The organism is Amycolatopsis sp. NPDC102522 (genome assembly GCF_055584485.1).
On sequence record NZ_JBVJLY010000009.1, the window covers coordinates 114,717 to 170,584 of the forward strand.

Sequence of the window (55,868 nt, forward strand, 5' to 3'; positions counted from 1 at the left end):
GCAGGTCTTCCATGCGTCGCTGCGCGGTCGCGGCCTGCCAGCGCAGGATCGCCGCGACGTTGAACGCGGTCTGGCCGCTCTTGACGACCAGCGTCCCGTTGTCCAGGTACGGCTTCAGCACCGACATGGCGCCGTTGAAGAAGAAGGTCGCGTTGTTGTCGTCCGGCGAACCGGCGAACAGCTCGACGTTCAGCGGTCCCTTGGCCTCGCCCGGAGAACCGTCCGCTTTGAGCACCTTCAGCCCGACGAGCAGCGACGTCGCCTGCTGCACGCCGACCTTGAAGTTGTCGAAGGTCGCGTAGTAGTCGACGCCTGCGGTGTTGCGGATCAGCCGGTCGTAGGCGATGACCGGGATCTTCTTGTCCGCGGCCTCCTGCAGCTGGGTGGTGATCGCGGTGCCGTCGATCGAGGCGATCACGAGCAGCTTGGCGCCCTTGGTGATCTGGTTCTCGATCTGGTTGACCTGGGTGGGGATGTCGTCCTCGGCGTACTGGAGGTCGACCTTGTAACCCAGCTTCTCCAGCGCCGCCTTGATGTTGTCGCCGTCGTGGATCCAGCGTTCCGACGACTTGGTCGGCATGGTGACGCCGATGAGACCACCCTCCGCCCCGCCCGCCGCCTGCTGTTGTTCGCCGGTCTTCTCACTCGAACCGCAGGCCGAGAGCGCCAGGCCGGCGGTGATGGCCAGCGCGGCCAGTTTCGTGAACTTCATTGTTCCTTCTCTCCGGTGGGGACCGATCTAGAATCCTTGTGCGAGCCGGTGGTACGCCTGGTTCCAGCGCAGCCGGTCCGCGATCGACTCCGGTGTCGTCGCGTGGTCGATCACCAGCAGTTCGACGTCGAGCATCGTGGCGAGATCGCGGATCGCTTCCGCGCCGACGGCCTGGGTGAGCACCGTGTGGTGCGGCCCGCCCGCGGTGATCCAGGCCTCGGCGGAGGTCGCCAGCGACGGCGACGGCTTCCAGACCGCGCGCGCGACAGGCAGGTTCGGCAGCGGCTCGTCCGGGCCGACGACCTCGACCTCGTTGGCCACCAGGCGGAACCGGTCGCCGAGGTCGGCCATGCCGACCACCACGGCGTCGCCGGGCGCGGCGTCGAAGACCAGCCGGACCGGGTCCTCACGGCCGCCGATGCCGAGCGGGTGGATCTCGCACGACGGGCGCGCGGCGGCGATGCTCGGGCAGACCTCGAGCATGTGCGCGCCGAGGATCTTCGGTTCGCCGGGGCCGAAGTGGTAGGTGTAGTCCTCCATGAAGGACGTTCCGCGTTCAGAGTCGCGGCCCATCGCCTTCACCGCTGTCAGCAGCGCGGACGTCTTCCAGTCGCCCTCGCCGCCGAAACCGAAGCCGTCGGCCATCAGCCGCTGCACGGCGAGACCCGGGAGCTGGCGCAGGCCGCCGAGGTCCTCGAAGTTCGTGGTGAAGGCGCCGAATCCGCCCCGGGTGAGGAACGTGCGGAGGCCGTGCTCGATCCGGGCCGCGTACCTCAGCGAATCGTGCCGTTCGCCGCCCTTGGCGAGTTCCGGCGCGAGCGTGTACGCGTCGGCGTACTCCTCGACCAGTGTGCCGATCTCGTCGTCCGGTGCCGCGTCGACGAGGGCGGCGAGTTCGTTGACGCCGTAGGTGTTCACCGAGACGCCGAACTTCAGTTCCGCCTCGACCTTGTCCCCGTCGGTGACGGCGACGTCGCGCATGTTGTCACCGAAACGCGCGAGCTTGAGCGTGCCGAGTGTCTGCCGTCCGACGGCGGCGCGGACCCACGCGTCGATCCGCGTCGCCACCGCCGGATCCGCCGCGTGTCCCGCGATGGTCTTGCGGGCCACGCCGAGCCGCGTCTGGATGTAGCCGAACTCGCGATCCCCGTGCGCGGCCTGGTTCAGGTTCATGAAGTCCATGTCGATGGACCGCCACGGCAGCGCCTCGTTCAGCTGGGTGTGCAGATGCAGCAACGGTTTCCGCAGCGCGTCCAGCCCGGTGATCCACATCTTGGCCGGTGAGAATGTGTGCATCCACGCGATCACGCCGACGCAGGCGTCGTCCGCGTTCGCTTCGAGCATCACCCGCCGGATCGCCGACGGCTCGGTGAGCACCGGCTTCGCGACGAGCTCGGCCGAGATCCGGCCGGTGTCGGCCAGCATCCGCTGGATCTGCAGGGACTGACCCGCGACCTGTTCCAAGGTCTCTTCGCCGTAGAGCCCTTGGCTCCCGGTGAGGAACCAGACCTCGGTCTTTCGCTGTGCGCTCACTTCTCTCCCTGCCCGTAGACGTTCTGGTAGCGCGCGTAGAGCCGGTCGATGTCCTGTTCGGACAGTGGCTCCGGTTTCCCGAGCACGGAGGCGATGTGGACGGTCCTGGCGACGTCTTCGACCATCACCGCGGCCTTGACCGCGTCCGCGGCGGTCCGGCCGACGGTGAACGGACCGTGGTTGCGCATCAGGACAGCGGGCGACCGGCTGGACCGGAGCGTCTCGACGATGCCGCGGCCGATCGAGTCGTCCCCGATCAGTGCGAACGGCCCGACCGGGATCTCCCCGCCGAACTCGTCGGCGATCATCGTGAGCACGCAAGGGATCGCTTCCCCGCGTGCCGCCCAGGCGGTGGCATAGGTCGAATGCGTGTGGACGACGCCGCCGACCTCGGGCAGATGCCGGTAGACATAGGCGTGCGCGGCGGTGTCCGACGAAGGCGCGAGCTCCCCGTGGACGACCTCGCCGTACAGGTCGGTGACGACCATCGTGTCGGCGTTCAGCGCGTCATAGGACACTCCGGACGGCTTGATAACCATCAGGTCGTGGCCGGGGACGCGGGCCGACACGTTGCCCGCGGTCCAGATAACCAGCTCGTACCTTGTCAGCTCGCCGTGCAGCCGGGCGACGGTGTCCCGCAGCTCTTCGAAGGTGTCCGTGATCTCCACGGCGAGGCTCATCGGTGCTGTCCTTTCCGGACCGAACGCCGCCGGGCGGCGAGGCGGTGCATGACGTCGTTGGCGCCGCGGCCGAAGTAGTCGTGCAGCGCGGCGTACTCGGTGTAGAGGTCGTCGTAGGCCTTGACGTTCTCGGCGATCGGCCGGTGGACGGCGCGGCGGACCGAGCCCATCACCGCCGCCGCGGCGGGGACGTCCGGATGCGCGCCCGCGGCGACGGCGGCGTGGATCGCCGAGCCCAGCGCGGGGCTCTGCGCGGATCCCGCCACCGAGAGCGGCAGGTTCGTGACGTCGGCGTAGATCTGCATCAGCAGGGCGTTCTTGACCAGGCCGCCGGCGACGATCAGTTCCGTCACCGGGACGCCCGACCGTTCGAAGGTCTCGACGATCATCCTGGTGCCGAACGCCGTGGCCTCCAGGAGCGCCCGGTAGGTGTCCTCGGCGCGGGTCGCGAGCGTCTGCCCGACGACGACGCCGGACAGGTCGTGGTCGACGAGCACCGAACGATTGCCGCTGTGCCAGTCCAGGGCGACGAGACCGTGCTCCCCGATCTCCTGCATCGCCGCGAGCCTGGTGAGCAGCTCGTGAATCGAGATCCCAGCCTCACGGGCGTCGTCCACATAGGACGACGGGACGCCGTGTTCGACGAACCAGGCGAAGATGTCTCCGACGCCGCTCTGGCCCGCCTCGTACCCCCACTGCCCGGACACGATCCCGCCGTCGACGACGCCACACATCCCCGGGACCTCGCGCAGGTCGGCGCCGTTCATCACGTGACAGGTGGAGGTGCCCATGATCGCGACCATCTGCCCCGGCGCGACGGCCTGGACCGCGGGTGCGGTGACATGCGCGTCCACGTTCCCGACGGCGACCGCGATCCCCTCGCGCAGCCCGGTCCATTCGGCGGCCCGCGCGCTCAGGGTTCCCGCCCTGTCCCCGAGGGCGCCCAGCGGATGTTCGAGCTTCTCGTCCACAAAGGATCCGAAACCGGAAGCCAGCTCCTCCAGGAAGCTCGCGTCCGGGTACCGGCCGTCCTGGAGGATCCCCTTGTATCCGGCGGTACAGGCGTTGCGGACATAGGTTCCGGTGAGCTGCCAGACGATCCAGTCGGCCAGTTCGACCCAATGCCGCATCCGCGCGTAGACCTCGGGCGCTTCTTCGAAGACCTCCAGAGCCTTGGCGAACTCCCACTCGGACGAGATCAGGCCGCCGTAACGCGGCAACCAGGACTCCTCGCGTTTCTTTGCCAGCGCGGTGATCCGGTCCGCCTGCGGCTGCGCGGCGTGGTGCCGCCACAACTTCACGTACGCGTGCGGATCGCCGTCGAACTCGGGCAGTTCGCACAGCGGGACACCGTCGTCGGTGGTCGGCACCATGGTGCAAGCGGTGAAGTCGGTGCCGATCCCGATCACGTCGGCGGGATCGACGTCGGCCGCGCGGATCGCTTCCGGCACGGCGGTGCGGAGGACGTCGACGTAGTCCGACGGCATCTGCAGCGCCCAGTCCGGCGGCAAACCCCGGCCGGTCGACGGCAGGATCCTGTCGATCACGCCGTGCGGGTACTCCGAAACCGCGCTACCCAGTTCGGCGCCGTCGCGGACCCGGACGACGACGGCACGGCCGGACAGCGTCCCGAAGTCGACGCCGATGACCAGCGGTTCCCTTGAACTCACTTCTTCTCCTGCGATGTTAGCGTTAACACTTTGCCGTGAAGCACTTGTCCGGACGGGCATCGGGCTCACGAAATGCCCGTGCTCTCCCGCACGATCAACTCGGGGACCACCAGGTCACGGGCTCGTTCCTCGCCACCGTTCATCCGGCGGCGGAGCAGGTCGAACGTACGCCTGCCGACTTCGACGAAGTCCTGGCGCACCGTCGTCAGCGGTGGCGTGTAGTACGCCGCCTCGGGTACGTCGTCGAAGCCGACGACGCGCATCTCCCCCGGCACGTTCACCCCGGCCTCGGTGCAGGCACGGAGGAAACCGAGGGCCATCTGGTCGTTGGCCACGAACACCGCGTCCAGTCCCTTTTCCCCGACGAGGGATCGCCCGGCCGTGTACCCGGAGCGCGCACTCCAGTCGCCCCGGATGACGGGCGGGATCCGCGCGCCGTGCCGATTCAGGGTCTCCCGCCAGCCGCGCTCGCGGTCGAGCCCTTCGAGCCAGTCTTCGGGTCCGGCCACGTGCCAGACGGTCTCGTGCCCGAGACCGAGAAGATGTTCGGTCGCGCGCCGCGCGCCGTCGTACTGATCGACGGAGATCACCGGTACCGGCGCCTTGTCCCCGCCGCCGACCGCGACGAGCGGCACGTCACTGGGTGCCGCCTCCAGCGCGCGTCCCGCGGTGACATGCGGCGCGATCACGACGATGCCTTCGACGGCCTGGCGCCGCAAACGCTCCACGGCGTCGGCGATGGAAGACCGGCCAGGACGGCTGATGCTTGTTATGGTCGTCGCGTAGCCTGCCTCGCGAGCGGCGTGCTCGATCCCGCTCAGGGTGCTGGCCGGACCGTAGAGATTGGCCTCCAGCGCGACCACGCCGAGCGTGCCCGAGCGGCCGGTGACCAGCGCACGGGCGACCGAGTTCGGCCGGTAGTCCAGTTGGTCGATGGCGGCGTTGACCCGGACCCGTGTCTCGGCGCGGACCGGTCCGGTGCCGTTGATGACCCGGGACACCGTCATATGCGAAACACCCGCGAGCGCGGCCACGTCGGTGAGACTGGCCTGCTTGCTCTCGGTGGTGTCGCGCGCCATTGCCCTGTCTCCAGTCCCGGTACCGTCTGACGAGTGTCGCAAGTGTTAGCGATAACACGACCCGGGTCAAGCGCTCCCCGAGTCACAGTCGGGTCACGGACCCCCGGCTCAACTGGAGGCGCGATGCGTGAGCGAGACCGGCAAGATCCGCTGGCGGGGCTTGAGATCGCGGTCGTCCATGACCGCCAGCAACGTCTCGACCATCGCGTGGACCTGCTCCCTCGGGTCCTGGTGGACCGACGTCAGCGGCGGGTCCATCTCCGGCGCCAGCGTCGCGTTGTCGTCGAAGCTGACGACGGCGACGTCCGAGGGGATCCGCCGTCCGGCGGAATGCAGGGTGCGGAGCGCGCCCAGGGCCATCATGTCGCTGGCCACGAAGACGGCGTCGAGGTCGGGACGCCGCTTGAGCAGGTTCGACATCGCCTTCGCGCCACCGGTCAGGGTGAAGTCACCCTCCTCGACCAGGTCCGCCGGGTCGAGCCCGGCGTCGAGCAGGGTCTTGCGCCAGCCGGAAAGCCTGTCGATCGCGGCGCTCTGGTCCTGCGGGCCGGCGATCGTGGCGATCCGCCGATGGCCCGCCTCGACCAGGTGCGCGACAGCCAGCTTCGCGCCGCCTTCGTTGTCGAAGTCGACGACGTGGACACCGCGTTTGAGCCCGGCCGCCTGCCCGCCGTACACCACCGGGATCCTCAACTGCCGCAACGCCTTGGGCAACGGATCGGTCCGGTGCGGCGCGAACACCAGCACGCCGTCGACGTGCCCGCCGTCGAGGAACCGGACCGTGCGGTCGAGGTCTTCGCGGGTGTCACTGAAGATCAAGACCATCTGGCAGCCGATGTCGGCGAGCTCGCGATAGCCCGCTCGCATGACCGCGGTGCGGTACGGGTCGTCGAGCAGCCGCGCCTCCGGCTCCGAAAGCACGACCGCGACCGCGCCGGTCCGCCTGGTCACCAGCGACCGGGCCGCCTGGTTCGGCGAGTAGCCGAGTTCGCGGGCCGCGGCCTGGACCTTCTCCCGCGAACGCGCGCTGACGTAGCCGTCGTCGTTCAGCGCCCGGGACGCCGTCGACCGGCTGACCCCGGCGGACGCGGCGACGTCTTCCAGCGTCGGCCTGCCGTCTTCGTCTGGTCGAGCCCCCACCCGCGTCACCTTCACCCTTCAGCGTCATCCGGACAACGACAGCTTAGTGTCCGGCGGCCGTCGGCACTGAGAGCGCTCCCGTGGGCGGAAACACTCTCATTACAAGCCCTTGACACGATCTCGCTTCGAGGGACAGACTCTGCGCATTCCTGGGAGCGCTCCCAGTCTCTCCTCCACCCCCATCAGCAAGGGACAACGACGTGAGAAGCATCCGGAACGGCCTGGTGCTGGCACTGGGTATCACGATGACGTTCGGCATGGCGGCGTGCGGCGGTGACGACGGCGGGACGCCCGCCGCGTCGGACCCGAACGCGAAGGTCGAGCTGTCACTGGCGACGTTCACCGAGTTCGGCTACGAGGACCTCATTCCCGAGTACGAACGGCTGCACCCGAACATCAAGATCACCCATCGCAAGACCGGCCAGGGCGGGCCGTACCACCAGGACCTGATCACGAAGCTCGCGGCGGGTTCCGGCCTCGCCGACGTCACGGCTGTCGAGGAAGGGCACCTGTCGAACGTCCTCGACAAGGGCTCGAAGTTCAACGACCTGCCCGAGATCGGCCCGGCGGACGCCTCCCCCGACCGCTGGCTCGGCTGGAAGTACGACGCGGCGAAGACCAAGGACGGCAAGGTCATCGGCTACGGGACGGACATCGGCCCGCTGGCCATGTGCTACCGCAAGGACATGCTCGAAGCGGCGGGCCTGCCGACCGATCCCGAAGCGGTCAAACCGCTGTTCGCGACCTGGGACAGCTACTTCGCCGCGGGTGACCAGTACGTCGCCAAGGCCGGCGGCAAGGCGTGGTTCGACTCGGCGGCGCAGAACTTCAACGCCATGGTCAACCAGCTCCCCACCGGGTACATCGGGAGCGACGACAAGCCGACGCTGGACTCGAACCAGGGCATCAAGGACGCCTGGGCCAAGGTGACCGGTGCCGTCGCGAAAGGACAGTCGGCCAAGCTGACCGCGTTCAGCAACGAGTGGAACTCCGGATTCAAACAGGGCGCCTTCGCCACGAAGGTGTGCCCCGCCTGGATGCTCGGCGTGATCGAAGAGCACTCCGGCCCGGAGAACGCCGGCAAGTGGGCCGTCACCGCGGCCTTCCCCGGTGGCGGCGGGAACTGGGGCGGTTCGTACCTGACCGTGCCCACGCAGTCGAAGCACCCGAAGGAGGCGGCCGAACTCGCCGCCTGGCTGACCGCGCCCGAACAGCAGATCAAGGCTTTCCAGGCGAAGGGCACCTTCCCCAGCCAGGTCAAGGCGCTGGAAGACCCGGCGCTGCTGAGCGAGACCGACGCCTACTTCGGTGGTGCGAAGATCGGCCAGTTGTTCGCCGAGCAGGCCAAGAAGGTCGCCAAGCCCCAGTACAAGGGCCCTGGTGACGGCCAGATCCAGGAGAACGCGTCGAGCCCGGCGCTCCAGGCCGTCGAACAGGGCAAATCGACGGACGAAGGCTGGACGCAACTGCTCGACGCCGCGAAGAAGATCACGCGCTGACCGATGACCGTCGTCGACAAGATCGCGCCGGACGAGGGGAAGGCCGGGGTGCGCACGTCACCCCGGCCCACCCTCCGCCATCGCCTGAGCCGGTGGGACGTCAAGGTCTCCCCGTACCTCTACATCGCCCCTTTCTTCCTCGTGTTCGGGATCGTCGGACTGTTCCCGCTGCTCTACACGGCGTACGTGTCGCTGTTCAGCTGGGAAGCGGGTGACGACGCGCCGGACTTCATCGGGCTGGACAACTTCAAGGAACTGTTCGCCGACACGCAGTTCTGGAACGCGCTCGAGAACACCGTCAGCATCTTCCTGCTCTCCAGCGTCCCCCAGCTGGTCATCGCGGTGCTCCTCGCCGCGCTGCTCAGCGCCAGGCTGCGCGGGGCGACAGGCTGGCGCGTCGGTGTGCTGCTCCCCTACGCCGCCAGCCTGGTGGCGCTCGGGATCATCTTCGCGAACCTGTTCGGACCGAAGTACGGCCTGGTCAACGGCCTGCTGCAGACCCTCGGGCTGGATCCGGTCGATTGGCAGGCGGGCCGGTTCAGCAGCCATGTCGCGATCGCGATCATGGTGAACTGGCGCTGGACCGGGTACAACGCGCTGATCGTCCTGGCGGCCATGCAGGCCATTCCGAAAGAACTGCACGAGGCCGCCCTCATCGACGGCGCGGGCGCGGCACGCCGGTTCCTCAACATCACTCTTCCGTTGCTGAAGCCGACGCTGATCTTCGTCACGATCACCTCGACGATCGGCGGACTGCAGATCTTCACCGAGCCCAAGCTGTTCGACGCCATGCCGGGGTCGAACAACGGCGGTTCGTCCAACCAGTTCCAGACCGTGACGCTGTACCTGTACCAAACGGCCTTCGAGAACTACGAACTCGGCTACGCCTCGGCGATCGCGTGGGTGCTGTTCCTGATCATCGTGCTGATCGCGCTGGTGAACTTCTTCCTCACCGGAAGGCTCGCGGCGGTGAAAAAGAAATGACCACACTCAAACCGAGAATCTCGGCACTGGGCAAACCGCGCCGCGCGACCTACGTGGTGCTCACGATCTTCGTGCTGGGCTCGCTTTTCCCGTTCTACTGGTCGTTCCTGGTGGCCAGCCGGGACAGCGGGATGCTCACCGAACGGGTCCCGCCTTTCCTGCCCGGCGGGAACTTCTTCGCCAACGCGGCCCGAGTGTTCGACACGGTGCCGTTCTGGAAGGCGCTCGGGAACAGCCTGCTCGTGTCCGGCACGGTCACCCTCACCACGGTGCTGTTCTCGGCGCTGGCCGGGTTCGCGTTCGCCAAACTGCGGTTCCGCGGCCGGAACGGGTTGTTCGTGTTCATCGTCGTCACCCTCGCCGTCCCGACCCAGCTCGGCATCATCCCGCTGTTCATGGCGATGTCGGAGTTCGGCTGGGCGGGCGGGCTGCAGTCGGTGATCGTGCCCAACCTGGTGACGGCGTTCGGCGTCTTCTGGATGCGTCAGTACACAGTGGACGCGGTGCCATACGAGCTGATCGAAGCGGCGCGGGTCGACGGGTGCAGCATGATCCGGATCTTCTGGAACGTCTGCCTGCCCGCGGTCCGCCCGGCGGCCGCGATCCTGGCGATGTTCACGTTCATGACGTCGTGGAACGACTTCCTGTGGCCGCTCGTCGTGCTGGACGCCGGCAACCCCACCGTCCAGCTGGCCCTGGAGAAGCTGCAGAGCGGCTACTACGTCGACTACTCGCTGGTGCTGGCCGGGACCACCCTGGCCACCATCCCGATCCTCATCGTCTTCCTCCTCCTCGGCCGCCAGATCGTGGCCGGGATCATGCAAGGTGCCGTGAAAGGGTGACCATGTCCGCTCATCCCGACAGTGTCCGGGCGAAGACCGCGCTGCTGTTCCCGCCCGGATTCGTGTGGGGCGCCGCCACCGCGGCCTTCCAGGTCGAAGGGGCCACGGCCGCCGACGGCCGGACCGACTCGATCTGGGACGTCTTCGCCCGCAGGCCGGGCGCCGTGGTCGGCGGCGACACCGGCGAACCGGGTGCCGATCATTACCGGCGCTACGCCGAGGACGTCGACCTGATGCGGCGGCTCGGGCTCGACGCGTACCGGTTTTCCCTGTCGTGGCCGCGGATCCGGCCCGACGGCGGCACACCGAATCCCCAGGGGCTCGCGTTCTACGACCGGCTCGTCGACAGGCTCCTCGAAGCCGGAGTCCAGCCCTGGGCGACGCTGTATCACTGGGATCTCCCCCAGGTGCTCGAAGACGAGGGCGGCTGGGCCTCGCGCGAGACCGCCTTCCGGTTCGCCGAATACGCCGAAACGGTCGTGGCGCGGCTGGGTGACCGAGTGGCGCGCTGGTCCACCCTGAACGAGCCGTGGTGTGCCGCGATGCTGGGCTACGCGCGCGGGATCCACGCTCCGGGACGGCAGGAACCCCGCGCCGCCGTCGCGGCCTCGCACCATCTCCTGCTCGGGCACGGGCTCGCGATGGACATCCTGCGGCGGCACGCCCCGGCGGCCTCCTCGGGGGTCACCCTGAACCTGTACCCGGTGTCGGCCGCCGACCCGTCGTCGGTCGTGGACGCCGAGGCGGTACGCCGGATCGACGGTCTTCAGAACCGGCTCTTCCTCGACCCCGTGCTCCGCGGCTCCTACCCGCCCGACCTGCTCGCCGACCTCGCTCCGCTGGGGATCGGCGAGCTCGTCCGGGACGGCGATCTCGCGACCATCGCCGCCCCCGTCGATTGGCTGGGCATCAACTACTACCGCGGCTACCAGGTCGCAGGCACCCCGAGGCCCGGCAGTGAACCGGCGGGTGCCGACTGGCTGGGCGCCCCCGACGTCCATTTCGTCCCCGACGAGGCGGCGCCGCTCACCGACTCGGGCTGGGAAGTCCAGCCTTCGCGACTCACCGAATGCCTGCTGCGGCTCCATCGCGAGTATCGGCCGATCCCGTTGTACATCACCGAAAACGGCGCGTCCTATCCGGACGCCCTCGTCGGCGGCGACGTCGCGGACACCGACCGGATCGCCTTCCTCGACTCGCATCTGCGTGCCGCGTACGAGGCGATCGAGGCGGGCGTCGACCTGCGCGGGTACTTCTACTGGTCGCTGCTCGACAACTTCGAGTGGGCCGAGGGGTACGCCAAGCGGTTCGGGCTCGTGCACGTCGACTACGAGACCCAGCGGCGGACGCCGAAACAGAGCGCGCTCTGGTACGCCAGGGCGATCAGCCTGAACGGGCTTGGCTGAGATGTGTCGCCATGCAGGGTCTCTTCCGTCTGAAGGGACCCTGCATGACGAATCAGGTCACCTGCTCGCGGCCACTGTCCGTTCGGCCGCGGCGAGTTCGGCGGCCCTGCGGTCCTGACCGTCGGCCCCGACGGCACGCTGCGCACGGGCGGCACTGAAGTCGTTCACACAGCCCGGTACATCAGCCACGGAAGAGCAATTGTCGGGCCGGTTACCACTCACCTCGGCCCCGTTGACCAGCGCGACGTGTCCATCGATCGTGTAGATGCCGCCGCCGGAACGGGGATACGGATAAGAGCCGGCCCCGGGCTCGCCCACGGCGTTGTCGCCGACCGTCGTGCCGTCGAGAGTGAGACTGTCGTCGAAGACGCTGAGCCCGCCGCCGCTGCCGCCGTAGCCTGACATCCCGGAGTATCCGCCCGGCCCCGCGACACCAGCGTCGCCACCGCGGCCCCCCTGGTTCCCGGCGATCTTGGTACCGGTGATGACCGGATTCAGCAGGACGCCTCGGTTGGTCGACATCATCACTCCGCCGGCCACACCACCGCTGCCGCCGGAACCGCCTGAGCCGCCATCGGCGCCACCCGCACCGCCCTGACCGCCACTCCCGGTGGCGTTGCCGGTGATACCGCTACCCGTGATCCGCAGGACGGTGCCCCTGAGCGCGTCGACGCCGCCCCCGAATCCGCCCCAGCCGCCTCGGCCACCCGGTTGGGCGGCCGTGCCGTTACCGCCCGGGCCACCGGCTCCGGAGGAGTTGTCGCGAATCGAAGTGGCCGTGATCGTCAGCGTCACCTGAGGGGAACCGTAGGAGCCGATACCTCCGCCGGAACCTCCGCTCCCGCCGTCCCCGGCGCCGGTGGTGGCCGTGGCGTCGGTACCGGAAGCACCCATACCGGCGGTGTTGCCGGCGATGACGCTGTCAGTGATGGTCAACGGTCCCCAGTTCTGGATACCGCCGCCGGACCCACCCGAGTTCGCGTATCCATAGGAGCCGGTTCCGACGCCGTCGGCAGCGTGGCCCCCGGTGATGGTGACCTTGTCGAGCGTCAGGTCGCCCCAATTGGAAATGATCCGGAATTGGGGAGCGTCCTTGGCGCGAGCGATGGTGGCGTGGTTGCCGTTGATGGTGAGCTTTCCCCTGATCGCGGGCAGCCCAGCGTTCTGGGCGGTGTCCGCGACCGCGGTGAGGGTGTAGACGCAATTCGCCGCGAGGGACAGAGTGTCCGGCGTCGAGGTCGCGTTGGCGTTGACAACCGCCTGGACCAGCACGGCGGGGTCACAGGGAACGGCGATCTCAGCGGCTTCCGCCGGTGGAGCGACCAGGGCGAACGTCCCCATCGCGGTCACCGCGGTCGCGATTCGTCTTCGGGATCTCGTACTCGGCATCATCGAAGAACCTCCCAGATCAAGGAAATGAATGGTGACGGATCGCATGATCTCCCAGTCGCGGAAACCGTCACCTGACGAACATTAGAAGTGCCACCTCCACCCCTCAATGAATATGATCCACATCACACGTACCGATCATCGGGAATCGTCGCGAACAAACGAATAAGAACCGGAATTCGCATTCAATGGTCTCTTGTCCACGCTTTACCGGAGCCACGCGAAGGGATTGCGGTGGCCCCGCTCCGGCCGGTCTTGTTATGGTGGACGCGCAGCTTGATCGACGAGCAGGGAGACCAGACGTGGCAGGTGAAGACGACATCTCCGGGTGAGCCGGAGTTGCCAGGCCACCGGCGCTGACGCCGATGTGGCCATTTCGTCGTCCCCTCAAAGCCACGTCCGCCGCGGTGCCGCTTCAGCGTGCCCGCTGTCTTTCACGAGGTCATTTCCATGTCAGACGCCTTCGTCGTCGTGTCCGCCCTGTCCTTCGCCTGGCCGGACGACACCCCGGTCTTCGACGACCTGTCCTTCACCGTGCCCGGTGGCCGCACCGGCCTGGTCGCCCCCAACGGGGCGGGCAAGAGCACGCTCCTCAAACTGATCGCCGGCGAGCTGCGGCCGATCTCCGGGACCGTCTCCGCCCAGGGCGTCCTCGGCTACCTGCCGCAGTCACTGCCGCTCGCCGCGGACCTGGACGTAGCCGAGGTGCTGGGCATCGCATCGCAGCTCGCGGCCCTGAGCGCCATCGAGTCCGGTGACGCGAGCGACGAGCACTTCACCACCATCGGCAACGACTGGGACATCGAGGAACGCACCCGCGCCCAGCTCGACAGGCTCGGCCTCGACGGCATTTCACTGGACCGGAGCCTGCGCACGTTGAGTGGCGGGCAGATCATCTCCCTCGGCCTGGCCGCGCAGCTGCTGAAACGGCCCGACATCCTGCTGCTGGACGAACCGACCAACAACCTCGACCTCGACGCCCGACGCAAGCTCTACGGCGTACTCGAAGACTGGTCCGGTTGCCTGCTGCTGGTGAGTCACGACCGGGAACTGCTCGACCGGATGGACCGGATCGCCGAGCTCGACCGCGGCGATCTCCGCTACCACGGCGGGAACTTCACCCAGTACGAAGCCGCGGTCAAGGCCGAGCGCGAGGTCGCCGAGCGCAACGTCCGCAGCGCCGAGCAAGACGTCAAACGCGAGAAACGGGAGATGCAGCAGGCCCGCGAGCGAGCCGCGCGGCGGGCGGGCAACGCGGCCCGCAACCTCGGCAACGCCGGGCTGCCGAAGATCTTCGCCGGCACCATGAAACGCAACGCCCAGGAATCCGCGGGCAAGGCGAACGAGACGCACTCCGCACGCGTGAACGACGCGAAAAGCCGCCTCGACGAGGCCGAACGCTCTCTTCGCGACGACCAGAAGATCGCGCTGATCCTGCCGGGCACCAACGTCCCGTCCGGGCGCACGATGTTCCACGGCGAGCACATCCAAGTGCGCTACGGCGACCGGAACGTCTTCGCGGACGACGGCGTCGACCTGACGATCCGCGGCCCCGAGCGGATCGCGCTGACCGGCGGCAACGGCACCGGCAAGTCGACGCTCCTGCGGCTGCTCAAGGGAGACCTGGAGCCGTCCGGCGGTGTGCTCAAACGCGCCGAGGGCCGGATCGCGTATCTGTCGCAGCGACTGGATCTGCTGGATCTGGACCGGACCATCGCCGAGAACTTCGCGACGTTCGCACCCAACCTGCCTGAGTCACAACGCATGACTCTGCTCGCCCGGTTCCTGTTCCGGGGCGCGCGAAGCCAGCTTCCCGTCGGCGTGCTTTCCGGTGGCGAACGCCTGCGCGCGACCCTCGCGTGCGTGCTGTTCGCCGAGCCCGCGCCGCAGTTGCTACTGCTCGACGAGCCGACCAACAACCTCGACCTGGTCAGTGTCGGCCAGCTGGAGAGCGCGCTCGGCGCTTATCAAGGGGCTTTCGTGGTCGTGAGTCACGATGAACGGTTCCTGACGGAAATCAAGGTGGATCGGCGGATTCGGTTGACAGAAGGGGTGCTCGCGGAGTACTGAACGTCCCGCCCTTGCTCGCTTTTCGCCATACCTCGGTGCGAGGCGCACTCGGAAGGGGTTCACGTGCTACGGGGGAAGTTCGTTGCGAGGGACGCCCAGTCTCTCGCGCGCCTGGATATTCGAGTCGCACTTGAGTACCACCTATATAAGCTTGACAACGGCGGCCGATAACCGACCCTCGGCCACGCGAATTCTGGAGGTTGATCATCACTCTTTAGGTGTCGATAATCCCGTTTCATTGTCACTTAAAATTACGAACACATGTTCGACTCATGTGGCGTATTATGGAGGGGTGTCCGAGACTGTTCTTCCCGAGTTGCCGCAGGAGTTGTGGCGCGCCGGCAAGCTGGAGCTTGCGCATGGCGTGCAGCAGTTCCTGCAGGTGATGCGTGTCGCGTCCGCCGGGTTGGGGCAGTACTTGGCGGAAGTGGAGTCTCGGGGCGTCAAAGACTTGTTCGGGTATGGGTCGACGGCGGCGTGGTTCGCTGATGTGGCACGGTTGTCGCGGGGTGAGGCGGGCCCGATCGTGAAGCGGGCGATCGCGGTGAACCCGACCCGCGCGTTGGACGGCACCGAGGTCCCGGCGGTCGCTCCCGCCACAGGTGCCGCGGCTGCTGACGGTGCGATCGGTGAGCACCGTATCGAGCAGATCCTGCAGATCCTGAAAAGGATCCCAGCCGACACCTCAGCAGAGGACCGTCAGAGCGCGGAGAAGATCCTGGCCGACCTGGCCCGGAACGCGGGCCCCCGGCAACTGGCGAAGGCCGAGGAGGACATCCTCGGCTGGCTCGACCCCGACGGGAACGAACCGAAGGATCCAGAGCCTGCCGAACCACGCCGGGAAGTCACCCTTCAACGCCGCCGGGACGGGTTCTGGAAACTCACCGGGCTGCTCGACGACGAACTGGGCGCCCGTACCGCTGCCACCCTGGAGGCGTACGCGACACCGCGGCCGGTGGACGAGTTCGGGCAAGCCGACCTGCGCATGAAATGCGAACGCCTGGGTGACGCCTGGGCCGAACTCCTCGACCTCGCGATCGCCTGCCCCGACCAGCCCGGGACCAACGGCTACCGAACCCTCGTGCACGTGACGATCGGCCTGGACGAGTTGAAGTCCGGGATCGGGAAGGCATGCCTCGACTTCGTCGGGACCATGACCGCCCGCGAAGCACGGATGGCCGCCTGCGACTGCCTCATGCTCCCCATCGTGCTCAACGCCGCCGGAGAACCCCTCGACGTGGGACGCCTACGACGGTTCGTCACCCCCGGCCAACGCCGGGCATTGAACATCCGGGACCGGGGCTGCGCCTTCCCCGGGTGTCATCGACGACCCAGGAACTGTCACGCCCACCATATTCATCACTGGGCAGACGGTGGCCCCACAGATCTTCGTAACTTGGTGCTGGTGTGCGGTTTTCACCACCGGCTGATCCATCACGGTGACTGGGAAGTCCGGATGGCGGCCGATGGGTTACCGGAGTTCATCCCGCCTCAGTATCTGGATCCGTTACGAAGAACCCGGCGCAATATCCTTCAGCGCGCCTGAACCCCTGCATGACCCGAGGAGCCCGCCAGCCAACACGGCGACGGGCCCCTCACCATGCCCACAGACACCGAGCAAAGTCGCCAGATCCTGGCAGGGACTGTAAAACGTTCGGCGTGGAGAACGCTGAGGACTCGGGAGAGCGGCTGCCAGAACTCGCGCCGGGCGGCGAGATCACCTGGGCTACGACAAGCACGACCCGTCCGGACGCGGGACTGGCGACTCACGTACCGGCACCCGCTCCATACCGTGACCGATGTCTGACCCTGTACAGGTCAGCGTGCCGCGAAACCTCCTGGCGCGCGCAAGAAACGCTGCAGCGGTCGCGCTCTTCTCGACGTGCAGTGCACGGTAGCGAGGCGTGCCTGTATGACGCCACCGATACCGGCCGCACCCAAGGTGGTTCCCCGTGATCGCATCGCACTGCGATTACGCCAGGCCATAGATGCTTTGACTCAACTTCCCGTCCTGGTGACATTGTGAAGGACCGTCACGGCCTTGACCGGGCTGGCGATCCGGGTGGTACTGCGCCGGAGCTTGCGCAGGAGACGCCAACCCTTCAGGGCTGTGTTGGCCGCCCGGATCCGGGTGTGTGAGCGGTTGGCCGCTATCTCGTGGGCACGGGCGGCCTTGATGTCGTGCACAACAGACGGCCGAGCGGATCGGCCAGGACCCTGCACGTGCATCCCGTGTTTGCGGTGCTTTCCGGAGTACGAGCAGTGCCTGGCGGTGCACCGGTAGCCTGACGGTTGATGTTCCGGGTGCGATACTGGCCTTCATGACTCCAGCGAACCACCCGGACAAAGTCCACTTGAGGGCGTTCACCGAGGCCGACCTCGCCTTTCTCGACCGCCTCTGTACGGATCCCGATGCGCTCGGCGAGTTCGAGTGGCCCGGATTCGGTGATCCGAGGGCACGCCGCAAGCGATGGGAGATCGACGGGTACATCTCCGCCGAGTCCGCGGCGGTTGCGATCGCGCGGGCCGACGACACGGTTATCGGCATCGCCACCTGGAAGCCCCGCGGCTTCCCCTCGGGTGTCACCTACGAGATCGGCGTGGGGGTGCTACCCGAGCATCGTGGACAGGGGGTGGGCACGGTGGCGCAAAGGCTACTCGTGGACTACCTGTTCGGCCGCACGACCGCGAACAGAATCGAAGCCCTCACCAATGGCGGTAACCTCGGCGAGCAGAAAGCCCTCGAACGCCTGGGGTTCCGCCGGGAAGGGATCATGCACGGCAGGTCCTTCTACCACGGCGAGTATGTCGATGTGCTCGTCTACGGTCTGCTCCGCTCAGAGCATCGTCCCGGTACGCCATGAGCACTCCCCCAACCTGTTCAGAGTGAGGTCGGAAAGGCTCACTGCCGAAAGCCCGGATCACGGCAGTGATCACAAATGAGCACCCATCGGGACCGTGATCAATCAGCGAGAGAAACCGAAAGCTCTCGCCATTCATGAAAAGGTCCCGCCTCCGCTCAGCGTAGGCTGGGGGTTCCTGCGAGCGGAAGCGGGAGTTTGTGGCCGGTACGGTGGGCCACCTCTCGGCGAGTGGCTCGACACGGCTCCGGCCGAACCGGTATTCCGTGAAGGCGGAGGTTGAGGCCCGGGGGCACCATCCGTACCGACACTCTCTACAACGCACCACCGTCGGAAATGTTCCCCGGTACCGATCCCGAACCGCTGTGACGCGCACAACCCACGAGTGGGCCGCAAAAAGACCGGTCACTTCTATAACGCCTCGACACCCGTGAATGTTCCCGCGAAGACCTTACGAAACAGTGACGTGCGTTAAGCGCCAAAAACAAAAAAGACCCGCTCCCGCTCAGCGAAGGTCTGGGGGTTACCTGCGAGCGGAAGCGGGAGCTGGAGGTCGATACGGTGGGCCGCCTCTCGGCGAAAGGCACAACATGACTCCGGCCGAACCGGTATTCCATGAAGGCGAAGGTTGAGGCCCGGGGGCACCATCCGTACCGACACTCTCTACAACGCACCGGCCCGCGAAATGTTCCGCGCCGAAAAGTGACGCGCGTCAACACACGATCGCAGTAATCGTCAGCAGGGCGGCGGGACCTGGTCCACCAGTTCCTCCGGCGCGGAAAGCCGCCACGCCTCGTAAACCAGCTCGGTCAGCTCGTCGGCTTCGATGCCGTCCAGGTGTACGACCACCCAGCCGAATCCCCCGACGGTGAATTGCACCTCGAACACGTCCGGACGCTCCGACACCAGAGCCTCCTGTTCGGACAGTGTCTGTTTCAGGCCGACGGTCTGGGTCCTCGGCCAGTAGTAGCCGAACCGCTTCCCCCGGACGCTGTAGGACTCCCACTCCTTCGCGTCGGAGCGTTCGACGTCGGCGAGCGCCTTCAGCATCCGATGGAACTCGGCACTCGCCACACTCATCGTGAAACCCCCGGAATCCCCATCACCTGAACAGGCACAGTCTAGGCGGCGCCCTGTACTCGCCGTCCCGGCTCCCGGCGGAGGGTCTGGCTACCATGTGCGAGGAGATCCACTCGACGCCGGGGAGCTGTGAAATGGACCGACCGGTCACGGCTGCGGAACTGTTCGACGCCATCGGTTCCGCCTACGACGACGTCTTCGGGCGGGCGCCGGTGGTCGACAAGGCGGTACGCCAACTGCTGGACACGTTGCCGCCCTCGTCGAGGGTGCTCGACATCGGCAGCGGGACCGGCAGGCCGGTGGCCGAGGACCTGTCGTCGGCCGGGCACCGGGTGACCGGGCTCGACGTTTCCCCGGTGATGATCGACCTCGCCCGCGAGCAGGTTCCCGCCGCCACCTTCGTTCACGCCGACGTGCGTGAATGGACCTCGCAGCCTGAGTCCTGGGAGGCCGTCTGCGCCTTCTTCCCGTTTCTGCAGATGCCGCGCGCGGACACGGAAAAGGTGCTCGCCGACATCGCGCGGTGGCTGGTGCCGGGCGGGCACTTCGCGCTGGTGACCGTGCCGCGGGACGCCGAGGACGTGCCCGCGGAGTTCTTCGGCCACACCTTCCTCGAGACCAGTTTCTCGCCGGACGACCTTGTCCGCCGCGTCGAAGCGGCCGGGCTGGAGGTGACCGGGACGCATTCGGAGGTCTTCACCGCGGACGAGCCCGGCACGCCCCCGGAGGAGCACCTGCTGATCACCGCCCGCCGTCCGGGCTGATCCCGTGCCCGTCCTCAGCGTCATCACCCCGGTACACCGGCCGAGCGTGCCGTTCCTGGCCGAAGCCCACGCGTCGCTGGCCGCCCAGGAACTCCCGGCGGGCTGGACGTGGGAGTGGCTGGTGCAGGAGGACGGCGAGACCGGCCTGCTCGACGCCGTGCTCCCCCGCGACAAGCGGATCCGGCCGGGTACGGGGCGACAGGGCGGGCCTGGCGTGGCGCGGATGCTCGCGCTCGCGCGGTCTTCCGGAAGCCTGATCAAGGCGCTCGACGCGGACGATCTGCTGGCGCCGGGCGCGCTCGCCCGCGACATCGCCGCACTCGGGGATCCCGCGATCGGCTGGACCGTGTCGAGCGTGCTCGACCTCTTGCCGGACGGGACGAAGATCGGCTTCGACAGCGATCCGGCGGAGGGGCCGATCGAGCGCGGCGCGATCCTCCGGTACTGGCGGGAAAACGGCTACCTGTCCTCGGTGGTGGCCGGGACGCTGTGCATCCGCCGCGGGCTGCTGCTGGAACTGGGCGGCTGGATGGCGCTGCCCGCGTCGGAGGACACCGGGCTGGTGCTCGCCGCGAACGCGTCCGCCGACGGCTACTTCCTGGCGACCTGCGGGATGTTCTACCGAAAATGGCCGGGGCAGGTGACGAAGTCCGCCGCGCACAACGACGACGGCGAGCGCCTGGCGCGGATGAAGCTGATCGGGGAACGAGCGGAGATCATGCTGGCATCGAGGGCATCGTGACCCGCTGACCTGAATCAGAGTTCGATGCGGACGTCCGGCGACGCGGCGACGATGTCGAGCAGCGCCTTCGCGCACAGGTCGCGGGTCTGGTCCCGGGTCAGCCGCCGGTACTTGAGCCAGTCGAGACAAACCGCGACCACGAAGGCCAGCCAGCCGCGGACGGTCACCCGCAGGGTCTCCGGCGGCTCGCCGTCCGGGCACAGCACCGCCAGGATCCGGCGGCCCTGCTCGGCGAAGTTCCGGTCGAGGATCCCCTGGACCTCCTCGACCGCGATCGCCGTGCCCGCGTGCAGGGCCCGGTAGCCGTCGTCGTTCGCCTCGACGTAGCGCAGGTACTCGTCGAGGCCGGCCATCAGCTGCTCGGCGACCGGCAGCGTCGGATCGGTCCTGGTCATGTCGAGCAGGCGTTCGCCCTCGGCCTTGATGACCTCGGTGACGAAGTCCTTCTTCGTCGGGAAGTAGTGGTAGAGCAGCCCCCGGGACACCTCGGCGATGTCCGCGACCTGCTCGATCCACACGTCGTCGTACGGCCGGTCCGCGAAGAGGCGGGCACCGATCCGCAGCAGCTGTTCCCGCCGCTCGGCGGTGCTCAGCCTGCTGCGGGGCCTCCCGGAAGTACTCGACGCCATTTGAGCATCGTACTTACTTGACATGAGTTCAGTAACAGGCCACGCTCGCTATTGGATGCCGATTCAACAGCGCTCACCCTGGAGGGGCCCGATGGCCACCGCACTCCCCCATCCCCCGCGCCGGATCCCGCTGGTCGGCGACGTGCTCGGCGTTTCGCCGAAGACCCCGGTCCAGGACTCGATGCGGCACGCCGCCGAACTGGGGCCCGTCTTCGAGCGCAAGGTGTTCGGCCGCAAGATCGTGTTCGTCCACGGCGCCGGGATGGTCGCGGACCTCTCCGACGAGAAGCGGTTCGCGAAACACGTCACGCCCGCGATTTCGAACCTGCGCCCGCTCGGCGGCGACGGGCTGTTCACCGCGAACAACGAAGAGCCGAACTGGCGGCGCGCGCACGAGATCCTCGCGCCCGCGTTCAGCCGCAACGCCATGCAGCGCTACCACCCGACGATGTTGGACATCACCCGCGACCTGCTGGACACCTGGGACAAGGGCGGCGAGGTCGACGTCGCGGACGACATGACGAAGCTGACGCTGGAGACCATCGGGCGGACGGGCTTCGGCTACAGCTTCTCGTCGTTCGAGCGCGCCGAACCGCATCCGTTCGTCGCCGCGATGGTCCGCACGCTGCGGCACGCGCAGCGGACGGCGATCCAGCCGCCGGTCATCGGCCCGCTCCTCAGCCGAAAGGCGAACCAGCGCAACGAAGCCGACCTCGCCTTCCTGCATTCCGTCGTCGCCGAGGTCGTCGAGGCGCGCCGGCACGACACGAGCACAGACGATCTGCTCGGGCTCATGCTGAACACCACGCAGCCGAGCACCGGCGAGGCGCTGGACGAGGTCAACATCCGGAACCAGATCATCACCTTCCTGGTGGCGGGGCACGAAACCACGTCGGGCGCACTGTCGTTCGCCTTGTACTACCTCGCCCGGAACCCGGACGTCCTCGCTCGCGCGCAGTCCGAAGTGGACAAGGTCTGGGGCGAGAACCCGGACCCGTCCTACGAGGAGGTCGCCAAGCTCCGTTACGTCCGGCGAGTGCTCGACGAGGCGCTGCGGCTCTGGCCGACGGCACCCGCTTTCGCCCGCCAGGCCCAGGTGGACACCGTCGTCGGCGGCGAGTACCCGATGAAGAAGGGACAGTGGGCGCTGGTCCTCATCCCGTCGCTGCACCGGGATCCCGTCTGGGGCGAAGACCCCGAGTCGTTCGACCCGGACCGCTTCAGCCCGGAGCGCAACCGCGCGCGCCCGGCGCACGTCTACAAACCGTTCGGCACCGGGGAGCGGGCCTGCATCGGACGGCAGTTCGCCCTGCACGAGGCGACACTGGTGCTCGGCATGCTGCTGAGCCGGTACGACCTGCGCGGAGACCCGTCCTACCGGCTAAAGGTGCAGGAGTTGCTGACGCTGAAGCCGGAGGGCTTCAAGCTGGACGTCTCACTCCGCGACCGGGCGTCGGTCGCCGTGACCGCCTAAGGCTTGAACAGGCCGTCGAAGAGGGCGTCCACCAGAGCACGGGGAACACTCGCCCCCGTCAGGGCCCGGAAGACGATCGGGCCGGCGACGGCGTCGATCGCGGCGTCGACGTCGAGCGCGGGCGAGATCTCGCCTGCCTCGATTCCGCGCGTGAGAAGGTCACGCTCCAGCTCTCGTCGCGGGTCGAGATAACGGTCGTGGAGGCTCTTGGCCGTTTCGGGGTTGTGCTGCGCCTCGGCGATGAGCGCGAGCAGAACCTTGCCCGCCGGGTCTCGGGTGACGAACCGCGCGAACCCACGGAAGTAGCCGCGGATCGCGTCCACCGTGGACTTCTCCGCTGGGACCGGGAAGCGTTTCTCGCTGTCCTCGATGAGCGTGTCGAGAAGGATCTCGACCTTCGAGGGCCACCAGCGGTAGATCGTCTGCTTGGCGACGCCCGCCTCGCGCGCGATCGCCTCGATGGTCAGCTTGGCGAAACCGTGCTCGACGAGCAGGTCGTCCGCGGCATGGAGCACGGCGAGGCGGGCCGCTTCGTCGCGCTGATTGCCGGAGCGCGCCCTGCGGGGCTGCGAATTCACGGCGGGCATGTGGACCACAGTACCGGTCAACGCGGCCGCGGTTGGGCGTCAGGTGTCGTGCTACCGTCTAGACGCAACGTCGCGTCTAGATAAAACCCGATCACCAAGGAGATTTTCGTGTCCGACAACCCTGAACGCCAAGCACTCGTCATCGGTGCCTCCCGTGGCCTGGGGCTCGTCCTCGCCGAAGAGCTCACCCGGCGCGGCCGGCGGGTCATCGCCACGGCACGCCGGAACGGCGGCGAGCTGCAGGAGAAGGCCGACGCCTCGAACGGACGGTTGCGGGTCGAAACGCTGGAGATGACCAGCGACGACCAGCTGGCCGCACTGCGCGAGCGCCTGGACGGCGTCGAGCTCGACCTGCTCTTCGTCAACGCCGCGATCGATCGAGGGAACCTGCCGCTCACCGAGGTCTCGACCGAGACGTTCGCCGAGGTGATGATCACCAACGCGCTGAGCCCGCTGCGCGCCCTCGAAACCCTCCGCGACCTGGTCGCGCCCGGCGGCACCGTCGCGATCATGTCCTCCAGGCAGGGCAGCGTCTCGCTGAACACCAGGCCCGGCTTCGAGCTGTACAAGGCCAGCAAGGCCGCGCTCAACCAGTTGATGCGCAGCTACGCCACCCGGTACGCCGAGGACGGACAGACCAAACTCCTCATCCACCCCGGCCACAACCAGACGCCACTCGGCGGCCCTGGCGCTCCTCTCACCGCCGAGGAGAGCATGCCCGCCGTCGTCGACGTCCTCGAAGCGCAGGCGGGCGCGCCGGGTCTTCAGTTCCTCGACCTCTACGGCAAGGTGGTGCCTTGGTAGGAGCCGGTCACATCTCCCCTCCGGGATCCGTCAGTGCGGTGAAAGCAAGACGGAAACCCTGGAGGAGAACGAACCATGGAAACCCGGATCCCGAACCCCGCGATGGCGAACCCCGCCACGCTGAAGGCCCTGATCGCACTGGCGGAGTCGACCGGGGACACCGGTGTCCCGAAGACCACCCACTACCTCATGCACGTCCGCGCGAGCCAGATCAACGGATGCAGCGGCTGCCTGGAGATGCACACCAAGGAACTGCGCAAGGCGGGCGAATCCGACGAGCGGATCTTCACCGTCGCCGCGTGGCGTGACACGGCCTACTTCACCGACGCCGAAAGGGCGGCGCTCGCGCTGGCCGAGGCCCTCACCCGGATCGCGGACCGGGCCGACCCGGTCGACGACGAGATCTGGGGCGAAGCGGCTCGTCACTACGACGAAAAGCAGCTCTCGAGCCTGGTCCTCTCGATCGCCGCCATCAACACCTGGAACCGGCTCAACGTCGCCACGCGGCAGGTCGCCGGCGCCTAGCGCGCCTGCCGTAGTTCCACACAGCACTCGGCCGTGCCGGGGACGAGGGCCGCCTCCACGTTCCCGGCGCGCACGCCGGCCAGGAAACCGGACAGGAACGCCTGGTTGATCCCGCAGACCAGCTCCGGGGCCTCGGCGGCCAGCGGGTGGAACGGGCAGTTCCGCAGCCGGACGCAGGTCCTGGTGTCCCGGCTCGGCTCGAAGCCGTAGCGGCGAAGCACCCCTTCGGCCACGGTGAGCGCGCGTTCCACGCCGAGCCTGCCCGGCCGGGTCCGCGCGCGTTCCTCCTCGCCCGCCGCGAAGCCGCGCTCCCCCGCGACCCGCCGCACCGCGTCCCGCGCGGTCTCTCCGGTCCCTTCGGCGAGCACGGCCTCGGCGAGGATGCCCGCCAGGACCTCGTGCCGCCGGGCGGGAAGCTGCACCTGGATGCTCTCGTCGACGGGTTCGTAGACCTTGGGCCTGCGCCCCACCTTCACCACCGGGCCCGCCGCGAAGCCGAACCTGAGCAGCCCCGCCGCGACGAGCTTGTCCAGGTGGAAGGCGGCGAGCTTGCGGGAGATCCCGACCGCCGCCGCCGCTTCGTCCCGCGTGACCGGACGCCTCGCGCGCCGGGCGTAGGCGTACATGCCCCGGCGGAGGTCGTCGTCGAGCGCCGCCACCGCGGCGATGGAAGGGACGTCGAGGCCGTCCGGATCGGACACTGTCACGTACACCACGATATCGCCCATCTCAACCGGCGGAACATCCTGAACTGCGGATCTACCATGTAGGCTGAACCGGCGGGCGGTAAAAAGCCCAAAAATCTTAGTCGAATAGCACTGGGGATCGCGGTCAGCCTAGGAGGCCTCATGTCCACACCCGCCTTGCGCGTCGTGCACGAAACCGGGCCGGGGCCGGACCTGGCGGCCGCCGAAGCCGCGGCCGCCGACCTCCTCACCGCACTGGGCATCTCACTGGACTCCGAGAGTCTCCGCGGCACCCCGGGCCGGATGGCGCGCGCGTACGCCGAGCTGTTCACCCCGCGTGCTTTCGACCTCACGACCTTCCCCAACGACGAGGGCTACGACGAACTCGTCCTGGCCAGGGGCATCCCGGTCCGGTCCGTCTGCGAGCACCACCTGCTGCCGTTCGTCGGCGTCGCGCACGTCGGCTATCTGCCCGGCGAGCGGATCCTCGGCCTGTCCAAGCTGGCCAGGATCGTCGAGCACTTCGCCTGCCGCCCGCAGGTTCAGGAACGGCTCACGAAACAGGTCGCCGACTGGCTCGACGAGCAGCTCGAGCCGCGCGGTGTCGGTGTGGTGATCGAGGCGGAGCACTCGTGCATGACCCTGCGCGGTGTCCAGGCCGCCGGTTCGAGCACGGTCACCTCCACCCTGCTCGGCACGCTGCGTGAAGACGCCCGTTCGCGCCAGGAGTTCTTCGCCCTCACCGGCATCAACGGCTGACAGCGGGTTCCGCCGCGTAGGCCGCGGAAACGACCGCGCGGTCGAACACCCGCCAGGTGACCGCGGAGACGATCACCGCCACCACGAAACCCGCCCAGTACGGCGTCGTCAGCCCGAACTTCGACGCCGCCGCGCCGCCGAGCAGCGCGCCGACACAGTTGCCGCCCGCGATGACGAACAGGCTGGTGCTGCCGACCCGGCCGAGCATGTCCGGCGGGGTGAGCCGCTGGCGCAGGGAGCTGGCGACGATGCCCCACAGCGCGCCGTGCACCCCGAACAGGAACAACGTCACGCCGACGACCGCCGCGCTCGTGCTCGTCGCCAGCACCAGATGGGTCGCCGCTTCGATCAGCAAGCCGATCCGCAACGTCCAGGTCGGCGTGCACCAAGTGACCAGCCTGTCGCCCATGAGCGAGCCGAGCAGGCCACCCACGGCCATGCAGGTGAAGAGCAGGCCGTAGCCGACCGAACCCAGCTGAAGCCGCTCCTTCGCCAGCAGGACCAGGACCGAGGTGGCCGCGACGAGCGTCAGGTTCAGCAGGCCGATCAGCCCGACCATGGTCCGCAGCAGGCGCTGACCCGCGAGCCAGCGGAACCCCTCGGCCGCCTCGGACCGGATCGAGCGCCGCTTCACCGGCCGGCCGGGGTCACCGGAGTCGCTGTCGGGCTGGGCTCGGTAGGCGCCTCCGATCAGCCCGAGCAGCAGCGCGCTGACTGCGTACGTGCCGGCGTTGACGAAGAACGGGATGCTCGCCGCGACGCCGAACAGGAAGCCGCTCAGCGGCCCCGCGAGCATGCCCTGGGCCAGCGTCGTCCCCGCGTACAGCCGCCCGTTCGCCCGCTCCAGCAACGCTTTCGGAACGACCGAGGGCAGCATCGCCCCGCTCGCCGTCCGGAACACGACCTCGCCCGCGTTGATCACGAAGAGGACGGCGTACAGCAAGGCGACGCTGACGTCCCCCGTCGTGATCGCGACGGCCAGCACCGCGACGGCGGGCACGCGGATCCAGTCGAGGGTGATCATCAGCTTCCGCCGGTCCACCCTGTCGACCAGCACACCGCCCGGCAGTGCGAAGAGCAGCCAGGGCAGCCATGCCACCGCGAACCCGCCCGAGACCACGAGTGGATCGTCGGTACGGGAGGCGATCAGCAGCGGCGCCGCCACCGTCGCGAGACCGCTGCCCAACGCGGAGGTCGTACTCGCCGCCCAGATCTTCGCGTACCTGCCGTCGAACCTCTCCCCGGTCATGAAATCCACCGTAGCGATCGGTGACTGAGCGGGTGCGGAGTTTCACGCACAGCTGAGGGGGCTCCCTCTAGACTGCCCTTCCGTTCGGCCTTGGGAGGGGACCACGGATGGTGCTGGTGCGCGACGTCGATCCGTCGAATCTGTTGATGAACCAACCGTCGGGTTCCGAGCTTCGCCCGTACGTGCCACGGGACGTCGACAGCCGGCTCCGCCGCCTCCTTGTCGGCGCGCGGCTCGTCCTCGTCGTGCACGAGCACAACGCGGGAGCACGGCGAACCGCGTACGAAGCCCTGTCCGCCGTCCATCCCGAGACGGAACTGATCATCGAGCCGGATATCGAGGAGCTGACAGCGAGAGAAGACGATCCGGCGGTCGTCTGGCTCGATCGGCAGTTCGGCCGGATCGTCGATCAGAACGCCGGGGAGCTGGATGCCTGGATCGCGAAGAGCCCGAAACGGCGAGTTCTCGCTCTGCTCGGTGAAGGCGCTTGGGAGAATCAAGGCCTGCGGGAGAAAGTCCTCGGATTGGGGGCTTCGACAGTCCACCTGAGCAGGATCTCGGAAGAAGAACGCAGCAGAACCGCGGACCCGTTCGCCGCCCATGTCGCCGATTACCGGCCCGACACCGACGACGGCATCGATCGCCTCGGCATCGGCACCGACGTGCGCATGCTCGCCGACCTGGTGGTCTCCCGGATGATCACCCCTCCCCTGTCGATCGGCCTGTTCGGCAGCTGGGGTTCCGGCAAGAGCTTCTTCATGCGCCAGATGCAGTTGCGCGTCCGCGAGCTCGCCGATTCCGCGCAGGAGGCCGAAACAGCAGCGGGTGCGCATGGGAAGTCCGTGTCTTCCTACTGCTCCAGCGCCAGGCCGACGCGCTCGCGGAACGCCGCAAGACCGAGAAGACCCTTCTCGGCAGGCTCAGCGCGGTCCGGCTCGAACGCAGAACCCTGACGGCCCGGCAGAAACAAGCGACGCGACGGCGGCGGAAGCCGCGTGAGTACGTCCGTGCGGTCTTCGACAGCCTCACCGAAACGGACAAGGCGTGGATCGCGTCCAAGCTCGGTGTCGACCGGCCGACCGCCGAGGATCTCGAACGCCTGGCGCAGGAGACCGGCGGACTGCGTTCGGACGTCGCCGAATTCTGGCGACGGCTGCGGCAGGACCCGGTTCCCCTGCTCATCTTGCTCGGCGGGCTGGTGACGGTCCTGGTCGTCACACTGCTCGTCGGCCCCTCGCAGCTTTCCAGTGCCCTCGGCGGGCTCACCGTAGTGAGTTCGCTGGTGACCGTCGTCCTGCGGATGCGCGCCAGCGTGGGCCGGATCCACGAGGCTCTCGACAAACTCGGCGGTCCGTCCGAAGAGGACGAAGAGACCGAGCGGCGCTTGGCCGAACTGGACGCCGAGTCCGACAGGCTCGAAAAGGCGGTCACCGAGCTGGCGCCCGGACTGGACCTCGTGTCGTTCGCCGAGTCCCGCGTTTCGGACTACGTCGAGCATCTGGGCGTGGTCTCGTTGCTGCGCAAGGATCTCGAAACCTTCGCGACCATGCTCGCCGAGGTACCACACTGGTCGGGGAAGATCGAACGGACCGTGCTCTACATCGACGACCTCGACCGCTGTCCACCCAAGGTCGTCGTCCAGGTGCTCGAAGCCATCCATCTCCTGCTGGCGCTGCCGGTGTTCGTCGTCGTGGTGGGCGTCGACTCCCGGTGGCTCAAGAAAGCCGTCGAGCAGCACTACGAACAGATGCTCGGCGACGATCCGGAGACCTTCGCCGAGAACTACCTCGAGAAGATCTTCCAGGTGCCGTTCACGTTGTCCCCCATGGACGATCCAGGGTTCGCGGGGCTCGTGCGCGGGCTCGCCGCCAGCGAGGGTCAGGACGCCGTACCGGCGCCCACGCCCGACCGGGCGGATCAGGCCACCGGCGACCTCGCTCCGGTCGCGGTGAAGCCCCCTCCTCCACCCGAAGAAGCACCGGCACCGTCGTCCGAACAGTCCACAATAGACGTTCGACCTCCTCGACTGGTGATCTCACCGGCGGAACTGGACTTCCTGCCGACGCTGGCCCCGCTCATCCGGTCGCCGCGGGCCGCGTCCTGCTCGCGGTCCACGTCGGATATCCGGAGACCGTCTCGTGGTTCATCACACTCGCCGGGACCGATCCCGAAGACAGCGCCCTCGACGTCGTGTCGGGGCTGAACGACCACGAACTGCGGCCGAAGCTCGAACGCGGCCTGTCCGGCGGAGCGTGGCCGGAACGGGCCGCGTCCTATCAACGCTGGCTGCCGTTGGTGAACCGGTTCTCGTTCGCCCGTGACGACTGACTCCGCGACCGCTCGATGTCAGGTCCCCGGTAAAGCCGCTCCGGGATCTGCGCCAGTGTCGACGGATGGACCTGCGGGCCGAGTCCGTAGAGCTTCTGGAAGCTCATGATCAGCGGCCGCCACCGGTCGGGGTCGATCCGGTCGTCGGTGCCCGGCATCCGGACGTCGTCGTGGACGTGGACGCGCTGCACGCGGACCTCGAACACCAGGATCCCGCCACGTTGCGCCGCGTCGTCCTCGGCGAGGGGATGCACGGCCTCGACGACGGCCTCCATCGTCACCGGGCATTCCGCGACACGCGGCGGCGCGACTGTTTCCGAGGCGACCGGGGTGAGCCCGGCTTTGCCGAACTTGTCCGCTTCGTACCGATAGCCCCGCTCGTACTTGCGGCCAGGGACGGGATCCGAGCCGGTGGTCAGGGCCAGCCTGTCGACGGCGGCCGCCATGGCGTCGGAAGGGAGATTCAGAACACATTCACGGTTGCGCATGAGATTCTGCGCCGTCTTGGATTTCGCCCCCAGGCCGAGCATGCCGCGCCACCCGAGCCAGAACGCCGACGACATCGGAGCCAGGTTCGGAGCACCTGCCTGATCGACCGTCGAGAGGAGCACCACAGGGGTGCCGAAGTAGAGAATTCCGGGCTCGATACGGGTGTGCGCGGCCTCGGCCGCCGACGTGGTAACTGTCACGTTCGCCAGCTTCGCCGGGTCACGCACCGGAGGCTGGCGTGAATCGGACGTCGCGATCGACATCTTCCGCAGGCGGCTTCCCGCCGTCTGAGCGCTTACCCTTTCCGTAGCGGTTCCCTTGGGCGAGCGCGAACCCGCGGTCGTTCGGAGTATTGCGTTCGGCCGATTGCTGGTAGGTTCGCCGAACTCGATCGACGAAGGAGGCGCCCGGCAGCTGCCCGGTCAACACCCGAACGCGCGTGGTGAGGCGAATCGCATGCGAGACGATGTGGTCCAGGCGAGCTCGATTCTCGGGCATTCTCCCGGCCAGGTTTGGGAAGTCATCGGCGATCCCGAGTCCTACTCGAGGTTCGTCGCCGAGATCAGCTGGTGCGAAATCCAGCAGCCCGCCGAACGCGGGCGCGGTCCGAAGTGCCTTGTCCGGCTGGAACCGCGGCCGGGCACCCTGGTCGTCGGCGACATCGAAGCCCGGGTCTGGCGGCCCGGCGAACACGTCGTCTGGTGCGGCGTCGAGGAAGACGGCAACTGGGTCTCGATCGAGCTGACGCAGGCCCCCGAGGGCGGCACGGAACTCGTCGCGCAGTTGATGCTCCCGGCGAAGAATTCGCATCTGGTGTCCGCCTCGTCGTTCAAACGCACCATCCGCGCGCTGTCCCGGCGGATCGACCTGCACCTTTCGGGCCGGGCGGCGTCGCCCCAGGAAGAACCGGCGCATACCAAGGCCACCACGCTGCACACGGCGAGCACGTTGATCAAGGCAGGTGTGCTCGCGGCCGCGCGGCCGGACAAGATCGCCCGGCAGCTGACCTCATTGTCGCAGTGGGGCGCCACCGTCGCCGGCGGCTACGGTGCCAACGCCGCACGCGTGCCCGACGACGTCGCGTTGCACGACGAACGCGACATCCGGACGTTCAAGCAGACGGCGGACCGCAGCAACCAGCTCGCGAACGCGCTCGCGGCACGCGGCGTCCGCTCCCGTGACCGGATCGCCTTGCTGTGCCGCAACCACGCCACGATGGTCGAGTCGCTGATCGCGTGCAGCAAACTCGGCGTGGACGCGATCCTGCTCAACACCGGGCTTTCCGCCGGCGCGGTCGCGGACGTCATCGGCCTGCACGAACCGGTCGTGGTACTCGCCGACGACGAGTTCTCACAGGTCATCGCCGGCATTCCCGGCGACTTCCTGCGACTGTCCACGTGGCCGGAAACCGAGAACGGCTACCCGACGGTCGACCAGCTGATCGCCGGCGTGCCCGCCACCAAACTCAAACCGGCGGACCGGACCGGCAGGCTCGTCGTGCTCACTTCGGGCACCTCGGGGACCCCCAAGAGCGCGCGCCGTCCGACGCCGAAAGGCCTCGCGACGTCGGCCGCCATTCTGGACCGCATCCCGCTCCACAGCGGGGATCGCTTCGTGGTGGCCGCGCCCCTGTTCCACAGCTGGGGGCTCGCCGGCCTGCAGCTCGGGATGGCCGTCCGCGCGTCCTTGTCGCTGATCCGCCGGTTCGACGCCGAAGAGATTCTGAGGACCATCGCCGAACACCGCTGCGGTGTGCTGTTCGCCGTCCCGATCATGTTGCAGCGCATCCTCGATCTGCCGGAGCGGGTCCGCACCCGGTACGACCTGTCGTCGCTGCGGATCGTCGCCAGCAGCGGATCCGCGCTGCCGGGGACGATCGTCACCGAGTTCATGGACACCTTCGGCGACGTGCTCTACAACTTCTACGGCTCCACAGAGGTTTCGTGGGCCAGCATCGCCACGCCCGAAGACCTCCGGGCCGCGCCGACCACCGCGGGCCGCTGTCCGCCCGGCACCCGTGTCGCCATCCTCGACGACGACCACAACCGGGTCCCGCCGGGCTGGGAGGGTCAGATCTTCGTCGGCAACGACATGCTGTTCGAGGGCTACACCGACGGCGCCAGCGTGCCGCGCGCGGAGGAGCTGATGGCGACCGGCGACGTCGGCTACCAGGACGCGTCGGGACGCCTCTTCGTCACCGGCCGCGCGGACGAGATGATCGTGTCCGGCGGGGAGAACGTGTCCCCTCGCCCCGTCGAGGAAGCCATCGTCGCGCTGCCCGGCGTCCACGAGGCCGCCGTGATCGGCGTGCCGGATCGCGAGTTCGGGCAACGGTTCGCGGCGTACATCGTCCCGAAACGCGGCGCCCGGATGAGCGCCGACGACGTCCGCGCGTACATCCACCGGCGACTGGCGCGTTTCGCCGTGCCGCGCGACGTGTACTTCGTGGAGGAGCTGCCCCGGAACGCGACCGGGAAGGTGCTCAAGCGGCTACTGAAGGACGAGACCTGGCCGATCGACCAGTAACGTCCTTTGTGGACCGATCACGCCCGGTGCCGCTCCCGCAGGAGAAACCGCTGGATCTTCCCGCTGGGCGTCTTCGGCAGCTCGGCCACGAAATGCACCTCACGGGGATAGGCGTGCGCGGCGAACCGGGTCTTCACGAGCTGCTGTAGTTCGGCCACCAGCGCGGCATCGGCGGAAGTACCGTTCCGCGCCACCACGTAGGCCACGATCACCTCGCCCCGCAGCGCGTCCGGGACACCGATGACGGCGCTTTCGGCAACGGCGTCGTGCTGCTGCAGAACGCTTTCCACGTCGAACGGGCCGATACGGTAGCCCGCCATCAAGATGACGTCGTCGTCCCGCGAGGCGAAGGTCAGGTAGCCGGAGGCGTCCTTGGCGGCGACGTCGCCGGTGTAGTACCAACGGCCGTCGGGGCTGAAGCGCGCGGCGGTGCTCTCGGGCGCGTCGCGGTAGCCCCGGAACCACACCAGCGGGCTCGCCGAGAGGTCCATGGCGACACGTCCGCGCTCTCCAGGGTCGGCCACCACATCGACGTCTTCGCGGAGGACCTCGACGGCGAAGCCCGGCAGGACGCGTCCCATCGAGCCGGGTTTGACCTCCGAGCGGAGGTCCGGATGCCACGCGTTGCCCACCACCATGCCGAGTTCCGTCTGTCCATAGTGGTCGTAAACGCCGACGCCGAGCTTCGACGAGGCCCAGTCGAGGACGTCCGGGGTCAACGGTTCCCCCGCCGACGAACAGTGCCGCAGGCGGAGGCCGTCCGGCACCGGGGCGGCCGAGTTCCGGAGCGCGCGGTACACCGTGGGCGCGGCGGCGAAGTTGGTGACGCCGAACCGTTCCAGCACCGACCACGTCAGCTCGGCGGAGAAACCCGCGTGCAGCAACAAGCTTCGCCTGCCTGTCGCCATCGGCGTCATGATCGCGAAGTACAGACCGTAGGCCCAGCCGGGGTCCGCGGCGTTCCAGAAGACGTCGTCGGTACGGACGTCGAGGGCGAAGTCCTGATACGCCTGGAAACCCGCGAGCGCGCGAAGGGGAATCGGGACGGCTTTGGGTGTTCCCGTGGTCCCGGAGGTGAACAGCTCGACCAGGACCCCGGACCCACCGGTCACCGCGGCGCCCGGCAGCGGCGCGGCGTCGGCCAGCAGCTCCCGGAACGACAGATCGCCGTCGTCACTGTCACCGACGACCACGATCCGCCGCGCGGGGTCGGCGGGCAGATCCGCGGACGGCACCAGTTTCGACCGCTGGCCCGCGTCGGCGATGACGACCTTCGTGCCGTTTCCGGTGACGCGCAACGCGATCGCGGGCGGCGCGAACGCGGTGAACAGCGGGACGTGCACCGCGCCCAGCCGCCAGATCGCGAGCAGTGCCACGACCAGTTCCGCCGACTTGCCCATCAGGGTCGCCACCCGGTCCCCGGGACCTACCCCGAGGCCGAGCAGCGCCCCGGCGAACCGTTCCGACTGTTCGCGCAGCTCGCCGTAGGTGAGATCGCGGCTGGTCAGATCCGCTTCGACCACGGTGAACGCGACCGCCCCCGCCGGATGCCTGTCGCACAACAGCGTCGCCGCACCGGCCCGTTCGCCGTCGTAGACCTCGATCAACCGCCGGACGTGAGCTTCGGTCATCGTTTCTCCCGGACCCTTCCGAAGGCGTACAGTTCCGGGAATCGTGCGGGCGGGCCCGATCCGCCCACCACCCCCGATCGAGGGGGATCACCGAGGAAGGTGAACCGATGCCGGTCGACGACGCCCTGCTCCTCGGCGCGGTTTCGGACCTGCGCCGGGACACCGGACTGCCGGTCGGCTTCGCCGGGATCGCCGGTACCTCGCCCCGGATGCGCCTGACCGCGTTCCTCGGCAACCGCGGCACCGCCCTGAACGGCCTGTCCGTCCGCGCGGGCCTCGGCCTCGGCGGCAAGGCGCTCGCGCTGACCCGGCCGGTCGTCGCCAACGGCTACCACAGCGCCACCACGATCAGTCACGACTACGACGAACCGGTCCGGGACGAAGGCATCCACTCGGTGGTCGCGATCCCGGTCGTGGTGCGCCGTCGCGTCCGCGCCGTGCTCTACGGCGGCCTGCGAGACGAGGCCGTGCTCTCCGACCGGACGATCACCGCCGCCCTGCACGCCGCGCGCGACCTCGAACAGGCGTTGGCCGTCGAGGACGAGATCGAGAAGCGGCTGGCCGAGATGAAGCTGCTGGCAGGGCACCACGAGGAGTCCGCGCCGCGCGAACGGCTACGCGAGGTCTACGGCGAACTCCGCGTTCTCTCCGGCCAGATCGCCGACAGCGATCTCCGCGGCCGTCTCGACGCTGTCTGCGAGGGCCTGACCGACCACGCTCCCCCGGCGGTCCGCCTGGCGCCCAGGGAACTGGACACCGTCGCACTCGTCGCGCTCGGGCTGACCAACGCCGAGATCGCGCACCGGCTGGGGCTGACCGCGGAGACGGTCAAGAGCTACCTGCGGGACGCCATGCGCAAGCTCGACGCGATCTCCCGGCTGCAGGCCGTGACGCACGCGCGCCGGGCAGGTCTGCTCCCCTGACTCAGCCCGGAGGCACGGGCGAGACCGAGGAGATGCAGTACTTGTCGCCCGCCTCCCGCCGGACCTCCATCGTCCCGGTGAACTCCGACTCGTAGTTCAGCGTTCCGGACATCGTCACCACGATCAGATCCGGACCCGCCGCACGCGGGTCTTTCGCGGTGAGCGACGCGTTGCGGTCGCCGTACTCCTTCGCCGCCGTACGAACCTTGTCCTTTGCGTCCGCGCAGGCCGACTCGGCGGCCTTGTCGGGCTCGTCGCCGAACACCGCGAGCATGAATTTGCCCGCCAGCACCGGACCCCAGTCGAGGCTGAGCGGAGTCTCGGTCGCGCTCGCCGAACTCGAGGACTTGTTGTCGCTCAACAGGAAACCGGGCGCCACGAACGCGAGGATCACGAAGACGACCACCACGAGCGCGGTGCCGCCGCCGATCAGCCCGATCAAGAGGCCGTTGCCCTTCTTCGGCGGCTGCTGCCCCGGGAACTGCGGCCCGCCGTACCCCGGCGGCGGGTAGCCCTGCTGGGGATACTGCTGCTGCGGGTACTGCTGCTGGGGAGGCTGCTGCTGGGGGTGGCCCTGCTGCGGATGACCCTGCCCCCACTGCGGTCCTTGCGGTCCCTGTGGATACGACATCGACGCTTCCTTCCCCGAGCAACCTGTCCGAGGAATCTACCGTCCCCTTCGGACAGTCGAAAACCAGCTCCGCAGCAGGTAAAGACTCGTGAGCGGTAATGCCGGTTCTAACCGTCCTAACCGCTCACGAGCTCTAGAATCGGGCCATGAGACGGCTGGCCGTGGTGGTCTTCAACGGGGCATCGCTGGGTGCGATGTCCTTCGCGTTCGGTGTGTTCGAGATGGCCTCGGCCTTCGGGGAGCTGCCCGACCTCGAACTCAAGGTCGTCGGCGGCGAGCCGGACACCTCCCTGCGGGGTGGCGGCCTGACCGTCCCGGTCCCGGAGGACCTCGACGCCGTCCGGGACGCGGATCTGGTGCTCGTCCCGAACTGGCGGTCTCCGATGGAGGATCCGCCGGAAGCGGCGCTGGAGGCACTCCGCGCGGCACACGACCGGGGTGCCCGGGTGGCCGGACTGTGCAGTGGCGCCTTCGTGCTGGCCGCCGCCGGGCTGCTCGACGGACGCCCCGCGACCACGCACTGGGCGATGGCACCGCTGCTCGCGGCCCGGTTCCCCGCCGTCCGCCTCGACGAATCGGTCCTCTACATCGACGACGGCGACCTCCTGACCGCGGGCGGTGGCGCCGCCGGGATGGACCTCGGCCTGCACCTCATCCGCTCGTGGTGCGGCGCGGAGGTGGCGAACCGGCTGGCGAAAGGCATGGTCGTCCCGCCGCACCGGCCCGGCGGGCAGGCCCAGTACATCGAATCGCCGATGCCGGACCTCGACGAGGGCGACCCGGTCTCGGAGACGATGGCCTGGGCGCTCACCCGGCTGGACACCGCGCTCCCGGTCGACGAACTCGCCAGGCGGGCGCTGATGAGCAGGCGCAACTACGACCGCCGGTTCCGCGAGATCACCGGTGCCGCGCCCGGCACGTGGCTCACCCACCAGCGGGTCATCCGCGCGCAGCAGCTGCTCGAGTCCACCGATCTCCCTGTCGACGAGATCGCCAGGTACTGCGGGTTCTCCTCCGCCGCCGCGCTCCGGCCGCACTTCCGGCGTCAGGTCGGGGTCACCCCGATGGCCTACCGGGAGACGTTCGGGACCAGGCTGGGTGTCCCCGAACCCATGCTGGCCTGACCGGGCTGTCTCAAAACCGACCCCGGTTGGCGAAAACACCGCTCACGGTCGGACACCCCGCCAGGCCACGATCATGGCATGACCGAAGACAGCCGTTCCTTCCTCAACCGCCGGTCCATGCTCGCCCTCGGCGCGGGTGCCGCGGCCGCGCTGGTGGCCTCGGGTGGCATCGCCGAGGCGGGCCAGCCCGGCGCTCCCGGCGACGCGGAACTCGCCAGGTCCCTGCCCGGCGGTTTCCGCAGTGAGTACGCCCAGGTCAACGGTGTCCGGCTGCACTACGTCGCCGGCGGCCGGGGCGAGCCGCTGATCCTGCTGCCTGGCTGGCCGGAGACGTGGTGGCAGTACCGCAGGATCATGCCGACGCTGGCGAAGCGGTACCGCGTGATCGCCGTCGACCTGCGGGGCATGGGCGGCTCGGGCAAGCCGCAGGACGGTTACGACAAGAAGACGATGGCCCGCGACATCTTCGAACTCGTCCGCGCGCTGGGCTACCGGCAGGCGCACATCGCCGGACACGACATCGGCGCCATGGTCGCTTTCAGCTTCGCCGCCAACCACCCGGACGCGACGAAGACCGTCACGCTCATGGACGTCTCGCACCCCGACGAAAGCCTGTACCAGATCCCGATGCTGGCCCCGCCCGGACAGCCGGTGAACGTCTGGTGGTTCGCCTTCAACCAGGTCGCGACGCTGCCCGAACAGCTGCTGGCCGGCCGTTCGCGCTTTCTCGTCGACTGGATGTTCGACCATCTGCTGGCCGATCCGGCCTCGATCGGCGGCCGGGACCGCGCGGTCTACGCCGCCGCCTACGACCGTCCGGACGCGATCCGCGCCGGGAACAGCTGGTACCAGGCGTTCGGCAAGGACATCGAGGATCAGAAGGCCTACGGGAAGATCACCGTGCCGATGCTGGGGCTGGGCTCGGAGTACAACTACGACTACCTCGCCGCGGTCCTGCCGTCCAAGGCCACCGACGTCCGGGTGCGGAAGGTCGCCGGCTCCGGGCACTTCGTCGCCGAAGAGCAGCCGCGCACGGTCATCGACGAGCTGCAGGCCTTCCTCGGGTGAGGCGTATACCCCGATTGGGTCAACGGCGCCCTCCGAATCGTCCGATTCACTCGGTCAGGTGAAAGACGCGGCCAGGCGTCATTCTCGCGACGGAGGCCCCTCTTCTCTGGTGTGTCGGTACCGGCCGGGCAGCCCCCCGAACGGCCGGTACCGACATGGAAGTACCGCTCGACTGGAAGTACCGCTCAACCGATCCACCAGCGGGCCTTGTAGATCCACGCGCCGTGCAGCGCCAGCTCGGCGCGTGGAAAGGCCAGCTGGACGGTGTCCGTGCACCAGGTGCACAAGTGCCCGTCCTGGATCGAGGCCGTCAGGATCTGCCCGGTCCGGGGATTCGTCGAAACGCTCTTCACATGCGGCCGGTCGATCTCCCGCGCGCCCGCGTACCGCTGGATGAACCCGCCGCTCGTTTTCGAGAACTGGTACACGCCCGCTTCGGTGGTCACCCACAGCAGGTCGGGCCGATGCGGGACCGGCTGAAGGTCGTGTCCGCCCTTGCTCGGAACCGGTACGCGCCGCTGCTCGGTGATCACCGGCGCGGCGGGTGTGCCGCCGACGCCCAACGCGACGAGCGAGTCGGTGCCCAAGGCCCACAACACGTTCCGGCCCGCGTCCCAGACCACGCCATGCGCCCCCACCAGCGGGAACTCGGCGTAGGTCGTCGAGCGCTGTCCCTGCGAAGCGGTGTAGATCCGTACCCAGCCGCCGGTGCTGGCGGCCACCGCGACGTTGCCGTCAGGCAGCAGTTCGATGCTGTGCGGGTTGGCGGGCCCGCCAACGTTCGCCGCCCAGTACGCCCGGTCCCCCGCCGGATACGGGACGACAGCCACGAAGCCGCCCGAAGCCGACGTGAGCAGGTACTTCTCGCCACCTCGTTCGGCGAGCTTCGCGTCGCTCGGGTTGCTCCACGATCCGGCCAGGTCCGCCAGCCCGTTGGCGGCACCCGGCGCCCAGGACCAGCTCACCTTCCGGTCCCGCCAGGAGGCCCGGTCGGCAGGCAGGACCAGGATCCGCTTGGACGCCTGCTCGGTGATGACGATCGAACCGCGATCGCGTGCGCCCGCGTCCGCCACCGCCGGCGCGGACGCCGCGACCGAAAGGCCCACGATGGCCAGCGCCACCAAGGAATTCCGCATGATCTTCATACGGAGACTGAATCCGCCCAGGATGACGGGCGGGTGGCGGCGATCGGAAACGTGCGTGTCGACGAGATGGCCCGTGGTCAGAGAGCCGCCTCGGACCGCCGGAGCAGCACCTCGTCGACCTGACGGCGGGCCGTCATCGGCATCGGGCGGCCGTACCCGAGGCGCACCACCGCGTGTGGGCGGCCCAGGTCGGCGAAGATCCGGTCCATCGCGGTCCGCGTCTCCGGGGTCTCGAACGGCCTGCCGACGAACGACGACGCGAGGCCTGCCGCCGTCGCGGTCAGCAGCACCCGCTGCAGCACCATCCCCGCCCGCAGGTCCGCGGTGGGTCCGCTGTCCGCGGTAAGCACCGCGCCGAGCACCGGCTCACCACCTTCGGGCTCGGCGGTGAAGAACGACTCCTGCGCGGGGATCCTGTGTGGTGACGGCGGTTTGGTGGGCGCCGGGACGCCGTCCGGGGCGTTGGCCGTCCGCCGGGTCCACAGCGCGATCTCCGCCTGGAACGCGCCGTTGCGTGCCTGCGCGGCTTCGGCCCGGTGCAGCACCCGCGCGACCGCGTTCGCCCGGTCGCCGCGGCCGAACAGTTCCAGCAGTCCGCCTTCCACCAGCGCGGACGCCCGCAACGTCGTCCGCGCCCACGCCGGTACCGGCCGGTCCAGGAACGGACGGCGGTTCGTGTGACGGCGGAAGACCACTTCGGCCAGTTTCCGTTCCTCGGGCGAGGAGAACCGGTCGCCGCCGATCAGGAGTTCCGCGAGCAGGTCCGGCTCCCCAGGCGTCGGCATCGCCCGGAGCGAGAGCGTCTTCCCGTTGGACCGCAACGAGACGATCAGATTGAAGATCGCCGCGCCGCACGAAAGCCGCGCCTCGCGGGCCTCCGGGTCCGCGATCCGGAGCACCCTCGCGCGGTCAAGCCACACCTCGATCCGGTCCTGGTCGACGACAAATCGCCAAGGCTGCGTGTTGAGCGGGGAAGGTGCGCGGACGGCGGCCGCCACCGCCTGGTCGACATGGGTCGGCAAGGGGATCTTCATCGTGGGCTCCGGGGGAAAGGGGTTGGTCCACCTTCGGCCGGGGTATCCGGCGACCGCAGCGGCCGCCGGTCATGAATTCCAAGGACTTTCGCCCCCGATTCCGGGCAGCGAGGACTTAGGACCCTGTGCCGCGGACGGCCGCGATGGGAGCCTCGATGACCAGAACGGAGTCGACGATGACGGACAAATGGACGATTGACGTTTCGTTGCAGCAAGAGCCATACCGGGTGCGCGCGGAGGCGTTGCTCCGTCTGGAGGACGGTGGTGAGTTCGTCGGAGTCGGACTGGCGGAGGCCGGGCTGAGAACGAGTTCGAACTCCCAGATCGGTTCCTATCTCGCGGTGACACGGGCGCTTTCAGACCTCACCGCGGAGTTACTGGAGACCGTCGCCTCCGATGTCGCCCGCTCGATCGAGGTCGACGAAATCCTCGCCGGGCAGTCGGCGAACTGACCACTGTCAGCGCAGGGGAGCGGACCACTCGGCCCTGGTTCCGCCTTCTTCCCGTGGCTCCACCCGGAACGTCCCGCCCACCTTTCCCGCGCGGTCACGCAGATTCCGCAGCCCGCCGACGCCGCCGGGCTCGCCGACGATGCCGACCCCGTCGTCGGTGACCACGATCCGCAGCATGTCCTCCTTCACCGCGACACCGACCGAAACACCGCTCGCCCGCGCGTGACGGACGACGTTGCCGACCGTCTCCCGTACCACCGCCTCGGCGTGTTCGGCGAACAGGAAGGGGATCGAGTCGAGCGGGCCGGACAGGCTGACCGTCGGATGGATAGTGGTCTCGTCCGTGAGTTCGGTGATCGAGTCGTAGAGGCGATGCCGCAGCCGCACCCCCTGCTGGCCGGCCTCGCCGCCGTGGAGGTCGAAGATCGCCGTGCGGATCTCGTGCACGATCTCGTGCATCTGGTCGATGCTGTCGCCGATCCGCCGCTGCAGTTCCGGTGACTGCGTCCGGCGGTGCGTGCTCTGCATGGCGAGGCCGACCGCGAACAGCCGCTGGATCACGTGGTCGTGCAGATCCCTGGCGATCCGGTCCCGATCGGCGAGCACGTCGAGCTCCCTGGCCGTGCGCTGCTGCGCCGCCAGCTGGAGCGCGAGCGCGGCCTGGTCGGCGAAAGAGGCGACCACCGGCAGCTGGGCGAGCTCGAACGGGACCGCGTCGGGGTTCCGCACCGCCATCAGGACCCCGGACGTGCGTTCCCGCGCCCGGAGCGGCACCACGAGCGTCGGGCCGAAGCCGAACTCCCCCACGGGACCGAGTACCAGTTCCGGCACGCTGCGCGGGGTCCGGTCGCGATAGACCGCCCCCGGCAACGAGGCGGCGACGCTGATCCGCACGCCGGTCAGTTCCGCCGCCCGCGCGCCCGCGCAGACGGCGATGGTGAGTTCGTCTGCCTCTTCCTCGCCATCCGGGCTGACGTCGAGCCTGCCGGAACCGGGCAGTGCCAGCAAAGTGAGGTCGGAGCCGGTCAGTTCCAGTGCCCGGCTGGCGATCAGGTGAAGCGCTTCGACGGGATCGGTGCCGCCCAGCAGTTCCGTGGTCACCTCGCTGGTGGCGGCCTGCCACTGCTGGCGGATCCGCGTCTGCTCGTAGAGGTGGGCGTTCTCGATCGCGATCCCGGCCGCGGCCGCGAGGGCCTGGACGACCACCTCGTCGTCGTCGGTGAAACTCTCCCCGCGTTTCTCGGTCAGGTAGAGATTCCCGAACACTTCGTCGCGTACCCGGACCGGTACACCGAGGAAGGACCTCATCGGCGGATGGCACGGCGGGAACCCGACCGACGCGGGATGCCGCGAGATGTCGGCCAGCCGCACCGGTTTCGCCTCGTCGATGACGAAACCCAGCAGCCCGTGGCCTTTCGGGAGATGCCCGATCTGCTGTTTCGTCTCGCCGTCGATCCCGAGATAGACGAATTCGGCGAGCGAACCGTCGTCCGCGATCACCCCGAGGGCGCCATAGGTGGCTTCGCCGAGGTCGATCGCCGCCTGGACGATCCGGCGCAGCGTCGCGTCCAGTTCCAGCCCCGACGCGACGGCGAGCACCGCTTCGAGCAGGCCATCCATCTTGTCGCGGGTGCCGATGAGCCGTTCGATGCGGTCCTGGAGATCCCGCAACACCTCACGAACCCGCAGCCGGGAAAGCGCACCGGTGACCCGGTCGTCGCTTCCGCCCAGCCGATCATGAGCCGACATCCTGCTGCGCCTCCGAAGATCGGGACGACTCCCGGCCGTGTGACTTTCTCCTCTTTCGGCCCCACACCGCGGGCGGGGACCGTCTCACCGAGACAACCGTATTGCCCGTGGCGCAGCGGCGGGGGGACCATGACCATACAAGTCACCAGGGTCGGACGTTTGAACTCCGAACAGGTGAATTCCGTGCTCCGGTCGGCCACCCTGGCCCCGTCGACGCACAACACCCAACCTTGGCTTTTCCGGTGCACCGGAACCGGGATCGAGCTCCACGCCGATCCGCGCCGTATCCTACCGGTCACGGATCCGGACGGACGTGAACTCGTTCTCTCGTGCGGCGCCGCCCTTTTCACCCTCCGGACGGCGATTCACGCACTGGGCTTCCATCCGGCGACGACCCTCATGCCGAGCCGCGCCGATCCCGATCTGCTGGCCGTCGTCCGGCCGCTCGCCGAACGCACGCCCGACCCGAAGGTCTCCCGGCTCGCCCGCGCGATCACCCGCCGCCGGACCAACCGGCGCCCGTTCCTGCCCAGCGCCGTTCCTCGCTCCACGCTCACCACCCTCCGCCACGCAACCGAACTCGAGCACGCGTGGATGCCCAGTCTCGACGCCGAACAGTGCGGTGCGGTGCGTGATCTCACCGCCCGGGCCCGCCGGGTCCAGCTCGCCGATCCCGATTTCGTCGCCGAAGTCGGTCGCTGGACCGGTTTGGGCGCGGGTACTCGCGACGGGGTACCGACCTACGCGACCGAGGGCTCCCCCGCCGACGAAAGCTGGCTCCTGGACGAATTCAGCGCCGACGAATTCAGCGCCGACGAGTTCGGCGCCGGGGACGGGGACACCGCCGGCACCCGGCCGGCTCCGCTGGTGGTGGTGATCGGGTCACTGACCGACGGGCGGCTCGACCGGCTGCAGGCGGGGCAAGCGCTGCAACGGGTGCTGCTCACCGCGACGGGCGCGGGCCTCGACGCGTCGTACATCTCGCCGCCGCTCATGGTTCGCGCGGCCCGCGCCGAACTCAGGCGCCTTCTCGGCTGCGGGGTGTGGCCGCAGGTGCTGCTGCGCGTCGGCTACGGCCTGCCGCTGCCGTGGACCCCTCGGCGCCCGCTGGACGACGTCCTACTCGACACGCTCGTTTCCGCCTGAGCGCGGGGATCCGTCACTGCCGTCGCAGCTCCGTGGCCAGCACGGCCGCCTGGGTTCGCCGTTGCATGCCGAGTTTCGTCAGCAGCCGGGAAACGTAGTTCTTGACGGTCTTCTCGGCGAGGAACATCCGCTCGGCGATCTGCCGGTTGGTCAGCCCCTCGCCGATCAGTTCCAGCAGCGTGCGCTCCTGCTCGGAAAGCCCGGCCAGCGGGCCTTTCTTCGCGGCGTCGTCCCGGAACTTCGCCATCAGAGTGGCGGCGGCCCGCGCGTCCAGCAGGGACCGGCCGAGGCCGACCTCCTTGACCGCGGCCACCAGGTCCATCCCCCGGATGTCCTTGATGACGTAGCCGCTCGCGCCCGCCATGATCGCGTCCAGCATCGCCTGCTCGTCGGTGTAGGACGTGAGCATCAGGCATTTCAGTTCGGGCATCTTGGAGCGCAGTTCCCGCGCGAGTTCGACGCCGTTGCCGTCCGGCAGCCGCACGTCGAGCACCGCGACGTCCGGCCGCAACGCCGGGATCCTCGCCAGCGCCTGGGAAAAAGTGGCGGCCTGACCGACAACGCACAGGTCCGCGTCCTCCTCGAGCATGTCCGCGACCCCGCGACGGACCACCTCGTGGTCGTCGACCAGAAACACCCGGAGCATTCCGACCTCCACGGTTTCCCTCCTCGGATGAGAGCGTACGGCGCACGACCGGTCACTGCGACAGGCCAAAGGGCCCTGTTCGGCGCCCGTTCGAGTGGCTGCCGCCGACTGGACCAGGTTCATTTGCATCATTCGAGTCAGGACGTTCTGTTCTTCCCCGAAGAGTTCCGCCGCTGCGACGATCCCGTCATGTCCGAGACCACGCTTTCGTCGGCCGCTTCATCCGGCTCCTCCGACCCGGCCGACGACGTCGTGGCCATGCGCAACCGCATCCGCTTCTATCGGACCCGCGCCGAGCAGCTCCAGTACGCGCTCGACCACCGGCTGCCCATCGAGCAGGCCAAGGGGATTCTCGCCGAGCGTTACCAAATCGACATCGACGCGGCGTTCGAACTACTACGTTCGTTCTGCCGCAACAACAACATGAAGATCCACGATGTAGCCAGGACCCTCGTCGAACAGCCGAGCGAAGGCGACAGACGAGTCTCTTGCTGAATCACACCATGCTCGGCGGGGGGCCCGCGACCACCACCGGCGCCGCAGACCCCGCGGGCTCGGACTGGGCAATGAACCGAACGCCGCCCCCCAGACTTCGGGTGCTCGTCGCGGACGACAACCCGGTCATCGGTGATGCCTTGCGCGCCCTTCTGGAGACCGAACCGGACATCGAAGTGGTCGCCGTGGCCGTGAACGCGGGTGAAGCGGTCGCGCTCGCGGAACTGCTGTCCCCGGAGGTCGCCGTCCTGGACGTCCGGATCCCCGGCGGGGGCGGCGCGTGGATGGCCAGGGAGATCCGGCGACGAGTGCCTCGTACCCGGTTGTTGGCGTTCTCCGCGCACAACGACTCCCGCTCCATCGCCCAAATGGCGTCGGCGGGCGTCACCGAGTACCTCGTGAAGGGCAGCCCCAACACCGAGATCGTCGCGGCCATCCGCCGCCTCTGCGCGAACAGCGCCAACGGGACCGAGTAGTCCGGACGTCAGTCCGCGAGCCAGCGTTCCATACAAGCCAGCAGTTCCTCCGCGTTCACGGGTTTGGTGACGTAGTCGCTCGCCCCGGCGGCGAGGCTCTTCTCGCGGTCCCCTTCCATCGCTTTCGCGGTCACCGTGATGATCGGCAGACCGGCGAACTTCGGCATCTCGCGGATCGCCGCCGTCGTCGCGTGACCGTCCATCTCGGGCATCATCACGTCCATCAGGATCAGGTCGATGCCGTCGTCGGCGAGCAGTTCTTCGATGCCCTTGCGGCCGTTCGGCGCGTGCACCACCGACAGCCCGTGCAGTTCGAGCATCCCCGAGATCGCGAACACGTTGCGGGCGTCGTCGTCGACGAGCAGGACCTTGCGCCCCTGCAGCCGCGGCGGCCCGGACGGCGGATCGGTGAACCCTGCCGTCTCCTCAAGTGCCACCGGAGGCCCTTCGGGCTGGTGCATCAGAGGCAGGATGTCTTCGAGTTCACTGGCCGAGATGTGCAGCATGATGCGTTCCCGCAAGGTGTCGAGCGACGGCAGCAGTTCGACGGGATGCACCCGCGCGTGCCCGTGCAGCAGCCGGTCCTGCGCGGCGCTGAGCTTGCGGGCCGCGTACGCCAGTACCGGAACCTTGACGGGATCCGGGCCATCCGCGAGCCGTTTGAGGAACGTCAGCGCGCTCGTTCCGGGGATGCTGGTGTCGAGCACGACGCAGCGGTAGCTGTCGCGCTTCAGCTCCTCGAACGCCTCCGCCGGCGTGGCCACCGCCCGCACCTGGACCGAGCCGTGACTGTCCGCGACATCGGCCGCGACCCCGCGGGCGAGCAGGGTCAGCAGCCTGTTCTGGTCGCTCTCCACCACCAGGACCCGCCGCTCCGCCCCACCGTTGTCCACAGTGGACTCGTCAAGGCTGGTGGCGGCAGTGAACCTGGCCGCCGGCAGGTAGAGCGTGAACGTGCTTCCCGTCCCCAGCACGCTGTCCGCCCGGATCTCACCGCCGAGCAGGTACGCGACCTCGCGGCTGATCGAGAGACCGAGCCCGGTGCCGCCGTACTTGCGGCTGGTGGTGCCGTCGGCCTGCTGGAAGGCGCCGAAGATCGAATCCAGGTTCTCTTCGGCGATCCCGATCCCGGTGTCGATCACGCTGAAGGCCACCAGCGACTCGTGCTGTGACCCGCTCGACGACGAAACGATGGTGTCGACCAGCTTCACCCGCAGCTCCACGCTGCCGTCTTCGGTGAACTTGACCGCGTTCGACAGCAGGTTGCGCAGTACCTGCCGCAGCCGCTGCTCGTCGGTGAACAGCAGTCCCGGCACGTTGGGTTCCACCGTGACCTGGAAGTCCAGCCCCTTCTCCGCGGTCAGCGGGCGGAACGTCGTGCCGACGTAGTCGAGCAGCTGACGCAGCGGGAACGGCTCGAGGTGGATGTCCATCTTGCCGGCCTCGACCTTCGACAGGTCGAGGATGTCGTTGATCAGCTGAAGCAGGTCGGTGCCCGCGGACTGGATCACCTTGGCGAACTCGACCTGTTTGGGGGTCAGGTTCTGGGTCGAGTTCTGCGAGAGGACCCCGGCGAGGAGCAGCAGGCTGGTCAACGGGGTCCGGAGTTCGTGCGACATGTTGGCCAGGAACTCCGACTTGTACTTCGACGCCAGCGCGAGCTGCTGCGCGCGTTCCTCGATCTCCTGCCGGGCCTGCTCGATCTCGAAGTTCTTCACTTCGATGTCCCGGTTCTGCCGGGCGAGCAGTTCCGCCTTCTCCTCCAACTCCGCGTTGGAAACCTGGAGTTTCGCCTGCTGCGCTTGGAGTTCCTCCGAACGCGCCTGCAGTTCCTCGGCCAGCCGCTGGGATTCCTCCAGCAGGGAGTCGGTCCGCGCGTTGGCGATGATCGTGTTGACGTTGACGCCGATGGTCTCCATCAGTTGTTCGAGGAAATCCTTGCGGACCGCGGTGAATTCGCCGAACGACGCCAGTTCGATGACACCGAGCACCTGGTCCTCGAAGACGATCGGCAGCACGATCAGGGTGACCGGCGGGGCGGAGCCGAGACTCGACGAGATCTTCACGAAGCCCGGCGGTGTCCGGTCGACGACGATCGGTTTCTTGGTCTGCGCGGCCTGCCCGATCAGCGACTGCCCCATCGCGAAGCCCAACGGCGCGTCCGGGTCGTCGCTGTGCCCGTAGCTGGTGATCAGCCGCAGCCGGGTGCCGTCCTCGCCGGACTCGGTGAGGAACAACGTCCCGTGCTGGGCGCCGACCAGCGGGGTCAGCTCGTTCATGATGAGCGTGGCCACCACCCGCAGGTCCCGGTGCCCCTGCATCAGGCCCGAGATCCGCGCCAGGTTGGTGTTGAGCCAGTCCTGCTCCTCGTTCGCCCGCGTGGTCTCGCGCAGCGACTGGACCATCGCGTTGATGTTGTCCTTCAGTTCCGCGACCTCGCCCTGTGCCTCGACGGAGATCGACCGGGTGAGGTCGCCGGTGGCCACCGCACTGGTCACCTCGGCGATCGCCCGGACCTGGCGCGTCAGGTTCCCGGCGAGCTCGTTGACGTTCTCCGTCAGCCGCTTCCAGGTACCCGAAACACCTTCGACCTCCGCCTGGCCACCCAGCCGTCCCTCGCTGCCGACCTCGCGCGCGACCCGCGTGACCTCGGCGGCGAACGCGGAAAGCTGTTCGACCATCGTGTTGATGGTGGTCTTGAGTTCCAGGATCTCGCCCCGCGCGTCGACGTCGATCTTGCGGGAAAGGTCGCCCTGCGCGACCGCGGTGGTGACCTGGGCGATGTTGCGGACCTGACCGGTGAGGTTGTTCGCCATCGAGTTGACGTTGTCGGTGAGGTCCTTCCAGGTGCCGGCGACGTTCGGCACCCTGGCCTGCCCGCCGAGGATGCCCTCGGTGCCGACCTCGCGCGCCACCCTGGTGACCTCGTCCGCGAACGCCGACAGCGTGTCGACCATCGTGTTGATCGTCTGGGCGAGCGCGGCGACCTCGCCCTTGGCCTCGACGGTGATCTTCTGGGAAAGGTCCCCGCGGGCGACCGCGGTCGCGACCTGGGCGATGGAGCGCACCTGGTCCGTCAGGTTGTCGGCCATGACATTGACCGACTCGGTCAGGCCCTTCCACGTCCCCGACACACCCTTGACATCCGCCTGACCACCCAGCCGCCCTTCCGTACCCACCTCACGGGCGACACGGGTGACCTCGTCGGCGAACGACGACAGCTGGCCCACCATCGTGTTGATGGTGTCCTTGAGTTCCAGGATCTCGCCGCGCGCGTCGACGCGGATCTTCTGCGACAGGTCGCCCTTCGCCACCGCGGTGGTGACCTCGGCGATCGAACGCACCTGGTCGGTCAGGTTGTCCGCCATGACATTGACCGACTCGGTCAGGCCCTTCCACGTCCCCGACACACCCTTGACATCCGCCTGACCACCCAGCCGCCCCTCGGTACCCACCTCGCGCGCCACGCGCGTCACCTCGTCGGCGAACGACGACAGCTGATCCACCATCGTGTTGATCGTGTTCTTCAACTCCAGGATCTCGCCCCGCGCGTCCACCGTGATCTTCTGCGACAAGTCACCCTTCGCCACCGCCGTGGCCACCTGGGCGATGGAGCGCACCTGATCGGTCAGGTTGCCCGCCATGAAGTTCACCGACGTCGTCAGATCCCGCCAGGTCCCCGCCACGCCAGGGACCTGGGCCTGTCCACCGAGCGCACCCTCGATCCCGACCTCGCGCGCCACCCGCGTCACCTCGTCGGCGAACGACGACAGCTGATCCACCATCGTGTTGATCGTGTTCTTCAACTCCAGGATCTCGCCCCGCGCGTCCACCGTGATCTTCTGCGACAAGTCACCCTTCGCCACCGCCGTGGTGACCTCGGCGATGGAGCGCACCTGATCGGTCAGGTTGCCCGCCATGAAGTTCACCGACGTCGTCAAGTCCCGCCAGGTCCCCGCCACGCCGGGCACTTCCGCCTGCCCGCCCAGTCGTCCTTCGCTCCCCACCTCACGTGCCACCCGCGTCACCTCGTCGGCGAACGACGACAGCTGATCCACCATCGTGTTGATCGTGTTCTTCAACTCCAGCATCTCGCCCTTGACGTCGACGGTGATCTTCTGGGACAGATCCCCCTTCGCCACCGCGGTCGCGACCTCGGCGATGTCGCGGACCTGCCCGGTGAGGTTGCCCGCCATCGCGTTCACCGAATCGGTGAGGTCCTTCCAGGTCCCCGAAACCGAGGGCACCGCGGCCTGCCCGCCGAGGATGCCCTCGGTCCCCACCTCCCGCGCGACCCGGGTGACCTCGGAGGTGAACAGCGCCAGCTGGTCGACCATCCCGTTGAAGACGACCGCCATCTCGTCCATCAGGACGTCGTCCTCTTGGGGAAGCCTCGTGCTGAAATCGCCGTCGCGAACCGCTTTCAATCCCTCCAACAGCCGCTGCAAGCCTTCGTCGTTGAGCGCGACACCCACTCGTACTGCGTCTCGCGACCCACGTTTTCCACCCGGTTCCGGCATCGAAATGCCTCCTTTGTTCTGGCTCCCCACAGGTCCAGGGGGCTACCGTCATCCCCGCAGCGGCCCGGGAGGGCCCAGCGGAATCCAGAAGGCCACTGACGTACCTTCGCCAGGCTTGCTGGAGATCCGGAACCATCCTTGCGCCGCTTCCGCGCGTTCCCGCATCGATGCCATTCCGATGTGCTCACCTGACAGCGCTTCACGGGAGCGCTCGCCGCCGGCCTTCATCCCGTCACCGTTGTCGACGACCCCCGCCAGCAGGCCGCCGTCCTGTCCCGTCAGAGAGACCACGACGGCGGAGGCGTTCGCGTGCTTCCACACGTTCACCAGGGCCTCTTGGAGGATCCGGAAGGCGGTGATGACGAGGTCAGGGGGCGGTTTGGCGGCGAAATCGTGGCGCAGCGTGCAGTCCAGCCCCCAGCCGGAAACGACCTCGTCGAGATAGTCGCGGACAGAAGCGACCAGGTCGTTGTCGTTCAGCGCGGGCGGGCGCAATTGGGCGACCAGGATCCGCAGCCGCCGGATCGCCCCTTGAATCGCGTCGTCGAGTTGCGTCAACGCGGGATCACGCCGTTGCGCGGCGAGCATCTGCAACCGCATGCTGGCCGCGATCATCGATTGAATCGAATCGTCGTGAACATCCCACGCGATCCGGCGACGTTCGGTTTCCTGCGCACGGACGAAATGGGCGAACGCCAGCCGCCTTCCGGTCGTTTCCTCCTCCGTTTTCCGGCGTTCGGTGAGATCACGGGTGACTTTGCCGAAACCGACGAGGTCGCCCTGCTCGTCCCGCAAAGCGGTGATGACGGTGTTGGCCCAAAACCGTTCGCCACCACGACGGAGCCGCCAGCCCTCGTCCTCGTGACTCCCCACCTCGGCGGCGATCAGCAGTTCTTCGCCGGGTTTTCCCTCGGCGACGTCTTTTTCGGTGTAGAAAACAGAAAAGTGGCTGCCGAGGATCTCCTGCTCGGAATATCCCTTGATCCGTTCCGCCCCCGGGTTCCAGCTGGTCACGTGGCCCTCGACATCCAGCATGTAAATGGCGTAGTCGACGACACTGTGCACGAACAGCTCGAAGAGCACAGCACTGCGATGATCAGGCGCCTGTTCCGATGGCAGCATGGCCATAGTGCAGCTTGGCACTCGGGTACGTCTCACCGCTACGGCCGTTCGAGGAGGCCATTCTTGCGCGCATGCGCCACGGCCTCGAGCTTCGAATGGGTGCCGGTCTTCACCAGTATCCGCTGCACGTGATTCCGCACGGTGTTCCGCGCGAGCCGCAGCTCTTCGGCGATCCTGTCGGTTCCCGCGCCGTCGGCGATCAGCCCGAGCACCTGCCGCTCCCGAAGCGTCAGGACCGGCCCGAGCCGGCCTGCGGTCCCGGCAAGCATGGCCAGTGCGCCGCTGAGCAGTTCCGGGTCGATGACCACGTCGCCGGCCGCGACGGTCCGGATCGCCGTGATCAACTCGTCGAGGAGACCCGACTTCAGCAGCAGCCCCGCTCCGCCGACTTCGAGGATCCTGGCGGCGATGGCACTGTTCGCGTCGCCGGTCAGCACGAGCACCCTGCTCGACGGCGAAATCGCCTGGAACCTGGCTATCGCCTCGATCCCGTCTCCGTCCGGCAGCCGCCGGTCGAGCAGGACGATGTCGGGCAGATGCGCCCCCGCCGCGATCATCCCGTGCGCGAGGGACTCCACCGACGCCACCAGGTCGATCTCCGGGAATTCCTCGAACGCCGCGCCGAGCGCCTCGGCGACCATCTTGTGGTCTTCGACGAGCAGCACTCGGATCGGGGCCGCCGCCGGGGGCACGGGCTGCGGGGAGGTCGGGTTCGACATGCACCTTCTCCGTCGATCGTGGTCTCGCCGGGACCATTGTCGGGCAGGTTCCCGGAATTCACTCCCCCTCGCGGCCGCATTCACCCACGTGCGGCTTCACCGATCAGGGCGACCGGGCACCGTGCGCGGCTCAGCAACCCCTGCGCCGTGCTCCCGAGCCCACCGCCGGACGATCCGATCACGATCAGACCGGCGTGCGGGACCACCCTGATGAGGGCCCTGGCCACGGTGCGGTCACGGACGACGGCGAGCCGGAGGAGGACGCCGGGATACTTCTCGCGCCAGGCCGCCACCCTGTCCTCCAGCGCGCGTTCCTCCGCCGCCTCGACACTCGCCAGTTCGGCACCCGCTTCGAGGACGCTGTCATGCCAGGCGTGGACGACGACGAGAGCGCTGTTCCGCGCCGAAGCACTGTCGAGCGCGAAGACCAGGGCGCGTTCGCTGTCGCTGGAGGCATCGACTCCGACGACCACTTCACCCCGGCGCGGAGCGGTCAAGCCGCGGACCACGACCACCGGGCACTTCGCGTACCCGGCCACCTTCGTGGCGACCGCGCCGATCGGGGCTCCGCGAAGGGCGCCGAACCCGTGTGTTCCCAGCACCAGCAGCGACGCCGACTCCGACGCCGCGACCAGTTCGTCGGCGATCCCGCCGCGTTTCACCTCGTGTTCGGTGGGCACCGCCGGTTCGGCTTCCCGCACGACACTCGCGGCGGCGAGGTTGTCCTGCGCCGCGCCACTCTCCCAGCGGCGGCCGTCGATGTGGAGGAGCCTCAGCGCGCTGTCCCGTCTCGCCGCCTCCCCTGCGGCCCAGCGCACCGCCGCCCGCGAAGACTGCGAGGCGTCCACGCCGACGACCACGGCGGCGCGCCGCTGGATCCCGGTCATCACCGGCCTCCCGTCCCGCCGCCGGAACCGGCGGACGTCCGCCGACAGCCTGCTCTCCGGCGCGACGCCCGCACAGGGCATGAAGTCCTTTTCCCGGAACGGGAGACGGGGATTCCGGCGGACATTCTCCCACCGTGCGCGGCGGGCCGGTCGTTTCGACGCCGACCCGTGACCCGCCGTACCCGTCCGGCGACCGAGAGGGGTCTTTGTGCCCTCGATGGCACAACCTTCGGCGCTGACCGGAACGGCCCTCGATACCGCATCGTCGAAGGTGACGAAATAGTGAAACCGTCGCGTGGGAAGGGATGACCGGGACGTGACCACGAGAATCTGCGAGACCCGCCGCCGCCCCGGCACACAGGCCGGCGCCGCCAGGGCGCTGGTCTCCGCCGAACTCGAGAAGCTGCCGAGAGTCATCATGGCGAAACCCGAGGCGCACGCCTCCCTGCTCGACGGCGTCCTGACCGCCGTGCGGCAACTCGACATGCGGCGGCTCGACGGGGCGGCCCCCGCCGAGCCGCCACGCCGCCGTTACCGCCTCCCGCGCTGGACCACCCGGGACCGGCGCGTCCAGCGGCTGCGTGGCTGGCTCAGCGGCGTGCCCGGCTGACCGGGCGCCGCACCCGTCACACCGGGCGCCACCGGCCGATGTCGGCCTCCATCGGCACGATCCGGGTCAGGGACGAGCGGATCTTCAGCTCCATCGCCCGGTCCCGGCCGCGGGTCCCGCGTGGGGCGTAGGGATAGAAGGAGCCGCGCTCCCGGCGGTAGACCATGGTCAGCCTCGGATGGCGCATGTCCCGCAACTCGGCGAAGTCGACAGCCGTGTGCAGGAGCCAGGACGCGAAACCGGCCTGAGCCAGCCTCTCGTTGACGTCGACGAGGTCGTCGAGCAGCCAGCCCAGATCCCCGTTCTCCCGCCAGCAGCGCACGATCGTCCGCCCGTGCGCGTCATGGGTGACCACGTTGCGGCGCGCGGAATCCCCGGCGAGACCGGCGATGATCTCCGCCTCCGTGCCCGCGCCCGGACGGCCTTCGGCGACGAAGCAGACCGTCCCCGACCCTGTCGGCGCCAGCCCGTACCCGGACCGCAGCGTCACTGCCGCCGACCTCAGCTCCAGCAACGGAAGCAGGCTCGACCGTACCGAACGACTCTTCCCCAGCAGGCTTCCCAGCAGCGCCATGACTTCACGCATCCTTTCCCTCTGCGTGAAGCCTTTACGATCGCGCCCTCATACCCTAGGGCCGCACGGTCGCGCGTTCTCCGGGACAAGTCCCCGGTTCCGGTGACCTACGGCCCTACCCGCAATTGCCGGTCGTCACCCGGCAGTTGTCACCGGCTCCGGGGACGAAGGAGCCGTTCGCTGTCCAGTTTGCCTTCCACGACCTCGTGCGCTACCTCCGTCAGCTTCCTGTTCGAACCGCGGGCGAAGGCCCGCAAGCGCTGAAAAGCGGTGGCGACGTCGATGCCGGCACGCGCGGCGAGCATGCCTTTCGCCTGCTCGATGATGACCCGGCTGTCGAGGGCCGTCTGCAACTGCTCCGAAAGCAGCCGGTAGTGGTGCAAATCCCGCTGCTGCAGGAGACACAGGGTCGCGACGTCGGCGAGTGCCTGACCCAGCCTGCGGTCTTCGGCGCTCAAAACCACGGTTTCGGTACTGAGGAAGGCTATCGAACCGACAGTCTCATCCATGGCGCGCAACGGAAGCGCGGAAACCGCGAGATAGCCCTGTCCGACCATCCTGGCGACGTAACCGGGCCAGCGCCGGACCTCGGCGGAGAGGTCGCGGACGACGATGTCGCTCCCGGTTTCGAACGACTCGAGCGCCGGCCCTTCCTCGACCACCGCGGGATGGCGTTCGAGTTTCAATCCCGGCAGGAAGACTTCCATCGAATCGATCGGCAGCAGCCGCACGCATTCGCTGGACAACGTGTCCACGACCCGATCCGGTCCCAGGTCCTCCGTAACACTCGCGGTCAAGCTCGCGAATGCCGCGCAGACCGCGGTTTCCCTGTCCACTCCTGCGGCGATCTCCTCGCGCCAGCTGTTCACCAGAGCGATTCTGGTCCGCACCAAGACATCCGGCAACGACCAGATGGCGGATCCTACGCAAGATCGGTCACGGACCGTTATCTCGACGAGATATCGATGGCGGAGATTTTCACTGCCGTCGCAACGAAATCGGTGGCACGGTGTTCGCCCGCAGCGCGTCTTCATCCATAGTGGACTCGCCGATCCCCGCCTTGCCGATCCTGTCCGCGACGACGGCTCCGGGATCGTCGAGCACGTCGGTCCTTCCGCTCAGGAAAGCCCACTCGTGCTCGTCCGAACCGTAGTAGAGCACTGTTCCGAACGCCTCGGTGAACCGGCGCCAAGACGCGGTCAGTGTCTGGTTCCGCCACACCGTCGGACAGCCCGCCTGGCAGCCGACCACTCCCCCTTCGGAGAGCAGTGCCGTACACCGGGCGAGGAAGTCCGCACCGTAGAGCCGGTTGTGCTGTGCCGCCGGATCGTCGTTCTCGTCCGGCAGGTCGATCACGACCACGTCGTAGGAGTCCCCGCGTTCCCGTGCCTCGGCGAGGAACTCCCAGCCGTCGCGGTAGTGGACCCGGATCTTCCCTTCGCCGCGCTCGGCACGGGCCAGGTCGTCGAGCGTGTAGCCGTAAGGAAGGTGCTCTGCGCAGACCCGCACCGCCTCGGCGTCGATGTCGACATGATCGACCACCTCGGCGCCCGCGGCGACCGCGAGCTCGGAGGCGACCCCTTCGCTGGAGCCGATGATCAGCACCCGCTCGACGCGTTCGGCGAGCAGCAGCGACGGGACCATCAGCGCTTCGTGGTAGACGAGCTGGCTCAGCTCGGTACTCTGCCGTTCGTCGTCGCAGAACAGGGAGATCCCCTGCGCGGTCCGTCCGATGAGGACGTTCTGGAACGCGGTACGTCCCTCGAAGAGGACCTCGTCGACGTCCCAGTTCCGGCTGAGCCCCGCGCCCATCGGCTCGACGATCACTCGTGGCGCCATCAGTTCTCTCCTCGTTCCACAGTGGACATCCGGACGGCGCCGGCGCCCAGCAGCTTCGCCAGCAGCGCGACCGCCCGCTCCGGATCGGCCCGGTCCCCGCAGGTGAACACGTCCACGAACACCGAACCGATTTCCGGGTAGGTGTGCACCGACGCGTGCGATTCGGCCAGTAGGGCGAGCACGGTAACCCCTTGCGGGGCGAAGGAGTGCGACACGACCTCGCAGACTGTCGCCCCCGCCTCGGTCACCGCGTCGGCGAGGGTCTTCTTCAGGAGTTCGGCGTCGTCGAGCAGCGACGGCTCGATCCCCTCGAACTCCGCGAGTACGTGGCGGCCGGCGAACCGGCCGACGAGTGGTTCTTCACCCGGCATCGGCGAACCTCCCCACACAATAGGTGCGCAACGGCTCGATCCCGTTGAAAGCGACGGACGAATAGCTGGCGGTGTAGGCCCCGGTGCCCGGGATGTCCAGCCGGTCGCCCGCCCGCAACGACATCGGCAGCGCGCACGGCGTCCGCTGGTACAACACGTCGTCACCATCGCAGGTCGGCCCGGCGAGGACCACCGGCCC

Annotated in this window: 52 protein-coding genes and 1 pseudogene (2 of these 53 cut by a window edge); 24 read left to right on the forward strand and 29 right to left on the reverse strand. The window is 68.3% G+C overall.

The features are described 5' to 3' along the window. The 6 genes from chvE to ACZ6YV_RS22210 all read right to left on the reverse strand — a co-directional run. Positions 1-712, reverse strand: partial view of a multiple monosaccharide ABC transporter substrate-binding protein gene (gene chvE / locus ACZ6YV_RS22185; RefSeq protein ID WP_465511428.1) — the 5' portion only. 410 nt of this gene lie to the left of the window's left edge; 712 of the gene's 1,122 nt are visible here — the first part of the coding sequence; the start codon lies at positions 710-712; the stop codon falls past the left edge of the window. A 27-nt stretch (positions 713-739) separates the two neighbouring features. Next, positions 740-2,245 carry an L-arabinose isomerase gene (gene araA, locus ACZ6YV_RS22190; protein ID WP_465511429.1) on the reverse strand — a complete coding sequence of 502 codons (1,506 nt, stop codon included), beginning with the start codon at positions 2,243-2,245 and terminating at the stop codon, positions 740-742. Next, a complete protein-coding gene (locus ACZ6YV_RS22195) occupies positions 2,242-2,925 on the reverse strand; it encodes an L-ribulose-5-phosphate 4-epimerase (RefSeq protein WP_465511430.1) in 684 nt (227 codons plus the stop codon). The genes araA and ACZ6YV_RS22195 overlap by 4 nt, the downstream gene beginning before the upstream one ends. Next, positions 2,922-4,595, reverse strand: coding sequence for a ribulokinase (araB, locus tag ACZ6YV_RS22200; RefSeq protein ID WP_465511431.1), 1,674 nt, complete (start codon positions 4,593-4,595; stop codon positions 2,922-2,924). The genes ACZ6YV_RS22195 and araB overlap by 4 nt, the downstream gene beginning before the upstream one ends. Before the next feature lie 65 nt (positions 4,596-4,660). Next, entirely contained in the window at positions 4,661-5,674 is a 1,014-nt protein-coding gene (locus ACZ6YV_RS22205) for a LacI family DNA-binding transcriptional regulator (protein ID WP_465511432.1), read from the reverse strand. Between the two features lie 108 nt (positions 5,675-5,782). Beyond that, entirely contained in the window at positions 5,783-6,829 is a 1,047-nt protein-coding gene (locus ACZ6YV_RS22210; protein ID WP_465511433.1) for a LacI family DNA-binding transcriptional regulator, read from the reverse strand. Positions 6,830-7,014: 185 nt separating this feature from the next. On the opposite strand from ACZ6YV_RS22210, the gene ACZ6YV_RS22215 reads away from it, so the two are divergent. The 4 genes from ACZ6YV_RS22215 to ACZ6YV_RS22230 are packed head-to-tail and all read left to right on the forward strand — an operon-like array spanning position 7,015 to position 11,545. Further along, the gene (locus ACZ6YV_RS22215) at positions 7,015-8,313 is read left to right on the forward strand and encodes an ABC transporter substrate-binding protein (protein ID WP_465511434.1); all 1,299 of its coding nucleotides are present in this window, start codon (positions 7,015-7,017) and stop codon (positions 8,311-8,313) included. A 3-nt stretch (positions 8,314-8,316) separates the two neighbouring features. Next, a complete protein-coding gene (locus tag ACZ6YV_RS22220) occupies positions 8,317-9,297 on the forward strand; it encodes a carbohydrate ABC transporter permease (RefSeq protein ID WP_465511435.1) in 981 nt (326 codons plus the stop codon). Then, the gene (locus tag ACZ6YV_RS22225) at positions 9,294-10,139 is read left to right on the forward strand and encodes a carbohydrate ABC transporter permease (RefSeq protein ID WP_378245735.1); all 846 of its coding nucleotides are present in this window, start codon (positions 9,294-9,296) and stop codon (positions 10,137-10,139) included. The genes ACZ6YV_RS22220 and ACZ6YV_RS22225 overlap by 4 nt, the downstream gene beginning before the upstream one ends. After that, positions 10,136-11,545: a GH1 family beta-glucosidase gene (locus tag ACZ6YV_RS22230; RefSeq protein ID WP_465511436.1), complete on the forward strand. Its 1,410-nt coding sequence runs from the start codon at positions 10,136-10,138 to the stop codon at positions 11,543-11,545. The genes ACZ6YV_RS22225 and ACZ6YV_RS22230 overlap by 4 nt, the downstream gene beginning before the upstream one ends. 57 nt (positions 11,546-11,602) lie before the next feature. On the opposite strand, the gene ACZ6YV_RS22235 is transcribed toward ACZ6YV_RS22230, so the two are convergent. Continuing rightward, the gene (locus tag ACZ6YV_RS22235) at positions 11,603-12,886 is read right to left on the reverse strand and encodes a hypothetical protein (protein WP_465511437.1); all 1,284 of its coding nucleotides are present in this window, start codon (positions 12,884-12,886) and stop codon (positions 11,603-11,605) included. Positions 12,887-13,384: 498 nt separating this feature from the next. Between ACZ6YV_RS22235 and abc-f the strand changes: the two genes are divergently transcribed. Further along, positions 13,385-15,004, forward strand: coding sequence for a ribosomal protection-like ABC-F family protein (gene abc-f / locus ACZ6YV_RS22240; RefSeq protein WP_465511438.1), 1,620 nt, complete (start codon positions 13,385-13,387; stop codon positions 15,002-15,004). 292 nt (positions 15,005-15,296) lie between these two features. Then, positions 15,297-16,550 (forward strand): HNH endonuclease signature motif containing protein, encoded by a 1,254-nt coding sequence (locus ACZ6YV_RS22245; protein ID WP_465511439.1) that lies wholly within the window; start codon positions 15,297-15,299, stop codon positions 16,548-16,550. Between the two features lie 452 nt (positions 16,551-17,002). Here ACZ6YV_RS22245 and ACZ6YV_RS22250 read toward each other — a convergent pair. Next, a pseudogene (locus tag ACZ6YV_RS22250) lies at positions 17,003-17,284 on the reverse strand (IS5/IS1182 family transposase); the annotation flags it as partial. A 41-nt stretch (positions 17,285-17,325) separates the two neighbouring features. Here ACZ6YV_RS22250 and ACZ6YV_RS22255 point away from each other — a divergent pair. After that, positions 17,326-17,868, forward strand: coding sequence for a GNAT family N-acetyltransferase (locus ACZ6YV_RS22255; RefSeq protein ID WP_465511440.1), 543 nt, complete (start codon positions 17,326-17,328; stop codon positions 17,866-17,868). A 732-nt stretch (positions 17,869-18,600) separates the two neighbouring features. On the opposite strand, the gene ACZ6YV_RS22260 is transcribed toward ACZ6YV_RS22255, so the two are convergent. Next, on the reverse strand, positions 18,601-18,945 hold the full coding sequence (locus ACZ6YV_RS22260) for an MmcQ/YjbR family DNA-binding protein (protein ID WP_465511441.1): 345 nt from the start codon (positions 18,943-18,945) through the stop codon (positions 18,601-18,603). A 134-nt stretch (positions 18,946-19,079) separates the two neighbouring features. On the opposite strand from ACZ6YV_RS22260, the gene ACZ6YV_RS22265 reads away from it, so the two are divergent. Together ACZ6YV_RS22265 and ACZ6YV_RS22270 are read left to right on the forward strand one after the other, a co-directional pair. After that, positions 19,080-19,709 carry a class I SAM-dependent DNA methyltransferase gene (locus tag ACZ6YV_RS22265; protein WP_465511442.1) on the forward strand — a complete coding sequence of 210 codons (630 nt, stop codon included), beginning with the start codon at positions 19,080-19,082 and terminating at the stop codon, positions 19,707-19,709. A 4-nt stretch (positions 19,710-19,713) separates the two neighbouring features. Then, a complete protein-coding gene (locus ACZ6YV_RS22270; protein WP_465511443.1) occupies positions 19,714-20,451 on the forward strand; it encodes a glycosyltransferase family 2 protein in 738 nt (245 codons plus the stop codon). A 14-nt stretch (positions 20,452-20,465) separates the two neighbouring features. Here the strand turns inward: ACZ6YV_RS22270 and ACZ6YV_RS22275 are convergent, their stop codons facing one another. Continuing rightward, positions 20,466-21,080, reverse strand: coding sequence for a TetR/AcrR family transcriptional regulator (locus ACZ6YV_RS22275; RefSeq protein ID WP_378244237.1), 615 nt, complete (start codon positions 21,078-21,080; stop codon positions 20,466-20,468). 91 nt (positions 21,081-21,171) lie between these two features. On the opposite strand from ACZ6YV_RS22275, the gene ACZ6YV_RS22280 reads away from it, so the two are divergent. After that, positions 21,172-22,554 carry a cytochrome P450 gene (locus ACZ6YV_RS22280; protein WP_465511444.1) on the forward strand — a complete coding sequence of 461 codons (1,383 nt, stop codon included), beginning with the start codon at positions 21,172-21,174 and terminating at the stop codon, positions 22,552-22,554. Here the strand turns inward: ACZ6YV_RS22280 and ACZ6YV_RS22285 are convergent. Further along, positions 22,551-23,141: a TetR/AcrR family transcriptional regulator gene (locus ACZ6YV_RS22285; protein WP_465511445.1), complete on the reverse strand. Its 591-nt coding sequence runs from the start codon at positions 23,139-23,141 to the stop codon at positions 22,551-22,553. The two genes, ACZ6YV_RS22280 and ACZ6YV_RS22285, sit on opposite strands and share 4 nt — an antisense overlap. Before the next feature lie 108 nt (positions 23,142-23,249). Between ACZ6YV_RS22285 and ACZ6YV_RS22290 the strand changes: the two genes are divergently transcribed. Together ACZ6YV_RS22290 and ACZ6YV_RS22295 are read left to right on the forward strand one after the other, a co-directional pair. Beyond that, a complete protein-coding gene (locus tag ACZ6YV_RS22290; RefSeq protein WP_465511446.1) occupies positions 23,250-23,945 on the forward strand; it encodes an SDR family NAD(P)-dependent oxidoreductase in 696 nt (231 codons plus the stop codon). Between the two features lie 75 nt (positions 23,946-24,020). Continuing rightward, entirely contained in the window at positions 24,021-24,470 is a 450-nt protein-coding gene (locus ACZ6YV_RS22295; RefSeq protein ID WP_465511447.1) for a carboxymuconolactone decarboxylase family protein, read from the forward strand. On the opposite strand, the gene ACZ6YV_RS22300 is transcribed toward ACZ6YV_RS22295, so the two are convergent. Continuing rightward, on the reverse strand, positions 24,467-25,198 hold the full coding sequence (locus ACZ6YV_RS22300) for a helix-turn-helix transcriptional regulator (protein WP_465511448.1): 732 nt from the start codon (positions 25,196-25,198) through the stop codon (positions 24,467-24,469). The genes ACZ6YV_RS22295 and ACZ6YV_RS22300 overlap by 4 nt on opposite strands. Positions 25,199-25,318: 120 nt before the next feature. Here ACZ6YV_RS22300 and folE point away from each other — a divergent pair, with 120 nt between their 5' ends. After that, positions 25,319-25,915 carry a GTP cyclohydrolase I FolE gene (gene folE, locus ACZ6YV_RS22305; RefSeq protein ID WP_378244225.1) on the forward strand — a complete coding sequence of 199 codons (597 nt, stop codon included), beginning with the start codon at positions 25,319-25,321 and terminating at the stop codon, positions 25,913-25,915. Here the strand turns inward: folE and ACZ6YV_RS22310 are convergent. Next, positions 25,905-27,164: an MFS transporter gene (locus ACZ6YV_RS22310; protein ID WP_465511449.1), complete on the reverse strand. Its 1,260-nt coding sequence runs from the start codon at positions 27,162-27,164 to the stop codon at positions 25,905-25,907. The two genes, folE and ACZ6YV_RS22310, sit on opposite strands and share 11 nt — an antisense overlap. 107 nt (positions 27,165-27,271) lie before the next feature. Here ACZ6YV_RS22310 and ACZ6YV_RS22315 point away from each other — a divergent pair, with 107 nt between their 5' ends. Together ACZ6YV_RS22315 and ACZ6YV_RS22320 are read left to right on the forward strand one after the other, a co-directional pair. Then, complete coding sequence (locus tag ACZ6YV_RS22315) at positions 27,272-28,117, forward strand: P-loop NTPase fold protein (RefSeq protein ID WP_465511450.1); 846 nt, start codon at positions 27,272-27,274, stop codon at positions 28,115-28,117. Positions 28,118-28,347: 230 nt separating this feature from the next. Then, positions 28,348-29,367 carry a P-loop NTPase fold protein gene (locus ACZ6YV_RS22320; RefSeq protein ID WP_465511451.1) on the forward strand — a complete coding sequence of 340 codons (1,020 nt, stop codon included), beginning with the start codon at positions 28,348-28,350 and terminating at the stop codon, positions 29,365-29,367. A 73-nt stretch (positions 29,368-29,440) separates the two neighbouring features. On the opposite strand, the gene ACZ6YV_RS22325 is transcribed toward ACZ6YV_RS22320, so the two are convergent. After that, positions 29,441-30,181, reverse strand: a complete 741-nt coding sequence (locus tag ACZ6YV_RS22325; protein ID WP_465511452.1) for a flavin reductase family protein — start codon at positions 30,179-30,181, stop codon at positions 29,441-29,443. Between the two features lie 256 nt (positions 30,182-30,437). On the opposite strand from ACZ6YV_RS22325, the gene ACZ6YV_RS22330 reads away from it, so the two are divergent. Continuing rightward, positions 30,438-32,507, forward strand: a complete 2,070-nt coding sequence (locus tag ACZ6YV_RS22330) for an AMP-binding protein (protein WP_465511453.1) — start codon at positions 30,438-30,440, stop codon at positions 32,505-32,507. Positions 32,508-32,524: 17 nt separating this feature from the next. Here ACZ6YV_RS22330 and ACZ6YV_RS22335 read toward each other — a convergent pair whose 3' ends face one another. Continuing rightward, complete coding sequence (locus ACZ6YV_RS22335; RefSeq protein ID WP_465511454.1) at positions 32,525-34,138, reverse strand: AMP-binding protein; 1,614 nt, start codon at positions 34,136-34,138, stop codon at positions 32,525-32,527. Positions 34,139-34,245: 107 nt separating this feature from the next. Between ACZ6YV_RS22335 and ACZ6YV_RS22340 the strand changes: the two genes are divergently transcribed. Next, positions 34,246-35,061: a helix-turn-helix transcriptional regulator gene (locus tag ACZ6YV_RS22340; RefSeq protein WP_465511455.1), complete on the forward strand. Its 816-nt coding sequence runs from the start codon at positions 34,246-34,248 to the stop codon at positions 35,059-35,061. A 1-nt stretch (position 35,062) separates the two neighbouring features. On the opposite strand, the gene ACZ6YV_RS22345 is transcribed toward ACZ6YV_RS22340, so the two are convergent. After that, positions 35,063-35,692, reverse strand: a complete 630-nt coding sequence (locus ACZ6YV_RS22345; protein WP_465511456.1) for a hypothetical protein — start codon at positions 35,690-35,692, stop codon at positions 35,063-35,065. 146 nt (positions 35,693-35,838) lie between these two features. Between ACZ6YV_RS22345 and ACZ6YV_RS22350 the strand changes: the two genes are divergently transcribed. Next, the gene (locus ACZ6YV_RS22350) at positions 35,839-36,816 is read left to right on the forward strand and encodes a GlxA family transcriptional regulator (protein WP_465511457.1); all 978 of its coding nucleotides are present in this window, start codon (positions 35,839-35,841) and stop codon (positions 36,814-36,816) included. A gap of 78 nt (positions 36,817-36,894) precedes the next feature. Continuing rightward, the gene (locus ACZ6YV_RS22355) at positions 36,895-37,884 is read left to right on the forward strand and encodes an alpha/beta fold hydrolase (RefSeq protein ID WP_465511458.1); all 990 of its coding nucleotides are present in this window, start codon (positions 36,895-36,897) and stop codon (positions 37,882-37,884) included. Between the two features lie 185 nt (positions 37,885-38,069). Here ACZ6YV_RS22355 and ACZ6YV_RS22360 read toward each other — a convergent pair whose 3' ends face one another. Both ACZ6YV_RS22360 and ACZ6YV_RS22365 read right to left on the reverse strand, forming a co-directional pair. Continuing rightward, positions 38,070-39,029, reverse strand: coding sequence for a DUF6528 family protein (locus ACZ6YV_RS22360; protein WP_465511459.1), 960 nt, complete (start codon positions 39,027-39,029; stop codon positions 38,070-38,072). Between the two features lie 77 nt (positions 39,030-39,106). Beyond that, the gene (locus tag ACZ6YV_RS22365) at positions 39,107-40,063 is read right to left on the reverse strand and encodes an Acg family FMN-binding oxidoreductase (RefSeq protein WP_465511460.1); all 957 of its coding nucleotides are present in this window, start codon (positions 40,061-40,063) and stop codon (positions 39,107-39,109) included. A 155-nt stretch (positions 40,064-40,218) separates the two neighbouring features. On the opposite strand from ACZ6YV_RS22365, the gene ACZ6YV_RS22370 reads away from it, so the two are divergent. Further along, the gene (locus ACZ6YV_RS22370) at positions 40,219-40,515 is read left to right on the forward strand and encodes a dsRBD fold-containing protein (protein WP_465511461.1); all 297 of its coding nucleotides are present in this window, start codon (positions 40,219-40,221) and stop codon (positions 40,513-40,515) included. Positions 40,516-40,521: 6 nt separating this feature from the next. Here the strand turns inward: ACZ6YV_RS22370 and ACZ6YV_RS22375 are convergent, their stop codons facing one another. Further along, entirely contained in the window at positions 40,522-42,264 is a 1,743-nt protein-coding gene (locus tag ACZ6YV_RS22375) for a sensor histidine kinase (protein WP_465511462.1), read from the reverse strand. A gap of 129 nt (positions 42,265-42,393) precedes the next feature. Between ACZ6YV_RS22375 and ACZ6YV_RS22380 the strand changes: the two genes are divergently transcribed. Beyond that, on the forward strand, positions 42,394-43,410 hold the full coding sequence (locus ACZ6YV_RS22380) for an Acg family FMN-binding oxidoreductase (RefSeq protein ID WP_465511463.1): 1,017 nt from the start codon (positions 42,394-42,396) through the stop codon (positions 43,408-43,410). 13 nt (positions 43,411-43,423) lie between these two features. Here ACZ6YV_RS22380 and ACZ6YV_RS22385 read toward each other — a convergent pair whose 3' ends face one another. Further along, positions 43,424-44,056 (reverse strand): response regulator, encoded by a 633-nt coding sequence (locus ACZ6YV_RS22385; protein ID WP_465511464.1) that lies wholly within the window; start codon positions 44,054-44,056, stop codon positions 43,424-43,426. Between the two features lie 189 nt (positions 44,057-44,245). Here ACZ6YV_RS22385 and ACZ6YV_RS22390 point away from each other — a divergent pair, with 189 nt between their 5' ends. Further along, entirely contained in the window at positions 44,246-44,551 is a 306-nt protein-coding gene (locus ACZ6YV_RS22390) for an ANTAR domain-containing protein (protein ID WP_465511465.1), read from the forward strand. A gap of 101 nt (positions 44,552-44,652) precedes the next feature. Continuing rightward, the gene (locus tag ACZ6YV_RS22395) at positions 44,653-45,027 is read left to right on the forward strand and encodes a response regulator (RefSeq protein ID WP_465511466.1); all 375 of its coding nucleotides are present in this window, start codon (positions 44,653-44,655) and stop codon (positions 45,025-45,027) included. Positions 45,028-45,035: 8 nt separating this feature from the next. On the opposite strand, the gene ACZ6YV_RS22400 is transcribed toward ACZ6YV_RS22395, so the two are convergent. From ACZ6YV_RS22400 to ACZ6YV_RS22415, 4 genes are all read right to left on the reverse strand, one after another. Beyond that, on the reverse strand, positions 45,036-49,547 hold the full coding sequence (locus ACZ6YV_RS22400) for a HAMP domain-containing protein (protein ID WP_465511467.1): 4,512 nt from the start codon (positions 49,545-49,547) through the stop codon (positions 45,036-45,038). Positions 49,548-49,595: 48 nt separating this feature from the next. Then, the gene (locus ACZ6YV_RS22405; protein ID WP_465511468.1) at positions 49,596-50,675 is read right to left on the reverse strand and encodes a PAS domain-containing sensor histidine kinase; all 1,080 of its coding nucleotides are present in this window, start codon (positions 50,673-50,675) and stop codon (positions 49,596-49,598) included. A gap of 32 nt (positions 50,676-50,707) precedes the next feature. Next, the gene (locus tag ACZ6YV_RS22410) at positions 50,708-51,388 is read right to left on the reverse strand and encodes a response regulator (protein ID WP_465511469.1); all 681 of its coding nucleotides are present in this window, start codon (positions 51,386-51,388) and stop codon (positions 50,708-50,710) included. Positions 51,389-51,468: 80 nt separating this feature from the next. Next, the gene (locus tag ACZ6YV_RS22415) at positions 51,469-52,356 is read right to left on the reverse strand and encodes a universal stress protein (RefSeq protein WP_465511470.1); all 888 of its coding nucleotides are present in this window, start codon (positions 52,354-52,356) and stop codon (positions 51,469-51,471) included. Between the two features lie 235 nt (positions 52,357-52,591). Here ACZ6YV_RS22415 and ACZ6YV_RS22420 point away from each other — a divergent pair, with 235 nt between their 5' ends. After that, entirely contained in the window at positions 52,592-52,885 is a 294-nt protein-coding gene (locus tag ACZ6YV_RS22420) for a hypothetical protein (RefSeq protein WP_465511471.1), read from the forward strand. A gap of 16 nt (positions 52,886-52,901) precedes the next feature. Here ACZ6YV_RS22420 and pspAB read toward each other — a convergent pair whose 3' ends face one another. The 5 genes from pspAB to ACZ6YV_RS22445 all read right to left on the reverse strand — a co-directional run. Continuing rightward, positions 52,902-53,459 carry a PspA-associated protein PspAB gene (gene pspAB / locus ACZ6YV_RS22425; protein ID WP_465511472.1) on the reverse strand — a complete coding sequence of 186 codons (558 nt, stop codon included), beginning with the start codon at positions 53,457-53,459 and terminating at the stop codon, positions 52,902-52,904. 149 nt (positions 53,460-53,608) lie between these two features. Then, positions 53,609-54,328 (reverse strand): GAF and ANTAR domain-containing protein, encoded by a 720-nt coding sequence (locus ACZ6YV_RS22430; RefSeq protein WP_465511473.1) that lies wholly within the window; start codon positions 54,326-54,328, stop codon positions 53,609-53,611. Between the two features lie 109 nt (positions 54,329-54,437). Continuing rightward, the gene (locus ACZ6YV_RS22435) at positions 54,438-55,298 is read right to left on the reverse strand and encodes a spermidine synthase (protein ID WP_465511474.1); all 861 of its coding nucleotides are present in this window, start codon (positions 55,296-55,298) and stop codon (positions 54,438-54,440) included. Further along, positions 55,298-55,669 carry an adenosylmethionine decarboxylase gene (speD, locus tag ACZ6YV_RS22440; protein WP_465511475.1) on the reverse strand — a complete coding sequence of 124 codons (372 nt, stop codon included), beginning with the start codon at positions 55,667-55,669 and terminating at the stop codon, positions 55,298-55,300. Before speD ends, ACZ6YV_RS22435 begins: the two co-directional genes overlap by 1 nt. Then, positions 55,659-55,868: the 3' portion of a type III PLP-dependent enzyme gene (locus tag ACZ6YV_RS22445; RefSeq protein WP_465511476.1), read on the reverse strand. It continues 933 nt past the right edge of the window; the window shows 210 of its 1,143 coding nt (coding positions 934-1,143); its start codon lies beyond the right edge, outside the window; it ends in the stop codon at positions 55,659-55,661. The genes speD and ACZ6YV_RS22445 overlap by 11 nt, the downstream gene beginning before the upstream one ends.

What these genes read in the sequence shown, in the direction of transcription:
- ACZ6YV_RS22380 (WP_465511463.1), top strand. Translation starts at nt 42,394, where the DNA reads ATGACCATACAAGTCACCAGGGTCGGACGTTTGAACTCCGAACAGGTG.
- ACZ6YV_RS22205 (WP_465511432.1), bottom strand. Translation starts at nt 5,674, where the DNA reads ATGGCGCGCGACACCACCGAGAGCAAGCAGGCCAGTCTCACCGACGTG.
- ACZ6YV_RS22275 (WP_378244237.1), bottom strand. Translation starts at nt 21,080, where the DNA reads ATGGCGTCGAGTACTTCCGGGAGGCCCCGCAGCAGGCTGAGCACCGCC.
- ACZ6YV_RS22225 (WP_378245735.1), top strand. Translation starts at nt 9,294, where the DNA reads ATGACCACACTCAAACCGAGAATCTCGGCACTGGGCAAACCGCGCCGC.
- ACZ6YV_RS22375 (WP_465511462.1), bottom strand. Translation starts at nt 42,264, where the DNA reads ATGTCGGCTCATGATCGGCTGGGCGGAAGCGACGACCGGGTCACCGGT.
- ACZ6YV_RS22355 (WP_465511458.1), top strand. Translation starts at nt 36,895, where the DNA reads ATGACCGAAGACAGCCGTTCCTTCCTCAACCGCCGGTCCATGCTCGCC.
- ACZ6YV_RS22415 (WP_465511470.1), bottom strand. Translation starts at nt 52,356, where the DNA reads ATGCCCTGTGCGGGCGTCGCGCCGGAGAGCAGGCTGTCGGCGGACGTC.
- ACZ6YV_RS22310 (WP_465511449.1), bottom strand. Translation starts at nt 27,164, where the DNA reads ATGACCGGGGAGAGGTTCGACGGCAGGTACGCGAAGATCTGGGCGGCG.
- ACZ6YV_RS22300 (WP_465511448.1), bottom strand. Translation starts at nt 25,198, where the DNA reads ATGGGCGATATCGTGGTGTACGTGACAGTGTCCGATCCGGACGGCCTC.
- abc-f (WP_465511438.1), top strand. Translation starts at nt 13,385, where the DNA reads ATGTCAGACGCCTTCGTCGTCGTGTCCGCCCTGTCCTTCGCCTGGCCG.
- ACZ6YV_RS22365 (WP_465511460.1), bottom strand. Translation starts at nt 40,063, where the DNA reads ATGAAGATCCCCTTGCCGACCCATGTCGACCAGGCGGTGGCGGCCGCC.
- ACZ6YV_RS22350 (WP_465511457.1), top strand. Translation starts at nt 35,839, where the DNA reads ATGAGACGGCTGGCCGTGGTGGTCTTCAACGGGGCATCGCTGGGTGCG.
- ACZ6YV_RS22345 (WP_465511456.1), bottom strand. Translation starts at nt 35,692, where the DNA reads ATGTCGTATCCACAGGGACCGCAAGGACCGCAGTGGGGGCAGGGTCAT.
- ACZ6YV_RS22410 (WP_465511469.1), bottom strand. Translation starts at nt 51,388, where the DNA reads ATGTCGAACCCGACCTCCCCGCAGCCCGTGCCCCCGGCGGCGGCCCCG.
- ACZ6YV_RS22220 (WP_465511435.1), top strand. Translation starts at nt 8,317, where the DNA reads ATGACCGTCGTCGACAAGATCGCGCCGGACGAGGGGAAGGCCGGGGTG.
- ACZ6YV_RS22360 (WP_465511459.1), bottom strand. Translation starts at nt 39,029, where the DNA reads ATGAAGATCATGCGGAATTCCTTGGTGGCGCTGGCCATCGTGGGCCTT.
- ACZ6YV_RS22265 (WP_465511442.1), top strand. Translation starts at nt 19,080, where the DNA reads ATGGACCGACCGGTCACGGCTGCGGAACTGTTCGACGCCATCGGTTCC.
- ACZ6YV_RS22335 (WP_465511454.1), bottom strand. Translation starts at nt 34,138, where the DNA reads ATGACCGAAGCTCACGTCCGGCGGTTGATCGAGGTCTACGACGGCGAA.
- folE (WP_378244225.1), top strand. Translation starts at nt 25,319, where the DNA reads ATGTCCACACCCGCCTTGCGCGTCGTGCACGAAACCGGGCCGGGGCCG.
- ACZ6YV_RS22400 (WP_465511467.1), bottom strand. Translation starts at nt 49,547, where the DNA reads ATGCCGGAACCGGGTGGAAAACGTGGGTCGCGAGACGCAGTACGAGTG.
- ACZ6YV_RS22295 (WP_465511447.1), top strand. Translation starts at nt 24,021, where the DNA reads ATGGAAACCCGGATCCCGAACCCCGCGATGGCGAACCCCGCCACGCTG.
- ACZ6YV_RS22315 (WP_465511450.1), top strand. Translation starts at nt 27,272, where the DNA reads ATGGTGCTGGTGCGCGACGTCGATCCGTCGAATCTGTTGATGAACCAA.
- pspAB (WP_465511472.1), bottom strand. Translation starts at nt 53,459, where the DNA reads ATGGCGCTGCTGGGAAGCCTGCTGGGGAAGAGTCGTTCGGTACGGTCG.
- ACZ6YV_RS22195 (WP_465511430.1), bottom strand. Translation starts at nt 2,925, where the DNA reads ATGAGCCTCGCCGTGGAGATCACGGACACCTTCGAAGAGCTGCGGGAC.
- ACZ6YV_RS22235 (WP_465511437.1), bottom strand. Translation starts at nt 12,886, where the DNA reads ATGGGGACGTTCGCCCTGGTCGCTCCACCGGCGGAAGCCGCTGAGATC.
- ACZ6YV_RS22435 (WP_465511474.1), bottom strand. Translation starts at nt 55,298, where the DNA reads ATGGCGCCACGAGTGATCGTCGAGCCGATGGGCGCGGGGCTCAGCCGG.
- ACZ6YV_RS22340 (WP_465511455.1), top strand. Translation starts at nt 34,246, where the DNA reads ATGCCGGTCGACGACGCCCTGCTCCTCGGCGCGGTTTCGGACCTGCGC.
- speD (WP_465511475.1), bottom strand. Translation starts at nt 55,669, where the DNA reads ATGCCGGGTGAAGAACCACTCGTCGGCCGGTTCGCCGGCCGCCACGTA.
- ACZ6YV_RS22330 (WP_465511453.1), top strand. Translation starts at nt 30,438, where the DNA reads ATGCGAGACGATGTGGTCCAGGCGAGCTCGATTCTCGGGCATTCTCCC.
- ACZ6YV_RS22405 (WP_465511468.1), bottom strand. Translation starts at nt 50,675, where the DNA reads ATGGCCATGCTGCCATCGGAACAGGCGCCTGATCATCGCAGTGCTGTG.
- ACZ6YV_RS22280 (WP_465511444.1), top strand. Translation starts at nt 21,172, where the DNA reads ATGGCCACCGCACTCCCCCATCCCCCGCGCCGGATCCCGCTGGTCGGC.
- ACZ6YV_RS22385 (WP_465511464.1), bottom strand. Translation starts at nt 44,056, where the DNA reads ATGCTCCGGGTGTTTCTGGTCGACGACCACGAGGTGGTCCGTCGCGGG.
- ACZ6YV_RS22260 (WP_465511441.1), bottom strand. Translation starts at nt 18,945, where the DNA reads ATGAGTGTGGCGAGTGCCGAGTTCCATCGGATGCTGAAGGCGCTCGCC.
- ACZ6YV_RS22255 (WP_465511440.1), top strand. Translation starts at nt 17,326, where the DNA reads ATGACTCCAGCGAACCACCCGGACAAAGTCCACTTGAGGGCGTTCACC.
- ACZ6YV_RS22370 (WP_465511461.1), top strand. Translation starts at nt 40,219, where the DNA reads ATGACCAGAACGGAGTCGACGATGACGGACAAATGGACGATTGACGTT.
- ACZ6YV_RS22390 (WP_465511465.1), top strand. Translation starts at nt 44,246, where the DNA reads ATGTCCGAGACCACGCTTTCGTCGGCCGCTTCATCCGGCTCCTCCGAC.
- ACZ6YV_RS22285 (WP_465511445.1), bottom strand. Translation starts at nt 23,141, where the DNA reads ATGCCCGCCGTGAATTCGCAGCCCCGCAGGGCGCGCTCCGGCAATCAG.